This window comes from Clostridium sp. OM05-5BH, assembly GCF_003481505.1.
Lineage (GTDB): Bacteria > Bacillota > Clostridia > Lachnospirales > Lachnospiraceae > Otoolea > Otoolea fessa.
This window is the reverse complement of record NZ_QULJ01000005.1, coordinates 173,014-230,684: the sequence shown is the minus strand read 5'-3', so window position 1 is coordinate 230,684 and position 57,671 is coordinate 173,014. Positions and strand designations below refer to the sequence as shown.

43 protein-coding genes, 8 tRNA genes and 2 riboswitches (2 of these 53 only partly in view) are annotated in these 57,671 nt (G+C 49.7%); of the genes, 9 read left to right on the top strand and 42 right to left on the bottom strand.

Features of this window, described 5'->3' with window-relative positions:
- Positions 1-173 carry the final stretch of an Rrf2 family transcriptional regulator gene (locus tag DXB70_RS08765; protein ID WP_022359441.1) on the top strand. It extends 256 nt beyond the left edge of the window, so only the last 173 of its 429 coding nucleotides appear in the window; the start codon falls outside the window, past its left edge; its stop codon occupies positions 171-173.
- 173 nt (positions 174-346) lie between these two features.
- Here DXB70_RS08765 and DXB70_RS08760 read toward each other — a convergent pair whose 3' ends face one another.
- The gene (locus DXB70_RS08760; RefSeq protein ID WP_207665599.1) at positions 347-865 is read right to left on the bottom strand and encodes a MazG nucleotide pyrophosphohydrolase domain-containing protein; all 519 of its coding nucleotides are present in this window, start codon (positions 863-865) and stop codon (positions 347-349) included.
- A gap of 393 nt (positions 866-1,258) precedes the next feature.
- On the opposite strand from DXB70_RS08760, the gene DXB70_RS08755 reads away from it, so the two are divergent.
- Positions 1,259-2,197, top strand: coding sequence for a DUF4392 domain-containing protein (locus DXB70_RS08755; RefSeq protein ID WP_107000466.1), 939 nt, complete (start codon positions 1,259-1,261; stop codon positions 2,195-2,197).
- A 412-nt stretch (positions 2,198-2,609) separates the two neighbouring features.
- Here DXB70_RS08755 and DXB70_RS08750 read toward each other — a convergent pair whose 3' ends face one another.
- The 11 genes from DXB70_RS08750 to DXB70_RS08700 all read right to left on the bottom strand — a co-directional run bounded on the left by DXB70_RS08750 (position 2,610) and on the right by DXB70_RS08700 (position 31,711).
- Positions 2,610-4,013, bottom strand: a complete 1,404-nt coding sequence (locus DXB70_RS08750) for a sodium:alanine symporter family protein (RefSeq protein ID WP_022359445.1) — start codon at positions 4,011-4,013, stop codon at positions 2,610-2,612.
- Between the two features lie 149 nt (positions 4,014-4,162).
- Positions 4,163-4,267: riboswitch (glycine riboswitch) on the bottom strand.
- A 120-nt stretch (positions 4,268-4,387) separates the two neighbouring features.
- Complete coding sequence (locus tag DXB70_RS08745) at positions 4,388-5,371, bottom strand: hypothetical protein (protein ID WP_118673146.1); 984 nt, start codon at positions 5,369-5,371, stop codon at positions 4,388-4,390.
- Positions 5,372-5,513: 142 nt separating this feature from the next.
- Positions 5,514-18,971 (bottom strand): SpaA isopeptide-forming pilin-related protein, encoded by a 13,458-nt coding sequence (locus DXB70_RS08740; RefSeq protein ID WP_118673145.1) that lies wholly within the window; start codon positions 18,969-18,971, stop codon positions 5,514-5,516.
- Positions 18,972-19,031: 60 nt separating this feature from the next.
- Positions 19,032-19,976 (bottom strand): hypothetical protein, encoded by a 945-nt coding sequence (locus tag DXB70_RS08735; RefSeq protein WP_118673144.1) that lies wholly within the window; start codon positions 19,974-19,976, stop codon positions 19,032-19,034.
- A gap of 81 nt (positions 19,977-20,057) precedes the next feature.
- Positions 20,058-23,960, bottom strand: coding sequence for a peptidase A26 (locus DXB70_RS08730; protein WP_118673143.1), 3,903 nt, complete (start codon positions 23,958-23,960; stop codon positions 20,058-20,060).
- Positions 23,961-24,077: 117 nt separating this feature from the next.
- Entirely contained in the window at positions 24,078-25,691 is a 1,614-nt protein-coding gene (locus tag DXB70_RS08725; protein WP_147354050.1) for a DUF6273 domain-containing protein, read from the bottom strand.
- A gap of 450 nt (positions 25,692-26,141) precedes the next feature.
- A complete protein-coding gene (locus DXB70_RS08720) occupies positions 26,142-27,593 on the bottom strand; it encodes a 4Fe-4S dicluster domain-containing protein (RefSeq protein WP_107000472.1) in 1,452 nt (483 codons plus the stop codon).
- A gap of 15 nt (positions 27,594-27,608) precedes the next feature.
- Positions 27,609-28,793: a SpoIIE family protein phosphatase gene (locus DXB70_RS08715; protein ID WP_107000473.1), complete on the bottom strand. Its 1,185-nt coding sequence runs from the start codon at positions 28,791-28,793 to the stop codon at positions 27,609-27,611.
- Complete coding sequence (locus DXB70_RS08710) at positions 28,794-30,509, bottom strand: [Fe-Fe] hydrogenase large subunit C-terminal domain-containing protein (RefSeq protein WP_118523971.1); 1,716 nt, start codon at positions 30,507-30,509, stop codon at positions 28,794-28,796.
- Positions 30,510-30,546: 37 nt separating this feature from the next.
- A complete protein-coding gene (locus DXB70_RS08705; protein ID WP_107000475.1) occupies positions 30,547-30,792 on the bottom strand; it encodes an NAD(P)H-dependent oxidoreductase subunit E in 246 nt (81 codons plus the stop codon).
- A 304-nt stretch (positions 30,793-31,096) separates the two neighbouring features.
- Positions 31,097-31,711, bottom strand: coding sequence for an HAD family phosphatase (locus tag DXB70_RS08700; RefSeq protein ID WP_118673141.1), 615 nt, complete (start codon positions 31,709-31,711; stop codon positions 31,097-31,099).
- Positions 31,712-31,899: 188 nt separating this feature from the next.
- On the opposite strand from DXB70_RS08700, the gene DXB70_RS08695 reads away from it, so the two are divergent.
- The gene (locus DXB70_RS08695; protein ID WP_022358984.1) at positions 31,900-32,235 is read left to right on the top strand and encodes a cyclic-di-AMP receptor; all 336 of its coding nucleotides are present in this window, start codon (positions 31,900-31,902) and stop codon (positions 32,233-32,235) included.
- 149 nt (positions 32,236-32,384) lie between these two features.
- Here DXB70_RS08695 and DXB70_RS08690 read toward each other — a convergent pair.
- From DXB70_RS08690 to DXB70_RS08650, 9 genes are all read right to left on the bottom strand, one after another.
- Positions 32,385-32,468 (bottom strand) — tRNA-Leu (locus DXB70_RS08690).
- An 11-nt stretch (positions 32,469-32,479) separates the two neighbouring features.
- Positions 32,480-32,559: transfer RNA gene (locus DXB70_RS08685), tRNA-Leu, on the bottom strand.
- Positions 32,560-32,836: 277 nt separating this feature from the next.
- A tRNA-Ala gene (locus DXB70_RS08680) sits at positions 32,837-32,909 on the bottom strand.
- Positions 32,910-33,011: 102 nt separating this feature from the next.
- A tRNA-Thr gene (locus tag DXB70_RS08675) sits at positions 33,012-33,084 on the bottom strand.
- A gap of 234 nt (positions 33,085-33,318) precedes the next feature.
- Entirely contained in the window at positions 33,319-34,083 is a 765-nt protein-coding gene (gene rlmB, locus DXB70_RS08670) for a 23S rRNA (guanosine(2251)-2'-O)-methyltransferase RlmB (protein WP_022358985.1), read from the bottom strand.
- Between the two features lie 19 nt (positions 34,084-34,102).
- Entirely contained in the window at positions 34,103-34,540 is a 438-nt protein-coding gene (locus DXB70_RS08665) for a ribonuclease III domain-containing protein (RefSeq protein WP_107000477.1), read from the bottom strand.
- Positions 34,525-35,934 (bottom strand): cysteine--tRNA ligase, encoded by a 1,410-nt coding sequence (gene cysS / locus DXB70_RS08660; RefSeq protein WP_107000478.1) that lies wholly within the window; start codon positions 35,932-35,934, stop codon positions 34,525-34,527. The genes DXB70_RS08665 and cysS overlap by 16 nt, the downstream gene beginning before the upstream one ends.
- Before the next feature lie 18 nt (positions 35,935-35,952).
- Positions 35,953-36,528: a 2-C-methyl-D-erythritol 2,4-cyclodiphosphate synthase gene (ispF, locus tag DXB70_RS08655; RefSeq protein WP_107000479.1), complete on the bottom strand. Its 576-nt coding sequence runs from the start codon at positions 36,526-36,528 to the stop codon at positions 35,953-35,955.
- A gap of 97 nt (positions 36,529-36,625) precedes the next feature.
- Positions 36,626-37,573, bottom strand: a complete 948-nt coding sequence (locus DXB70_RS08650; protein ID WP_347559609.1) for a YegS/Rv2252/BmrU family lipid kinase — start codon at positions 37,571-37,573, stop codon at positions 36,626-36,628.
- A gap of 241 nt (positions 37,574-37,814) precedes the next feature.
- On the opposite strand from DXB70_RS08650, the gene DXB70_RS08645 reads away from it, so the two are divergent.
- The 5 genes from DXB70_RS08645 to DXB70_RS08625 all read left to right on the top strand — a co-directional run bounded on the left by DXB70_RS08645 (position 37,815) and on the right by DXB70_RS08625 (position 39,149).
- A tRNA-Val gene (locus tag DXB70_RS08645) sits at positions 37,815-37,887 on the top strand.
- An 18-nt stretch (positions 37,888-37,905) separates the two neighbouring features.
- A tRNA-Met gene (locus DXB70_RS08640) sits at positions 37,906-37,979 on the top strand.
- Positions 37,980-37,987: 8 nt separating this feature from the next.
- Positions 37,988-38,060: transfer RNA gene (locus DXB70_RS08635), tRNA-Val, on the top strand.
- Positions 38,061-38,077: 17 nt separating this feature from the next.
- Positions 38,078-38,151 (top strand) — tRNA-Met (locus DXB70_RS08630).
- A 332-nt stretch (positions 38,152-38,483) separates the two neighbouring features.
- Complete coding sequence (locus DXB70_RS08625) at positions 38,484-39,149, top strand: phosphatase PAP2 family protein (protein WP_118673155.1); 666 nt, start codon at positions 38,484-38,486, stop codon at positions 39,147-39,149.
- A 288-nt stretch (positions 39,150-39,437) separates the two neighbouring features.
- Here DXB70_RS08625 and DXB70_RS08620 read toward each other — a convergent pair whose 3' ends face one another.
- The 14 genes from DXB70_RS08620 to DXB70_RS08560 all read right to left on the bottom strand — a co-directional run bounded on the left by DXB70_RS08620 (position 39,438) and on the right by DXB70_RS08560 (position 51,386).
- Entirely contained in the window at positions 39,438-40,457 is a 1,020-nt protein-coding gene (locus DXB70_RS08620) for a glycosyltransferase family 2 protein (protein ID WP_107000480.1), read from the bottom strand.
- A 14-nt stretch (positions 40,458-40,471) separates the two neighbouring features.
- Positions 40,472-41,065, bottom strand: coding sequence for a hydrolase (locus DXB70_RS08615; protein WP_118556162.1), 594 nt, complete (start codon positions 41,063-41,065; stop codon positions 40,472-40,474).
- A 165-nt stretch (positions 41,066-41,230) separates the two neighbouring features.
- Positions 41,231-42,511, bottom strand: coding sequence for a D-alanyl-D-alanine carboxypeptidase family protein (locus tag DXB70_RS08610; protein ID WP_118472154.1), 1,281 nt, complete (start codon positions 42,509-42,511; stop codon positions 41,231-41,233).
- Positions 42,512-42,580: 69 nt separating this feature from the next.
- Positions 42,581-44,653 (bottom strand): aminopeptidase, encoded by a 2,073-nt coding sequence (locus tag DXB70_RS08605; RefSeq protein ID WP_118673140.1) that lies wholly within the window; start codon positions 44,651-44,653, stop codon positions 42,581-42,583.
- Positions 44,654-44,780: 127 nt separating this feature from the next.
- Positions 44,781-45,107, bottom strand: coding sequence for a hypothetical protein (locus tag DXB70_RS08600; protein WP_107000483.1), 327 nt, complete (start codon positions 45,105-45,107; stop codon positions 44,781-44,783).
- Positions 45,088-45,555, bottom strand: coding sequence for a VanZ family protein (locus DXB70_RS08595; RefSeq protein WP_107000974.1), 468 nt, complete (start codon positions 45,553-45,555; stop codon positions 45,088-45,090). The genes DXB70_RS08600 and DXB70_RS08595 overlap by 20 nt, the downstream gene beginning before the upstream one ends.
- 106 nt (positions 45,556-45,661) lie before the next feature.
- Positions 45,662-45,811: a hypothetical protein gene (locus DXB70_RS14155; protein ID WP_022359365.1), complete on the bottom strand. Its 150-nt coding sequence runs from the start codon at positions 45,809-45,811 to the stop codon at positions 45,662-45,664.
- Between the two features lie 74 nt (positions 45,812-45,885).
- On the bottom strand, positions 45,886-46,560 hold the full coding sequence (gene pyrE / locus DXB70_RS08590) for an orotate phosphoribosyltransferase (RefSeq protein ID WP_107000484.1): 675 nt from the start codon (positions 46,558-46,560) through the stop codon (positions 45,886-45,888).
- Between the two features lie 14 nt (positions 46,561-46,574).
- Positions 46,575-47,480 carry a dihydroorotate dehydrogenase gene (locus DXB70_RS08585; RefSeq protein ID WP_022359363.1) on the bottom strand — a complete coding sequence of 302 codons (906 nt, stop codon included), beginning with the start codon at positions 47,478-47,480 and terminating at the stop codon, positions 46,575-46,577.
- Positions 47,477-48,241, bottom strand: a complete 765-nt coding sequence (locus DXB70_RS08580) for a dihydroorotate dehydrogenase electron transfer subunit (protein ID WP_107000486.1) — start codon at positions 48,239-48,241, stop codon at positions 47,477-47,479. Before DXB70_RS08580 ends, DXB70_RS08585 begins: the two co-directional genes overlap by 4 nt.
- Before the next feature lie 10 nt (positions 48,242-48,251).
- Positions 48,252-49,169, bottom strand: a complete 918-nt coding sequence (pyrF, locus tag DXB70_RS08575) for an orotidine-5'-phosphate decarboxylase (protein WP_022359361.1) — start codon at positions 49,167-49,169, stop codon at positions 48,252-48,254.
- A gap of 276 nt (positions 49,170-49,445) precedes the next feature.
- The gene (locus DXB70_RS08570; protein ID WP_333489839.1) at positions 49,446-50,210 is read right to left on the bottom strand and encodes a nitroreductase family protein; all 765 of its coding nucleotides are present in this window, start codon (positions 50,208-50,210) and stop codon (positions 49,446-49,448) included.
- Positions 50,211-50,331: 121 nt separating this feature from the next.
- Positions 50,332-51,024: an LrgB family protein gene (locus tag DXB70_RS08565; RefSeq protein ID WP_107000487.1), complete on the bottom strand. Its 693-nt coding sequence runs from the start codon at positions 51,022-51,024 to the stop codon at positions 50,332-50,334.
- Positions 51,021-51,386, bottom strand: a complete 366-nt coding sequence (locus tag DXB70_RS08560) for a CidA/LrgA family protein (protein WP_107000488.1) — start codon at positions 51,384-51,386, stop codon at positions 51,021-51,023. The genes DXB70_RS08565 and DXB70_RS08560 overlap by 4 nt, the downstream gene beginning before the upstream one ends.
- A 280-nt stretch (positions 51,387-51,666) precedes the next feature.
- On the opposite strand from DXB70_RS08560, the gene DXB70_RS08555 reads away from it, so the two are divergent.
- A complete protein-coding gene (locus tag DXB70_RS08555) occupies positions 51,667-52,548 on the top strand; it encodes a GNAT family N-acetyltransferase (RefSeq protein ID WP_182448438.1) in 882 nt (293 codons plus the stop codon).
- A gap of 65 nt (positions 52,549-52,613) precedes the next feature.
- Here DXB70_RS08555 and DXB70_RS08550 read toward each other — a convergent pair whose 3' ends face one another.
- From DXB70_RS08550 to DXB70_RS08520, 7 genes are all read right to left on the bottom strand, one after another.
- On the bottom strand, positions 52,614-53,327 hold the full coding sequence (locus DXB70_RS08550; RefSeq protein ID WP_107000490.1) for a GTP pyrophosphokinase family protein: 714 nt from the start codon (positions 53,325-53,327) through the stop codon (positions 52,614-52,616).
- A gap of 37 nt (positions 53,328-53,364) precedes the next feature.
- A complete protein-coding gene (locus DXB70_RS08545) occupies positions 53,365-54,192 on the bottom strand; it encodes an Mrp/NBP35 family ATP-binding protein (protein WP_022359355.1) in 828 nt (275 codons plus the stop codon).
- A gap of 312 nt (positions 54,193-54,504) precedes the next feature.
- The gene (locus DXB70_RS08540) at positions 54,505-55,089 is read right to left on the bottom strand and encodes a biotin transporter BioY (protein WP_022359354.1); all 585 of its coding nucleotides are present in this window, start codon (positions 55,087-55,089) and stop codon (positions 54,505-54,507) included.
- A gap of 127 nt (positions 55,090-55,216) precedes the next feature.
- Positions 55,217-55,780, bottom strand: coding sequence for a folate family ECF transporter S component (locus DXB70_RS08535; protein WP_022359353.1), 564 nt, complete (start codon positions 55,778-55,780; stop codon positions 55,217-55,219).
- 63 nt (positions 55,781-55,843) lie between these two features.
- Positions 55,844-55,948, bottom strand: a riboswitch (THF riboswitch).
- 90 nt (positions 55,949-56,038) lie between these two features.
- Positions 56,039-56,473, bottom strand: coding sequence for an acyl-CoA thioesterase (locus DXB70_RS08530; RefSeq protein WP_118673138.1), 435 nt, complete (start codon positions 56,471-56,473; stop codon positions 56,039-56,041).
- Between the two features lie 128 nt (positions 56,474-56,601).
- Positions 56,602-56,877, bottom strand: coding sequence for an HPr family phosphocarrier protein (locus DXB70_RS08525; protein ID WP_022359351.1), 276 nt, complete (start codon positions 56,875-56,877; stop codon positions 56,602-56,604).
- Positions 56,878-56,950: 73 nt separating this feature from the next.
- Positions 56,951-57,671: the 3' end of a homocysteine S-methyltransferase family protein gene (locus DXB70_RS08520; RefSeq protein WP_118673137.1), read on the bottom strand. Its footprint extends 1,757 nt past the window's final position; the window shows 721 of its 2,478 coding nt (coding positions 1,758-2,478); its start codon lies off the right edge, out of view — the gene reads right to left on this strand; the stop codon is at positions 56,951-56,953.

Genomic DNA, 57,671 nt, shown 5'->3' with positions numbered 1-57,671 from the left:
TCTCTTCCGTTGCCTGCCTTGCACCGGATGCGCCGCCGTGCGAACGTCAGACAAGCTGTGTGACCCTGCCGATGTGGAAACGCTTTGATCAGGTTGTACACAATTTCTTCTATAATATTACTTTAGAGGATCTCGTAAAGGAAAGTCAGTCTTTGCCGAAAAGTACGAATTAGCATTTATAAATGAACGGGAAATCTTATCATTCATATTGGCATCGTTTGAAAATCCCATCACTTCGCGCTTTACAAGTTTACAAGGATTCAAAAAAGGCATTCCATTTTGACCGAATGCCTTTTTATTATATATAGATTTTTCTATTTATTTCAGATTGAAGGCACCTCAAACATTATTTTTTGATGCCTTTCCGCTCCTCTGCCCGCTCGAGCAGTTTCTCCGCCTCTTCCAGAGCTCCTGGAAGATACGCTTCCGTCCACTCTTTTCCGGCTTTTTCCTGCTTCTTGATTGCATCCCAATCTGTGATCGGTTCCCCCTGTTCGGACAGCATAGGCTTACCAAACACGTGCGGATGGCGGCGGATCATCTTTTCGCTGGCGCCATCCATGACCTCGCGTATCGTAAACAGTCCTTCTTCCTCCGCGATCTGGGCGTGAAGAAGAATCTGCAGCATTAAATCTCCCAGTTCTTCTTTCAGGTTCTCCGCATCGCCGGTCGCCTCCCAGATATTGATACCGCCGATCACCTCTGCCGCTTCTTCAATGCAGTACGGTTTCAGAGATGTATGCGTCTGCGCCCGATCCCACGGACAACCGTCCTCGGCACGGAGATGGCGGACTACCTCGCAGAAGCGCATGAACGATGCGGCGCGGTCATTTTCTTTTTTTATCTCATTTGATTCTCGTTTCATTCTCTCTATCCATTTTCTTGTCTGCTTTTATTTCTGAGCTTGTTTATATGCCTATCTTTTTATTATATTCCAAATTTTGCTTTCTGTCAGCCGTAAAATAAATTTGGAATTGACAGTCTGATATTTTTCATTTACAATACAATTATAATAAAATAGATTCTTTTATTTATCGGGACTCCTGCCCGGATGCTCCCTTCGTAAATAAGAGCCATGAATCTTACAGGATACGTGGGTCTTTTTTTATTGCACATGATTCCGATACAGCTACCATACCGGACTGCTGCCAATCTTTTTTGATTTGGAAATTATCCAGTAAATAAGCGCTCGGATCATCCAGATAGAAAATCCCCTGTCAATTTCTGCACAATGCAGTATACCTGGAGGATTGATACCATGACTTTTTATGAAACTTTAGATTCAATTATGAAACAGGATTTTGGCGGTCGCGGACTTTTAGCATCTCTGCCTGCTTCCCCACTTGCGGCTGTATCTGCTTCTCTCGCCCATGCGAAAAGAGCCGTTCTTCTGACCGGTTTCCCGGTTCGAATGCCAGACGGTTCTATTACCGGCGAGACGGATGGACCTTCCGGAACTGCCAACCTCGCAGCAGCGCTGACGGCAGCTGGCTGCGGCGTGTCAGTCGTAACCGACTGGTCTTCTTATCCGCATCTGGAAGCGGCTCTCCGCTTCCGCGCTCCGCAGGCAACCTTGATCCGTCTGCCGGAACAGAATACGGATAACTTTATCCGCACCTTTATCCATGATGCAAAACCGACCCATCTGATCAGCCTGGAGCGCCCAGGTAAAGCTGAAAACGGACATTATCACAGCATGCGCGGTGAACAGCTCGACGACATGATCACGGATTCGGCTCTTTTCCTGTCTGCTGCCAGAGAAGCTGGTGCCACGGTCATTTCCATCGGAGATGGCGGCAACGAGATGGGAATGGGGACTTTCCGCCGTGAAATTCTCGCAGGTGTTCCACACGGCGAACTTATCTGCACCGCAGAAGCAGCAGACCTGACGCTGGCAAGCGGCGTTTCCAACTGGTGGGGCTGGGGCATTGCCTCCCTGCTCTCCCTGGAATTAGGACGGAATCTTCTCCCCTCTGACCGCACCGAGACAGAATTACTCCGCCGGGTTGTGGCAGCAGGCGGTGTGGATGGATGCACGAAAAAAGCGGAACTGACCGTTGATGCACTCCCCCTGGAGACGCATCTGAGGATTTTGCAGTCTGTCCGCGAATTGACCGATGAAACGCTTAAAAAGCAGACAGCAAAGAGAGAAACTCCTTATTTTTACAGAGAGCGGAAGGTAATGGCAGCTGTTTAGGGACCTTTGGTTTTTTATTTGTTTTCATTTTCAGAATAAAGAATGTGCCTTGGCACATTCGGGCGTCTCGCGCGGTCGCTTGCGACATATTTTTTCTTCGCGCGAGTGCGCATCCCGCGAAGCGTTCTTTGTCATAGAACGAAGTTTCCTACGTTTAAAAAAGACCCGCCTATGTATTTCACTACATAAGCAGGTCTTTTTTGAATGATTGTTTAACGCTCGCTTTTTACGTTTACAATTCACTTTTATCGTAACTGTTCAGTACCTTCACAGTCACGCGCAAAAATCCATTAAAAATTGCCTACGGCAATGGGATTTTAGCCTGCTGCCCCATGTTTTCGTACGGTCAGCGCAGTAAATGCGCAGACCTACTGAACAGTTACCTTTTATCTTCTCTTTTTTTTATTTGCTCTTACTTTTCTTCTGCAGCCCGATATGCCTGTGTCACATTTTTCGTGATCGCTTCCGCTTTCCGGTCAGCCGCCACAACCACATGACTCAATGCAAGTAATGCCAAAACGTTCGGAATAACCATCAGCGCGTTGAAGAAATCTGCCAGAGCCCATACTAAATTTACCTTTAACATAGAACCAATGACAATACAAATCACAACGATGAAGGAATAAACCTTTGCCGCGCCCTCGCCGAACAGATATTTCGCATTCGTCAGACCAAAGAAATGCCATCCCAGAATCGTCGAAAATGCGAAGAACAGCAGGCAGATCGCAATAAAAATAGAACCAAAGTTTCCAAAACTCTGCATGAATGCCGCCTGTGTCAGCGCTGTACCATCCTTGCCGGAGCTCATCGCATCCGTTGTCAGGACTGCAAATACGGTCAGATTTAAAATAACAAATGTATCAATAAAGACACTGATCATCGCACAAAGCCCCTGATGATGCGGGCTTTCTGCTTTCGCACGTGCGTGAGCATGCGGTGTGGAACCCATACCTGCCTCATTGGAGAAAAGTCCTCTCGCTACACCAAAACGGATTGCTTCGCGGACGGTGATACCAGCACCAGCACCCATTACCGCTTTCGGATCAAACGCGCCCTTGATGATCATCATAAATGCTGTCGGCACGTGATTGATATGAAGACCAATCAGAATCAGGCTTCCTACAATGTAAACGCCTGCCATAACTGGCACAACCTTCTCTACCACAGCTGCCAGACGTTTGGTTCCACCAATGAAAATGAATCCTGCCAGTACTGCCAGCACAAGACCGATCGTGATCGGCGGAATATTGATTCCATATACCTGAAATACCTCTGTAAACGCAGCACCGATCGAGTTGGACTGTACCATATTGCCCATAAACCCAAGTGCTAAAACAATAAAGATAGCAAACAGAGTGGATAATACCTTTCCAAAATTACCTTTAAATGCCGCCTTGATGTAGTAGACAGGTCCGCCTGTCACCTCACCATTTACCTCTGTTTTGTAGGTCTGTGCCAGAACCGCCTCGGAGTAGATGGTCGCCATTCCGAAGAACGCGCTCAGCCACATCCAGAAGATTGCACCCGGACCGCCGCCAAACAGCGCTGTCGCCGCACCTGCCAGGTTACCAGTACCAACCTGTGCTGCGATCGCCGTCATGATCGACTGAAACGGGCTCATTTCCCCTTTTTCATGTTTTTCTCCGTTCAGGCTGAAATGTCCAAACACATGCTTGCAGCCCTCGCCAAATTTTCTTACCTGGATGAATTTGAGACGAATCGTGTAATAGATGCCCGTTCCACACAGCAGAATCAGCAGAAGAAAACTCCACAGAAAATCATTGCCTTTGTTTACCAGTGTCAAAATCGTGTCCATTTTTTATCCTCCTCTATGTTTTCGTTACGATTCCGGCTCTTTTGTAAATCCGGGATCGAGTAATAAAATAAGAGCTGATACAAATCAGCTCTCCAAAGAGTAGAACATATGCATACAATAGAACTCATCCCCTGGTTCCATTGTGATTGGTTGTATGCCCTGTCCTTTTGCCTGAGAGATCAACGAATACCATGGACGTGCATCCGTCTTACACCTTCGGCGCTCCTTCTTGGAGACTCTCCAGAGTGTCCCTGCCTGACTGACCTTCGATCACTCGTCAGGACGGTTCAGTAAACAGGAACGAACTTATGTGAGGTATGCTATCACATTTCTTCTGCTTTTTCAACTGATTTTTATAAATTATACGAAAATCCTCAAAATATTACGGTTCGCGACACGTTTTCCCCCTTTTCATTAAACTGCTCATACTTTTCCCCAATCAAAAGAGAATCCATCTGCGGGTATGCACCATCTTTTAAAATATACGATGGAATTTCCCCTTCTGGCTGCCATCCCGGCTTTTTCCCTCCCCATTCTTCCCGGTTTTGAGCTGCCTCTGCCTCCGTCACTTTCCTCCATGCCGATTCTGCTGCCTGACCACGCTTTCCCTGCTTTGTCAGAGGAATCACTTTAAAATGATATACGCCCGCAGTCTGCATCAACGGTACAAAATCGTACTGTTCAGCACTCGTCCGATGCGGATGTCCGACACGCTTCGCATCCCGGTAAAGCATCACCAAATATGCCGAAGCCCCCGGCGCTTTCTTCCACCTGCCAATTCCTCTTTCCGCCCAGACTGCTGCATCCACCGTCCCTATTATCTCTCCGGCATCCTGTAATTCGATCGTCAAAAGCAACGTAGTGCCATTATCCTTCCGAACTGCCTTGCTGCATACCGCGCCAAGCCCTGAAAACTGGATGTCCTCCTGGCGAAGGACGGAAAAAGAATCATCTGCGTCGGATTCCAGTTCTATTTCGTATAGAATTTCCGGAGCAGGTTCTTCTGCATGGATTTCTTCTATCTTTCGTTCTTCTAAAGAAACTTCTTTGGTACCTATATTTTCAGAGTCGGCTTGTATGCTCCCTTTATATTGTTCATTTTCTTTTTTTCCCACCTCTGCCCCATCCATCGCCGGTCCGCTTGCCGGATCACCGGAGATTCGTTCCACACCAGTGACGCTATATGCCCTGTCCCGGCTTTCCGCCTCCAAAACAGGCATTCCCATTTCATCCAGCTCTTCTGCTGCCAGCCGAATCCTGACCCGATCGATGGATGCCGCGGCAGCGGGAAAACATCCCGCAGCCGCCTGGCTCAGTACGGCTGCTCCGAAGAGCAGCCCTTTCGCCATCTGATTCATAAAATTCCTCCTCTCCCACTTTATGTGCTCTCGAAATCTTTCTGTGCTTGATTTTGTGAAATGTTTTTTGTTAGCCGCAAAAGCAAGTGCAGAAAAGACTCCGAGAGTACATCTTTCTTCTGTTCATTTTTCTCTTATTTTTTTACTCCTCCTTGCCCTTATCATTCCTCTCCATATTCTTTTTTATATTTTCCTCCTTTCTTCGCCGCTCTGCGAGCGCCAGTCCTGTCCCAACGCTCATACATATCAGTCCAATCACCAGTTTCCACTTCCAAATCAGTGAAATCACTTCATTCAGACGTTCTTTTTCGTCCTCAATCTGATAAGCGCCTTCCACTCCCCAGGTGGCTGATTCTCCATATCCCATCCTCGGAAGCGGCTTCATCTGTCTGCTGTCGAGAACAATTTTCCCCTCTCCACAGATCGACTCTGGCACGTGAACTGTTAAATAGCCCTCTTTCAGCTCTTCTATCACTTTCTTTGGATATTCCGGCTGACCATGTCCCGGTCGCCCCGGCTTCTCCGGCTTCAAACGGTCATACATCCGCACAACCGTCACCGTTCCGTCCTCTGAAACCGTAAATGAAACTGGTTCGGCTTTTTCGTAGCCCTCCGGCGCTTCCAGCTCTTCCAGAATATAGCGGCAGCCCTCCTTTAAAATGCCCTGTATACATTTCTCCTTTTCTTCAGAAATCCATTCCAATATTACCTTTCCAGTCTCATCAGAAATCCTCAGGAGGGCACCTTTTACAAATTCGCTATCTCCTTTCTGCTCCCTCCATTTCCGCTTCTCCACCTGCACTTCCGTCGGTCTGTCATACATCTTCACCTGATCGACTCGACCGTCCAGTGATACCGTAAATGTCACTTTTTCTGCTTTCCAGTACCCATCTGGCGCTATTTTTTCTACCAGCACATAGTTTTTTCCAGCGTTTAACTTTCCTTTTATCACATGGGCGCCCCGATCAGATACCCACGAATCAACCAAGGTTCCGCCTTCCTTCTCCTCCCAGAGTTCCATCCGCGCTCCCGGCAGTTCCTTTTCTCCCGTCACACTGTATTTTGTGATTTCCACGTGCGTCGGCTTGTCCTGCATGGAAATCCGCTCGACCGTTCCATCCTCGGAAACAGTAAACGGAATCTCTTCCGCATACGCAAATCCATCCGGCGCTCCCGTCTCGCGCATTATATAACTCTTTCCCGGTGTCAACGTTCCAATTATCTCATGAGGATGATCCGCAGAAATCCATGATTCGATTACATTTCCAGACTGATCCAGAATCTCTATCTGAGCACCCGGAAGCTCCGTTCCGCCCAGATCTGTCTTTGAAAAGACCAGCTTTGTCGGGGAATCTATCATTCCAATTCCGTCTATCTGTGCATCATTCCCCAGAGAAAAAATCATCTGATTCGACTCCGCCTCTTCCGTTTTTCCACCGTCCAGTTCCAGCAGTTCAACCAGGCGGTATCTATTCCCACGTTTGAGCACTTCGCGCACCGACCGATCATTCTGATGAAATTCCCAGAGCACTGTATTTCCCTGCCGGGAGGTCCGTCCCGTGCTTCCTGTACTCTTCCACTCGATCGGCAGTCCATCCGGAGTCTGTGCCGGAACTTGTGCCCGAACCTCATAGTTTGTGCCCCACGGCATTCCTGTCAAAACAACCGATTCGCCACAAGAAAGCGTCAGGCTTCCTCCACTTCGCAGCGTTCCCGATTTAGAACCTGTGTACGAAATCAAGCCTGGAAGCTCTTTTCCCTCCGCATTCTTTAAGTATAACGTATATGTTATATCTACCTGCCTTAACAACGCCGCAGCAGTTCCCGTCACCCGCCCGGCGATAGCAATTGCGCCCGGAGATAGAATTGGATGGAAGGATTCATAGCTTTTGCCCGTTTTTCCCCATATCGTTGCCGTTACCGTCATACCAGAATGATTTTCCTGTCCGTTTTCATTTATATGCTCTCCAACCAGAACAGCCACCCGCAAAATGCCTCCTGATCCGGCTGCCACATTCTCTATATTCCAATACCAGGATTCACCTATTTGTTCCGCTCCGCCCATCGAAGCCGCTGTCATTAGTTCACACCCAGCTGGAATTTCCAGTCCAATCTTCATATTTTCTTTTTTATCTGACTGGTTCCGATATGTAATTTCATATACAATTACACTTCCCGGCAGCACCGCTGCTCCGTCTTTTCCAATCGTGGAAACGGCGCGGATGCCACAAGGGTCGCTGTATTCCGGATTTCGTATTTCATGGATATATCCCAGGCCATCTCTGTTTTCCGGGATCCAGCTTTCCACTTCCCTGCCATCTGTCTCTTTCTGATGATATTCTTCCAGACGATACCTCGTTCCTTTTAATGTTCGAAGCGTCAGCGGATAATGTCCGTTCTCATCCCAATTCAGACGGAATGTATTTTTTCCTATCGTCCGGCGGCTGCCGTCACTGAACTCAATGATCTCCCGCAGTTCGAAACGATGTCCTTCCGCCACCCCCTCTTTTTCACATTTTTCTCGTTCCAGATAAGGCACAGAAGCTTCCATCAGTGAAGAAAGTACAAATTCTTCCCCACTGTCCAAATCCCACAGAGTTCTCACCAGACGAAGCGCTTTTCTTCCCTGCACCTGCAGAGACGTTATGCTGTCAAATAAACCGTCTGCTGTCTCTGTCTCCAGCGCATTTACACCATCTCTGGCTGCGTTAATCCCCCTGCCTGTATCTGACACCGTGAAAATCATCGGTTTCTGCACAGTGTATCCATCCGGCGCTTCCAGTTCTTTCAGAAGATACGTGTGCCCGGCAATCAGCTTTCCTTCTATCACGTGTGTTTTCCCATCGCAGATCCAGGTTTCCAATGCCTCACCCGCTTCAGTGTACACACCATCCAAAAATCCCGCTTCATACACTGCCAGCTTTGCTCCTGACACAAAGAGACCCGTATCGAAATCCAGCTTGGAAATTTTGATTTTCGTTGTTTCATTCGGCACCGTCAGATTATACGTTAGCACCTCGCATTCCTTCTGATCTTCCATCAGCACCTCGTACACGCGCGGAATAAGTTGATATCCATCCGGCGGCATCGTCTCACGGACTTCGTAATGGTACGGAATCCAGCTTCCATTCCCCCCTATCGTTCCGATTGGCAGCAATGGGCTTTCCGCCTGACCGCTCTCGTCTGTCTCCATCTGAACCTTTTCTCCCGTCTCTCTGTTTTTCACTTCAAACACCGCACCTGCCAGTTTTTCCTCTGGCTTTCTCTCATCCACCTTTTCAACCCGAACCCGCCCCTGTTTCAACGTATTAACCGCTTCGATTGTCTCCCCCGAAGCAGCCGCCACCGTAAATTTCTTAGGTTCCATGAGGCGATAACCTGCCGGTGCCGAAAGTTCCACCAGATAATACACTCCATAGGCAATCGGAGAAATCCGATGCGGCTTCCAGTCCCCTGCCTTCCAGCCTGCCGGAATCTCCTGTTTTTCTGCTTCTTCCTCTGTAAATTTTCCATCCGATCCAGAAATCCAGCGTTCCACTAAATATTCTTTTTCCTGCATCAGGCTTCCATCCTGTGCCGCCCGGAAAACAGCAAGTTCTGCGCCTGCCAGATAAATTGCCTCTTCGGATGCCTCTCCTGAGCTTCCCAGCTTGGAAATATAGACAGACTTTGCCCTATTTTCCAGCCCGTAAAGCTGAATTTCAGCAGTTTCTTCGACAATCACCGGCTTCGGTGCTGCTTTCTGATAGCCGCTTGGTGTTTTCGTCTCCACCAGAACGTAATAGCCTTTCTTTCTGTTCGAAGCCAAATCATTTTTCGTCGGATTCAGCGGTAAATAATCAATCCGGTGAATCCCATCGGAGGTATCATAACTGACCAGAGTCCCCTCCGTCTGGTAATTCCAGCGGAAATCATAGCTGCAGCCTGCTTTTCCATCCGGCTGCAGATTTTTCGTTACCTGAACAAGCACCTGCGAACCATTTCCCAGATTCCAGAGCTGACGCACTGATTCGCCCTGTTCTGTCGCCGTTTCTTCCTGTTTTTCAGCGGTATATCCACACCATGCAACCGTGTTAAACCTTGTGTGATATTCTGCATACAGCTCCTGATAGCGGGTTGCAAAGCTGTCGCTTCCTTGGCTGTAGGCTTTCGCATCTTCGGTCTTCCAGCTCGTCACCCGTTTTTCCCGGTCATAGCGCGGTGTTCCATCCGCTTCCATGACAATTCCATTTTCATCTGTCACTGCCTCATACAGGGTCAGCTCCGCCGCATATGCATTCGGCAGACATTCTTTTTTTCCATCCTTCTTCTCATATTTGAAAAAGGCGGTTTTTATATGATCTTCCTGCATCGTGATGAGCTGCAGCTTAGAAGTTTCCTGGATTTCCACCTTCATTTGATTTGTCAGATATCCCGGAGGCGTCTCTATCTCCCCGAGAATATAATCGCCTGCCGGAATCCCCTCCCATGCCATTGGCGTCTTTCCGACGGTCCATTTGGCAGTCACTGTCTTTTTCTGGTTTCTCTCATCTAGTACCGTCCAGTTCGCCGGAAGTTCCCCTTTCTTTTCCAGATAATACCCGGACGGATGTGTTTCCAAATCATCACTCGCAACTCTTTTTGCTGGATAGAGCGCTAACACGGCTCCTTCCACACTTGAAAACGTATAACCTCCTTTTCCTTCCTCCCAGGTCTTAGAATCCGATTCGTTCAAAATGTGATCATAGTCCCGGACTGGCTGCTGATATTGTTCTGGCGCGTCGATCTTTTCGATCTGCACCGTGATCGGGCGGTTAGTAAGGCGCAGCTCCTGTACCTCACAGGTTTCCTCTACCGTAAGCCCTGTCGGCATCCGTTTCGCATAGCCGGATGGGGCGCGTGTCTCCTCTAAAATATACGTTCCCGCCGGGACGCGTTTTAAAACATCCACCTGCCCATCTCTGATCCGTGTATGGAACGGATCGTTTGGCGTTTCATCCCCGGTTATCCAGCTGTTTTCCATCAGATACGCCTCACCCTGACGGTGGTACAGCGGTCGATCATCTTCCCGTTTTTCCGGATCATTTCCAATATCATAGAGTGCTGCCTTCAACTGCAGATCCCATGCATTGGCATTGTAAGCTCTGAGAAGATCGCTGTATCGGTAACGCACATAATCGCCATCCCGATCATAAACGGGATATCCTTTAATATAGGTCTGAGCGGAACGCTGGTAATAAACCGGCAGCCCATTTTCATTCAAAACCGGATTGACATGGGGCTGCAGCAGACCTCCGTCATATGTTCCAATCGTGTACTCCTGTTCCGTATCAGCATACATCGTTGCCACACGACCGGTCTTTATCTTATCCCTGGCAATCACATTTCCATAGTGATCCTTAGATACCTGGATCGCCCACACCAATGTTTTGCCAGTTTTTTCCTCCGTCACATATGCCATTCCCGTGTACGGTTCTACCTCGCTGTCCCGGCTTCCGTCTGATGCCAGATGATAGAATTTTGTCCCAGACGGAACGTATTCAAACCGCCTTTCTTTCCGGCTGTACGCCAGTTCTTCATAGCTGGGGCTTACAATTTCCAGAAATGGAACGCCGTCTTTCATCGCATAGATCGGTTCGCCGTCTTTGGGATGCACCAGTTCACCCTTTTCGTTATAGGCATACCGTACGCCCCGGAGTGTCGTAAATACCTCCAGAACCCCGAGATCGTAATATAAAATGTCTGTATCTTCGCGTTCAACCCGCTTGAGAATCCATCTGCCTTTTCCCTGGTCGTTGAACCAGTCATCCTGCGTATATCGTGTATAATTGTTATTTTCTCCTTTGCTATCTTCCCCCTCTTGATCTTTATCCCTCACATACAGAAGCCGTTTTCCCGCATAGCCTTTCTGCACATACATCCGGGTCACATTTCCAAACGAATCGCGCACCACATTGACACCGGCATACGCCCGGTCCTCACTGTCCCCGTTCTTCTTTACCTCGATCGCATCATACAGGCGCATCGATGCACCTGGAAGATATCGGTTGAGTGCGTGCGCCGTATCTGGAACCCGATGCCAGATCGCCTTTCCAGTAAAAACCTGATCCTCATAAATCAGGTCAATCCACTCCCCGGCTTCCTGTTTTGCCCTCAGACTATCCAGCCAGCCCTTTGACCACCCATACCCAAGGAACGTTCCCGACGCATTGTACGCCAGTTCCAGATTTTCAAGACCATAACGGTTCGAAAGCTCGGTCAAAGTTCCCTCTCGCCGATCGCTCAACTCAAACAGAATCTCCGTTTCCTCCTGTTTTACTTTCGCGATTTCCAGCCGAATCGGCGTATTTCCTACATAAATCCGCGCCACATCCCCCCGGTCCTGCGGCTTATTGCCATTTGGCTTCGTTCCATCCGGGTTCTGGACTGCTTCTCCGTTGCTGCTTATCCGGGTTACCATTTCTCCATACACGGCAGCTGCCACCCGCTGACCGCGCTCTCCGTCCCGATAATACGTCACTTCATCCGAATACACTTCCACCGCTATCGGTTTCGTTCTCACGTATCCTTCCGGTGCAGATAATTCACACAACACATAGGCTCCTGCTCCCAGCGGCTGCGGCGTGATCAGATATCCTGTATTCTGGTTGGACGGCAGAGTTTCCCCCAAACCACCAAAATCCTGCAGCGTCGAATAAACCTGGAATGTGCCCGTCCGCGTCCCAAAGTCATCCTGCATCACCACCTGATCGGTTTCACTGCAAATCGGAGTTCCTGCCGGGATTATGCCTGTATATTTTCCTGTATAAGGTGCTTTCCAGGGGTATTTTGACGGAATTAGCGTTTTCAAATCAACCGGCGCGATTTTCTTTGCCCCCATTGCCTCCAAAAATTCCCGGCTGGCTGTCACCTGTGTATCTTTTTCATAAAACTGCACCTCCCCCTCGCTGTACTTCGACGTGTCCCGGCTGGCGGCATAAATAGCGAACACCGCATCATCATGCAGAATATTCTCTCCCGTCTCCGAATCTAGTTTTTCAATCCGAAGCTTTGCAGCATAAAACGTATTCCGGTATTTTCCATCCGCGTAGCCGGTAAATCCCAACGCATCATAGGCGGACTCCGCCGCCGGTTCTGTCACACTGTAAGGCACCAATCCCTGAAAATACCGCCCGTCAAACCCGGTCAGCGCCCCGGTGATTGTCCTGACATGATCTTTCAGATAAAATCCCGACGGATTGTTATCATCCGTCTTCTCTCCATACGGATATTCCACTGAATCTGCCCACCCTGCCTGCTCTGAGATCGAACCATAACGGTAATAGCTTTCTACCTTCTCGTTGCTCCGGTACCGGCTGTTTGCATTTTCAGACCGATAAATGTCCTTGTACGGCGCCATTTCCCTCTGAGCGGGCGAAAATCCGCTGTAGTCATAGCTTCCGCCTGGATAGGAGATCGTTCCCTGCCGTTTATCCGCATCCAGACCATACTTATAAATCTCATAATTTCCATCCTGTCCATGTGCGCGGAGCACATATTTCCTCAAATCCGCCTGATTCGTATCTCCCCACTCTTCATTCATCCGGATCTGATAATTCGCCGCCAGCGTTTCCGGCGATGCCGAAGCGTCATATCGGTAATCCGCTGACTTTTTTTCCGGAGATATGAGGTTTCCACCTGCCTCATAAACCGACGGGACTTCTATTTCTTTCGGCTGGTCGATCCGGTAATGCTGATTTTTGAAATCTTCCAGTGCTCCCGAATACGGCTGTTGCTCGACTGCCACATAGGTTCCGTAAGGAAGGTATTTCGAAACGCCGTAATAATAACCTTCCTCAGATTTTTTTAAGTTTCCCGCTGACAACGTTGTTTTGTCCCGATCGGAACCTCCATTTTCCGCGCTGTCCCACTCAATCGCGTATAAATCGTCCAAATCATAGGAGAAAAACGGCTTCAAATATTCCTCTGCTTTTAAAATTGCCTGATGTAATGCTTCATCATAGATATAATCCGGATAGCTTTCCTGTCCGCCCGATGCTTGAATGTTCTGCTTCTTTACCTCATTCTTCAAATACCAGTCAATCGCAAACTGACGGACAGCATCCGACCGTTTTGCATTTTCTACGGCTGCTTCTGGCGTACGGCTCTGATTCTGTATCGCCGCATTGTTATGATGCACCGGATCTTTTGTTTCTCCGCCGCTGCTTCCAAAAATACCCGTACGGATCCATGCAAACGGCTTAAAGGATGTATCTGTTGCATCTGCCCGCTGCCATTTATCCCGGTTCGCCACCGCCATCGCATCGAAAAATTTCTCATACTGATAGCCTGGAACTTCCCGTACCGCTCCCGCTCCATCTTCCTTGGTCCGCATGACCGTCTCAAGAAGTCTTGTATATCCCTGATTGACCTCTTTCGAATCCGCGATCTGCCCGTCTTTTCCATATTCGTACAGACGTTCCTTTGCCGTCACTGCGCTGCCCCAGACATTGTTATTGACAGAACCAGCCGTCTGGGAATCTTTTTTATGAATTACCTGCGTGAAAATTTTCTGAACCGGAGCAAAGGATTCTATAAGCAGCGGAAAATTCTTTTTTACCTCCGGCAACGAGACAACTTCCCCATCCCGATTCATCCACACGATTTCGCCATCCGTATTCCGGTACAGACGTTCCAGATTGGATTTCAAATAGAGCTTAAAACGGAAATTTGGCAGTGCCGAAGCGACATTTTCCTTTCCTCCCTCTTTTTCCGTAAACAGATCGGTATGTCCACTTTCCGCATAAGTGTTATGTGCATAGGTGTTCTCCGGTGTCGTCGCTATATCTTTGATGATTTTTATCTTTTGGCGGATCACACGCTCCAGTACACCCAGCGGTTCTTTTCTTGTCCCGGCATCCTGATAGGTGGTCTCCTGCCCAGGGTATGCCAGTGCCACCGGGACCACATAAGAATCATCCCCTATCAAGCCGGAACGTCCAGAATCGATATATGCCTTTGCCCGCGCCTGTTTTACCCACGTGTAATAGCTGGAACTGTTCATCTGGTGGCCGGCAAAGAAACCATTTCCCAGCATTGCGGCTTCTTCCTCGTTCAGTGTAACCTTCTTCTCTTTCAATACCGCCTTAAATCCCAGCTCTTCCAGCACACCTGCATTTGTTTTTTTTACACCAAAACTATCGGTAAAATTCGCGTTGATCTGCAGTATGTATTTTCCGTCTGCATTCCGGTCTGCTGCCTGATGAACCCATTTTGTCTCCGTCACCTCCCGCTGCTGTGTTTCTGTCTTTTCCTGGTAAATAAATACCCGGATCGGCTGCCCATCCGCATCGTACGGAATTTCCCCGGTTTTGTAATAGACATTTACCTCATTTTCCTTCGGAACAATCGTACCATCTCCCTCAATCACAGCATCGGTCTGCAAAAGTGCCGACGCCATCACCTGATTTCCAGCAGTTGTTTCCCTGTAATCGGTATACGTTCCAAATGCGTCCCGCTCGCGATTATTTGAATATGGTATATACACATAACGCGGACACATTTCCATATTATCCGGCAGCCACTCTGCCCGGTGAAAAATCAAGCTGTCTTTCTCCGGATCACTTCCCAGTACCATAAAATTTTCCGGTATTCCTAAAATTCCTGCATATACCGTAAATTCAAACGAATCCGAATACTCATGCACCGCGTCCAGACCGCCATAGCTGATATATGGATGGGTCTGATAAAAATCCAGAATGGAAGTGATCGCGTCTCCCACTGTCATTGAGATTCCATCTTTTGTTTTCGGCACCGCAATCGTCTGAACCGGAGAACCATACACTGTTTTTTCTGCCTTTTCTCCCGGCGTCACACCGCTGACGCCGTACACGTCCCGCTCTCCTTCCCGGACGCCCCGGTCAAATACGCCGGTATAGATACTGGAATATGCATTTTCTCCTGCTCCCGGTGTCCTCGGCGTTGTTTTCGTATGTCTGCGGAGTACCCGCTCAGCTTTCCCTTTCAGATAACAAAAGTCATCCACATCAAATGTCTTTGCCAGCTTGTCCGCATTTTCTTCCTCTGTCATTCCCGTTTCTGCCTGCAAAAGAACTGCTTCCACTGTCTCCGGCACAAGTTCCTGCACCCGGACCTGGCGCATCCACCCCGCCGCATACTCAATCGGAACCTTTTTATTCATCGGCGTGCCATCCGCATTGTACTTTGGATACTGATAGTCGTTCTCTGCCACTGCCAGTTCCCCGGTATAAACTTTTTCATACTCACCTGTCCCAGCTTCCACCGAAACCGTTCCTCTTCCCTCGTCTTTTCGATAAAAGCTCACGCCCTCCGGCAGCCCTGACACCACAATCTCATAAACTCCCTCTTTCGTGTCCTTTGACTCTGCCGAAAAGAAAATTTCATTCGTATCAGCTCCGCCATCGCCTGCCTGCTCTTCCCCATACATCTGCATGGAAATATGGGCATATCCTTCTCCCGGTTCCAGGGCCGCCGCCTCCAGATCCTGTCCTAGGTTTGTAACTGCGTGAAGTTTATTTCCAACCGAAAGTTCAAAGCCCTCGGATCGGCTTAATTCCTTGACATAATATTCCCCCATCAGAAGTGGGCGTCCAATCCAGGCATTCCCATTCTTTGACGTATTGTTATAATAAATCCGCTCCCAGGCTTTATCTGCCGTATAATCATCGATCGCCGCATCTTGTGTATACAGATTTCCCGGCGCTTTCTTTCGCCATCCATCTGCTGCATCCGCAATCGACCCTTTCGAATAATCATAGGTTCGCCCCGGCGCCTCTGTACATGCCAGAAACGAGGCATCCCCATTTTTGTCTGTCGTCGCCACCGCCACCAGATGATTGGCCCGGTAAACTACCCCTGTTTTCCCGTCCGGATGCAGCAGATCTTCTGCTGCAAACAAGCCATACACTGCACCTTCCAGCGTTGCATCCCCCTGTGAGTCCCCAAGCGCATTGTAAGACTCATTTTCGCCCTTTTTCAGATCCAGATCCTTTTTATTGATATGTACCTCGCCCTCTGTCCGGTGATCGTAGATCATCCAGGCATCTTTCTCGCCGTCTGCCCCATTGCAATGGCTGAAATTGCCAGCACTTCCCGGCTCTATCGCTGAACCCACACTCGCGGAAACAAGCGCCGCTTCATAGGCAGGGAAAAATAGTGACTCTGCTGCCGCCCCCGCCAGTGTTTCCATTCTTTGTGACAACTGCGGATTTTGATACAACGAAGAAGGTGAATGCCAGCTTGTATAAAAACCTGCCTCGGTTGTCAATAAATCTGAGCCGGTTGCTATATATCGCCGAATACTTTCACGTTCCGCTTTTTCTGCTTCTTCTAAATCATCATCCGCTTCATCAATAAACACAAAACCTTTCTGGACGCGATTTACCAGATGGTCCGAAATAGATACTTTCAGCTCCGAGGCAGTTGCTTCTCCCAGAAGCGCTGCATCCAATGCTGTAAACAAAACGATCCGCTGCGGCAAAACACGCATTTTTAAAGACTCTGGAAATACCGCATCCTCGCCTGGTAAATTCGTTAGATTCTTCCAAATCGTCCCACCAGGCGCACTTTGAGCGTCTAAGCCAATTCTTCCAAAAAATCCTGTCTTCCCCGCACTTTCTTCATTCCGATTTTCTAAAGCCTCTCCGATGCCCTGACTCTTTCTCACACTCTTCGTTCCCAGCACCACATCACGCGAATATCCGCCTCCAAAGGCTGCATTTGCCCCATGCTCAGATGCATCGGTTGTGATAATCTCAATCGGCAGGTCATCTGCATGTCCATCATGCAGAATATATCCATCCCGCGCTTTAAATTCTTTCCAAGTATAACTGTACTTCATGGAAATGAACTTCTCATACGTCTGCCCACAGTCCTCCTGGCAGCCAGACTTTGCATACGAAGTTTCCCCGTCTGCCCCTGTCGTCGGTCCCGCATCGGGTGTTTCTCCCTCGGAGCCACCGTCTGACGCGATACTTTCTATCTCCCCTGCATCGACGTCCTCCATCATCCAGTGAAAATGGACGCCCTCAAAGTCTCCGCCCGCCTTTCCTTCACATTCCTCTTCACACAAAAGCCAGCTATTTGCCAGGCAGATATTTTCTGCCTGCGCCGCCTCAATCTCATCCTCATTGATGACTTCTCCCTCTTCGTCCTCCTCTTCCTCTGGAACTGGTACAAAGGTCGGTGCCGGATGACCGTCACAGAACGTCTTGTCATAGTGATAACCATGCTCCACCGTCTGGGAGGCGTAGCCATCGCCATCTGTTACCGCCGAACCCACTTGTCTGAAACCATCCCAGAGAACCGGCTCATCCTGATAATGACTGGCATATGGTTCTCCGCCCTCATACAATTCGGCAGCTCCGTCCCGCTCAGTATTTACCCTGTTCTTATCGTCAAAGCGCTCAAAGAAGCCAAACCGCGCCCCTTCCAGCGCTTTCCCTGTCTCATGATCGTATTTATACATCTGTAGATTATAGGTGGAAGTAAAATCCTCTTCATGCCTAAATACCTCAAACTGAATTCCTCCCTGCTCCGGTACCGGGGTTGGATCGCCCGCCAATGCAGCAAAATAATTGACCGGAACCATTCCGAGCTCCATCCATGCCATCCGCTGATGAATCCACGGATCACTTTTGGCAGGCGTTCCGCCTCCGTGTGTCCCTGAACAGGTCACACACTCCCAGATTTGAAGCGACTGGTCAATCGCCTCCTCCGCCGAAGCATATCCCCCGCCGCCCGAAGCGTATGGGGTTCCTTCCACCCGGAAACGAATCAGGGCTTTCGACGGTTTTGGATTTGGATTTTTAAATACAATCTGCGAGTCGGTTTTTGTATACGTCCATCCATCGGTCGGAACCGGGCTGAATGAAACACCGTCATTGTTTGAAAATTCAAGCGGTACAGAACGGATAAAATCCCAATCCGAGCCATCCGGCGCAAACGACAGCGTCAGAGTCGCCGCATCTACCTGTTTTGCCGTTCCCAGCGAGGTGCTGGAAGCTATCACATTTGGAATCTTTCCGCCGCCGACACCGGTATTTTCCTTTCTGCTGCCTCCGCCAGACAGCATTCCTCCCATTTGCATGTACGCCTCACTATTTGACGCAGCTGCCTCCAGCCACGGATATTTTGCCCGCACAGCTGGAACATAGAGGATTGTTTTCAGATCTTCCTCGGACACCATCTTGATAATTTCCGGTTTTCCCTGTGCTTTTGCTGCCACATTGATCGCCCGGATAAATGTATTTGCCTTTTCATCCCCCAGCGCTGCTCTGAGCGAGAGCATCGCCCAAAATACATATTTCTGTTCCTGACTGCTCAGCGGAACGGATGCCTGGGAGGGACGGTGTGCTTCATAGAGATCCCCTTTTTCTGCAATTCCCCAGATCGCATAACCGCCCTTATCGATACAATAAAGCTTGTGTCCCAGCAGCGTATCGCCATGGGCTGTCGTCAGTGTTGTCTGCTGACCGCTCGCAGGTGCCGCTTTCGCCGGAAAAACCGGGAATCCTGGCAAAAAAGCCATTCCTCCCAATATAATTGCCAGTACAAACGCCATCCCCCGTTTCACATTCTCTCTGTACCGATACTCCCCCATAAACTTCCTCCTCGTTTTTACTGCCCCGCGCCCCTTAACACCGGCAGTCCCTCGTTTTCTTTATTTTTCAGTTCCCCAAACTGATTTCAGCAGCGAGATAATCCCCTTTTCATACTCCTGTCTTGATATTTCCTGTCGTCCCCACTGTTCTTCTATCTGCCCCATCGGTGCCTGTATTTTCTCCCAGGCAGACTCGGAAATCGTCCCTTCTCCCCGCATACTCAAGGTCAGCGCCAGCACATTGGCAAGACTGTCTGGATCCGCTTCATACTCCTTTCTTCTCTGCTCCCGCTCCTTATTCTCATAGCGGTAAAACTCCGTCTCAAAGTCAACCGGATATGTTTTCGCATTTGAAAATAGCGGCAGGCTGGAGGTCGGATCCGTCGCATACCACTGCGTGCCGATCCGCACCAGGCACGCATCATGGAGATACTCCGGCGTGTAGGTCACACACTCCAGCCCTACGATCTGGCATAGGAACTGAAATTCTTCCGCGAAATCCCGGCAGACGCCAACGCCTCCTTCCAAAACCGGGAAATCCTTTGCCTCTTCCGGCGAACCGTAATGATTCTGGTTAAAACCTCCCTCTCCGTTTGCAATCCGGTTATGCACATACAGAAGACGCGTTTTTTCATCCAAATGAATCCAGTCAAAACTATTGACAAATTTCTGCAGTTCTTCGACCGAAGCCCAGCTATAATTTGCTTTCGGTTCTCCCTTCGTATTCCACCCTGGATTTGCTTCCCCCGGATAACGGACTGCCTCTTTCAGGTAATATTCCGGATCGCTGATCTCTGGGTGCTGCTCTGAAAAAATACTTCCATTTCCATAAAAACTCATCTCTCCATTCTGCCACTCCCATCTCAGACTCTCTGTGTCCTTCCATTCACCGCCATGCGTTCCCTGATTGCCCGCATAAGCGCTGAAACCTCCGGCTGCGATCATGGCTGCTGCCAGTACGGCTGTACATCCCGATTTATTGGTTGTTTTCTTATCCTGTTTCATTTTTTACCCCCATTTTTTATTCTTTCCGTGTCATTCCACTTCATTTTCCTGTTTATCTCTGTTTTCTTCTCTCCTCCTCTCTCAGCTTCTCGTCTGTACTATTCCGTCCAGCACCCAGGAACCATCCGCATTGACTAAATTCCCATCGGGCGTGTGCGTATTTCGATACAAACGTCCCCTCATTCCATCAGATTTTTCCTGAAAATAGTAACAATGAAACACTCCATCGCTTCCCGGCAGCCAGTTCCAGCCAGTCAGCATACGCCCCTGTGTTCCATCCATTTCCTTCCAGAGATAATATGTGTTTCCATCCACATCCGTATACCAGCCGTTCACCATCCTGCCATCTGCATCAAATCGGAACCAGTCAAACGTACTCTGCCCCTTTGCCGGATCGGCATATGGATTGTGGACAGCCGCCCACTCAGAAGCATAGCTTCTACCGCCCGCTTCAAACTGCCAGGTTCCATCTGCATTCTTCCGCCAGTTTCCAGCTACTACATATTCCGGTATGGCTGCCTCATCTGCATTCTGCCCGGGGCCTGCCTGTCCTTCTGTCAGATTTCCAATACCCGCTCCTGTCAAATCACTGAACCCCGATGCCGGTCCGGTTGCATTCGCTGCACTGCTTCCTGCCGCTGCCCCCTTTCCAGAAGAAGAGCCTCCACCCAAGCCGCCGCCCGAATGAGAACCTCCGCCCGAATGGGAACCTCCGCTGTATGTCTGATCGACCGCCTCATACTGAATTGTGACTGCCGCCCGGTCCGTGAAGCCACCATCCTCGGTTTTCACGGTCACATATGCCGTATGGCTGCCTGATTTTAAGTATTGACGGTCAAGCTCCTGTATCCAGGAAGCCGTCGTATTGACCGTCACGGTTCCATCCGATGATACATACAGCGAATCATCACTTGCCTGATATGTCACTTTCTGGTTAAACGCCTGCGCCGGAAATACCGACGCTGCCAGCTTTTTCGCACCGGTTCCCGTCCATGCCTCCACCGGACGATAACCCGCCCCCGTCCGGGTGCGTTTGATCTCGTATTGCAGCGTTTTCGGTATAAGGCTGATGCCTTCCACACAAATCTTCGATTCGTCCACTGTCCGGAAATCCACCTGTACTCTGCACGATGCCGTCTGCCGGTTTCCAAGCATATCATCGCCGATCACTGTCACCTTCGTCGTGCGGCTGCCGGAAGCTGTCTGTATTTCATATGGTGTATTCACATGTCTGCCCTGATCTGCCGCGATCAGATCCCGGATCCATTTTGCATCCTTTTTCGCCTGCACACCGGCAGACTTGTCCTCGCCGTCCACCGAAATCAGTGCTGCGTCACCGACAGTCCACGATATATCTTTCCGGTCAAAATAATCGGGTGTAAAAGACGCACTCAAGACCTGCGGTGCCGTAACCCGGATCATTTCATCTGGATGTTTCCGATTTCCGTTTAATGTCCGCACCACCTCGAATTTCAACTGATCCTGATTTAGTGCCGCACCTTCATTGGCTACATAGGTCTGATCCTTGATCTGGAACGTAACCTCAATCCGCGCATTTCCCCGGCACGGCTTCCCATCAAAGCTCGCCGCCGGTTTCGTCTCTGCCGTCAGCACCGCCACGCCGCCGTTCTGATGCCCCGCTCCGTATATGTCGCTTCCGATCGCATACTGGTATCCGCGGTCTGCCTGCTCTTTTTCCAGTTTCCGGACTATATCAGTGATAAACGAACTATTTAAATTTACCTGGACTGACGCGCTCTTTTTCGTATAACCACTTTCCTCATCGTCATTTGGAAGTAACGTAATCAAATCTGAATCATCGATACTCCAGCGCACCGATGCATCCGCCACATCATTATTCCGATCCACAATCGCCCGCACCGTCACCGGCTGCACCTGTGTTCCCGCCTGCAGATTTCCATGGATGTACGTCGCAATTAATTTTCCATTTCCATCCATCACGCGTGTGACTTTCGTCGGATGTTTCCGGTTTCCGGTCCGCTCCTGCACCACCTGGAATTTCGTCACGCCCGGCGTCAGACCGACCGAAACTGCCACCTTTTTATAAACCGCCGACACCTGCGTATTTTCCTCCGGCATCGTAAAACAATACTCGCCGCCATTTACATAAGTAGTATCTTTCCGGCTCTTCCCACGCGTGTACGTCGGAACTCCCTCCATCTGAAAGCGTGCTTTTTCCGCCTGCTTTGCCGAGGTGCTGACCGTCACCGTCTTTCCCGGTGCCACCGCACCGCGGTGTTCTTTATCGAGTGTCCGGTAATACGCGCCATTTCCCCGTGCTTCCAGCACTGCCACATCGTAATAATTCGTTCCATTGGAGACGGTATCGACCTGCGGAATCGTAATCAGATAACCACGGACCGGGCGTCCCGCATCATTTGGTGCAAAATGGTCAAGATCATACCCCACCGACTCCGCATCCATCTCCCCGCCCAGCTCTTCATCCACAATCGAGAGAATCCCCTGTTCCAGTTCTTCATAAAAATATCGCTCGTCCACATCCCGCGTGACACCGCCGGATATCAGCGTGAAGAAATTGTCCTTCGCGTGGGAATATCCGATGTGTGCCGCATATGTATACTGATTATCATCCGAAATGCCGCTTCCGCAGACATTGTTTGCGATTTTCGCCTCCGTATCCGCAAACAGGTACGCGATGTCATCCCCATATTTAAAATAATTAGCTGGTGCGCGGTATCCGATGAAGGTTCCTCTGTGTCCGGCAGCCCCGGTTCCCGACTGACCGATCGTTCCCTCAAACCGCCCCACTTTCAAGTCGCCGCTGATTCGTTCTCCGACGAGTCCTCCAACATTCTGGCTGCCAGAACCGCCGATCGTGCCATTTACATAAGTATTGTAAATATCTGCCCTGTTCTGAAGTCCTACAATTCCGCCGACGGTGGCATCCGTTCCCTGAATCCGTGAGGTACTGTTGTCCCCGGTGCGGACCTGACAGTCAATGATACGAGAATCATCCGCCGCTTCCCCGGCGATTCCGCCCGCAAGCGCCTGCGCTCCAGCTGCAGGTCCCGTCGTTCGGACCGTTACCTGTGCCGTTCCATTTTCCACCGTGCTGCCTTCCATGCGCCCGATCATTCCACCGACCGCTCCGGTTCCTTCCACATCGCCTTTTACCTGACAATTAAAAATCTTGGAATCCTTCGCATTTCCTGCCAAAATTCCCACCTGACGCACTCCCTTGACCGGCTTTCCTGGTTCCAGCGTCAGATTTCGGATCTCCGCCCCATCCAGCGCACCAAAAAATCCAACATTCGGCGAACTGCCTCCTACAAACCGAAAATTTGAAATCTTATAACCGTTTCCATCCAGATTTGCCGTAAACGGGTGCGTCACCTCCCCTGAAAATTCCGAATCATCCCGGTAATAACCGATGGGATTCCAGTCCATTCCTCCCAGATCGATGTTCGCCGTCAGCTCAAACCATGCGCCCCGGTAATCCCCTACGATCTCTTCTTCCACCTCGCCGTGATCCGGCTGCATGCCAAATGCCGCCAGAAAGCTAAGTCCCATCAGCTGATGTTTCGTGCGTACCTGATACGGTTTTTGTTTCGTTCCAAGTCCATGTGTTCCATCCAGAAAGCTCAAATCCGCCACATTCCAGTTTTCCCAGAGATTTCCGAGGCTGGCGCTGACACCAACGCGCGGCATGATTAATTGTGAAGGAGTTGCCTCTATGACTTTGGAAGAACGTAATTCAGAGGGAGTTGCCCTCACATCCGCATTCATAAGCTCACTGGGCGATGCAGCCCGTTTCTGCCATTTTTTTCGCCTTTTCATGACATCATCTGTATCATCCAACTTTTTCTCCCTTTCCGAAATAACCCCCAAATCCCAATCCTCAAACACAAACCCGCTCGCCGCAAACGCCGGCAGCGTCGCCGACAAAAGCATCGTCGTCATCACCGCAAATGGAATCACTTTTTTCATCTTCTTTTTCCCCATACACGTTCCCCTCTTTCCCCAAACATTAGATTGATTTTCCCTTATCCAATCTTTTCTCCTAATCAAACTGCCAAACAGCTTCACTCCCGCTTTCCCAAGCTCAACAAGTATTCTTTTTTACATCTGTGACAGTGCAAATGCCGGACGTACTCCATATGTCTCACTGTCCGTCCTCACCGGACGCAGACAGCCATTTACCAGATCAACGCCATAAATCTGCTGATTATAAATGAATTTCCCGTTTTCATCCTGCAAATAAAAAGGCGTCCGCAGATAATATCCCTGTGAATAGGCACTGACCTGACTTTGTGGGTTATCATCCCCGGAATCAAACCGCCATAGATATTCCCGGTACGCAAGTGCCTCTTCCAGTGACAGGCAGAAAAGCTGGTCGTTCATAAGCTGAAAACCAATATCATGACGCGCCAGTTCCCGCCCGGAAGTCTGCGAAAATGCACCAGCCGCCGTGCTTCCCATGTACGCGGTCTGGATTCCCGTATGGATCGGTTCCAGGCAGAAGCTGCTATTCTGACTGTTTTTCTGCAGCCATGCGCGCACCTGCGAAGTCTTATAATTATTGTCTTTGCCAAACGAGAAAATCTTCATCTTTTTTCCCGGCTCCGTGTCCACATCCGCCCGGATCACGCGGTCACAGAGAAACAACGCTGCTTTCCGATGCCCATCCTGCCAGTCATGGTAATCGTCGTCGATACAGGTAAATGACAAAATCTCTCCGCCCACCTTGCGCAGCTGGACATCGCCCTCCTTCCAGATCACTTTTTCGGGCATTTCGCTTTCGCTCCAATCCACACTTCCACAGCGGTCACAGATTTGATCCCCGTTTTCATCCAGGTGCCCCAGCGCCGGAAGGTGCTCTATCTTTTCTTTCTGACATCGTCCGCAGACATACACTGCCCGCCCATTCTTTAAGCAATCATTTTCCTCCCACTCCCATTGGCTCCACTGATGCGTACAAGTACGGTCATCCCAGTTTCTCCGCACCCGGATGCGCGTGATGATATATTCCTTTCCATCCACCGAAAAGGAATCCTCTTCCACCTCAGAATAAACTGCGTCGTATTCCACCCCGATTGTTTTTGCCGATGGTGTAAAATCCTGACCAATCAGATAAAATTCATGCCACGCCGCATCCCCGATCGCAGATACCAGATTCCGGATCCTGGCATCATTTTCCGACTGATTTTGAACGGTCAGACCGGAACCGCTGCCCGATACCGCCGCATCCTCGCGCCCAAATATGGCGCACTCTGCCTCCCATGCACTCTGTTTCCATCGTTCCAGGCGTTTCCGAAGCGCCAGCATGGCGGCATCCTCCTCTGCTCCCATTTCTGGAACCTTGCCGCCTCTTTCATATTTGATATAAATTTTTTCAGTTCCTGTTCCATACAATTCAAATATTTGCGGTGACTGTACCGCTGATTTCCAGATATGCCCGTCGCTCCCTATGATTTGCTCTGGGAAAGATACGTTCAGGGAAGTTCCTTCCAAAACTTTTCCCGTCTGCGTATGAAATATAAGATGATTTGCATTCTCAGCATCTATAAATGAGACGCTGTAGCCGACTACGACAGCTGTTTCTGCCTGTTTCACTGCATTTTCAGCTGCCCACGCCATTCTACCGGATGAAAATATCAATATCAGTGATATTCCCAAAATGGTCCCATTCCGGCAGCGACACCCTTTATGAGCCCCCATGTTTATTTTTAACAACTCAAACCTCCCCCCTCAAACCTTTTTCACATCCTCACTCTGAGTTAAACAACGGTTCTTTCCGTCTATAAAAAGCTTTCATTTTACATTGCATATATCATATAATATATTGCATATATTTTATAACGATACAGTTATTCGATTCTCCCAAATTTTCCTAAATCATCGAATTCTGTGCGAAACGCACCTCACAAATTACCAGAATAAAAAGATAAATTAGAACGAAACCACCTGCGACCGCAGTTCATTTCGATAAGATATATTGAGTCTAACACATCTATTCTCTAAATGCAAGAACTCTTTTGGAATTTTCACAACGAAAAACGCCCGCCCCAGAAAATAAAATTCATATTCCAAATTTCATTTTCCAGAGCAGGCACTTTCCCACTAACTCATATATAAATTCCTATTTATTTTATCTCAGCCACATTCTCCCAAGAGTATCCCACATCAATGCCGATGCATCGAGAACGACGACATATCATACGCCTTCAGGTTCTCATGTACTTCTCTTGCATCTGCCTCGGCGATGAGTTTGTCTCTCGACTTCTTCGCCTCCAGCTCGGCTTTGTGCTTGCTCGGTCCGCCGACACAGCCGCCGACGCACGCCATACCCTCGATGAAGTCCTCCGGCAGACGTCCCACTTTCAGAAGAAGAAGGGCTTTCTTACACTCAGCCGCACCGTTGCAGCGCGCTACCTTGATATCGGTATTCTCACCAGACTCCTTCAGACATTCTAATACCGCCGCTGTTACGCCGCCGCCGTTTCCGAAGCGTTTTCCAAATACACTGGCTTCCTGCATACTGTTCTCTTCCGGCTCCAGATTTACGTCTTTCGCCCGCATCATCGCACGGATCTCTCCGTAAGTCATCGCATAGTCCGCATTGCCCTGGATATTCAGATCCAGCGTCTCGCTCTTCTTCGCGATACACGGTCCGATAAAGACAGTGACAACCTCCGGATCCTGCGCCTTCAGCATACGGGAGACCGCACACATCGGGGAAACCGTCGTGGACATATTGTCAAGCAGCTGCGGGAAATGCTGTTTAATCATGTTGACAAATGCCGGACAGCAGGAGGTCGTCATCTTCTTGCCCTCTTTGTAAGCTTCCGCCCACTCTTCTGCCTCAGCTGCCGCGGTCATATCGCCGCCCAGACCAACCTCGATCATATCTGCAAATCCAATCTTCTTTAAAGCTGTTTTCCAGCTTGCAAACGTGATGTCCGGTCCAAACTGGCCTTCGGTCGCCGGTGCCAGCATCGCTACGACCTTTTTGCCTGCGTTGATCAGGCGGATCACATCGACCATGAAGGTCTTGGAACCGATCGCACCGAACGGGCAGGAATGGATGCAGGCGCCACACTGGATACATTTTTTCTCATCGATCACACATACGCCATACTCATCGTAGGTAATCGCATCCACTGGGCAGACCTTCTTACACGGGCGCTCCAGATGGGCAATCGCATTGTATGGGCATGCCTGGGAACACTTTCCGCACTCGCGGCATTTATCCGGGTCGATGTGCGCCTTGGTATTTCCCATGCTGATCGCTCCAAACGGACAGGAGTTCTGGCAGGCTTTACCCATACATTTACGGCAGTTATCGGTGACTGTATAGGACGCAATCGGGCACTCCTCACAGGCTGCATTGATAACCTGTACGACGTTGTTTGTATTGCGGTCAGACGGACATTTACCTTCTGCCAGACGGATTCTCTGGCGGACAATCTCTCTCTCCTTGTATACACAGCAGCGGTACTGTGCCTGCGGACCAGGGCTGATTTTGTACGGAATATCGTCTCTTCCGTCCTCTAACTGATCATTCCAGGCAAGCTTTGCTACCTCATAAAGTATCTCATGTTTGATGCGCAGAATTGTCGCGTCATTCGTTACCATGGTTTATCCTCCTTATTAATAATACGTTACCGTAACTTTCTTTCCCATACCTTCGACTGCTTCTTTTAGCTGTTTGACCAGGTTCTGGCGGATTCCCAGATCAAACGCCAGCCCTGGATTCTGGTAGGCGCTGTTCGCCGCCGTTCCCACAAACATATGTAATTCCGTGCAGTCTTCTATCAAAATCTTCGCGATCATGGACGCACCATTTTTCTTGTCCAACTCGCTGAAAAACTCAGAACTTAAATCGCATTCGATCAGATAGCGTTTCAGAAGTTCGATCGCTTTCCGCAGCGTCAGGACTCCCTCCGTCACCAGATCGATGCCTTCCATAAAAGCGATCGGCGGAATATCCGGGTCGCTGTAATCCATTGATACCCGCAGCGGTCGTCCCAGCTCCCGCGACAGGATCGTCGCGCTGGTTCCGCCCGATACAATGTGCTTTGCCGACTCATCTTTCATAAAATCCGCCGTGATCGTCTCATCGTCATTGCGGTCGAGCGGCGGTCCCGTCATCAGGTTGACCGGTTTCCGGTCAATGATCCGAGCTACCACAACCGTCGTATCATCGCCCGGTTTTCCCTCGTAAATCTGGCTGCATTCCGCACAGAGTGCCGCCGCCATACGTGCCGACGAAAGAGAGGTCAGGCATTGTTCCGAAACAAACTCTGCCACCGACTCCCACGGCCAGCCAAATTTATATTTGCCGCTCTTTCCGACTCCCGCGTGCGTCACGCCGTCGCTGACAAGTACCAGCGCATCACCCTTCTGAACCTGGAACCGGCACTCGCTGATCTCCTTGTCCTTGACGAGACGCTTGTATTTCTGCAGCTCCACCACATGACCACAGCGCAAAAAAATGCATCGCGGGTTATCATATTCAACTAAATATACCTCGCCGTTGTTGAAAATCTGGAGAATCGAGAACGTCGCATACGCCACCTGTCTCGTCTGACAGATCGGAAGCGTCTGCACAATCGTCTCCACACATTCCTCCAGCGTGGCTCCATTTAAAAACATCGTACCCAGAATCTTTGCCGTAAGCGTCGAAAGAATATTCGCCTTGACGCCGCTTCCCATGCCATCCGCCAGAATGATAACGTCCGAATCTTCCGTTTTCAGGCACTCTACCGTATCGCCGCACAGGATCTCTGAATACTTATTCAGACTTTTAAACGTGACATCTACGGTTACTCCCATTTATCGGACCTCACTTTCGCTCTCATCGTCAATCAGGGAACAAAGCTTCATCAGGGTTGTCTTCGTCTCCGCCGTCGTCTCACCCAGGAGTCCGGCAATATTCTGTGCAACCATCATCTGTTTGTAAATGACATTCTGTGCCAGATCAATGGTCGCCTTTTTCTTGGCATATTCCTGTTTTGCCTGTTTTTCCTCGCGCGTCACATCAATGATCGTGGCAATGACAAAATTGCCGTCATCGATATACGCAATGTTTTGAAGCGTCACAAGATTCCGATCCGGATAGATCACCTTCCGGCTGTGGACGCTTGTGTGCGTCCGGAATACCTCGCGGACATCCTCGGCGTTGATAAAGTCCTCCAGCGGTTTTCCCTTGATCGCCTCCGGTTTGACGCCGAAATACATTTCTGCTGCCACAGAGCACTCCCGGATCCGCATATCATCGTCGATGATCATGATCAGGTTCGGGGACGTATCCATCACCAGATGAGACAGCGACTGCGCCCGGTCATGCAGGTACGGAATACACATATCGACCTCCGCCTTTTTCTGGAAAACGGCGATCGCCTTCTCCCGGCAGGTCGGATAACCGCACGCACCGCAGTTTAATTCCTGCTCTGGTGTCGTCTTGCCCGTCTTTTTCAAGATCTCCCGGATCTCTTCCTCGGTCGGAATCGGCTCCTTCTGGGAACGATCCGCAAACGTCCGGTGAACCTCCACCTGGCGCGCCGCCTCATGCATCAGGGATAGATCTGCCGGTTCCTTCGGAAGCATCGCTTCCAGATCCAGCTTAACTTTAAAACTCGACACTGAGGTCGCCGTGGATGGTCCATTGACACAGCCTCCATGACAGGCATTCATCTCGATGAAACAGCCAGCCACCTCGCCGGTTTTCATCGCCTCACAGACATCCAGGCAGTCCTTCACGCCGCTGACGTAGAACTTGCGATACTTGTCCGGTTTCTTCTGAGTCGCCGTCACCGCCGTGAGCAGTCCGCCGCTGACCGGATAACGCAGGTTCGCGCCCGGTTCACGATCCTCGAACGGTTCTTCCTCACATGCTTCGATCTCGATCTGTTCCTCTGACAGCCACTGTTTTAAATCCTCAAATGTGAGGACTGCATCCGGCTTCACAACCCTGTTTTTCTCTTTTTCCGCGATACACGGTCCGATCACGACTACCTTCGCCGCCTCGCCAAACTCCGCATACAGCATGCGCGTATGGATCCCCGACGGAATCAGCACCGGTGCCAGATATTTGATGAGTTCCGGATAATGAATCTCAATCAGGTTCACGATACTCGGACAGGCAGTTGTGATGATATTTTTCATCTCGCCCTGCTCTAATAAACGGACATACTCTTCCGTCGCCAGCGCGGCGCCCTCCGCCGCATCACAAACATTCGTAAATCCCAGCTTTTTTAATGCTGACTTGACCTGCCCCCGCTTTTTATACGGCAGAACCCCCATATAGGAAGACGACAGCGATGCAATGACCGGTGCGCCGCTCTCAATCAGCTTTTTGACCTTGGAAAGTTCGCTCGGAACACGTTTTGCCGACTGCGGGCAGTTCAAAAGGCACTGCCCACAGAGAATACAGCGATTTGGCATGATATATGCATGACCATCCCGGATCATGATTGATTTCACTTCGCAGCCCCGCACACATTTATAACAATGCTTACACATCGTCGCCTTAAAATCAATAATCGGCATAGACTCTCCCTCTCTTTTTGCCGTTATATGTAAACGATTACGCGTTCAGGCGTCCCAGAATCTCCTTCTGGAAAAATTCTTCGGTTGTCTCCGGTTTTACGGAATACAGTTCTCCGTCTATCGTCACACAGACACCTTTACGGCAGTTGCCGCTGCAGAAATCTCCATTTAAATCTACCTCACTGTCCAGATGATTCTCTGAAACCAGCTTCTGCAGCTTCTGGATTACCTCACGGGATCCTTTCAGATGACAGGCACTTCCGATACAAATCGATACTCTCATATAATGACCTCCTCACTATCCGTTATAAAACAGACGCAGCCTTTCACCGGAGATTCCCGGTCAAAAAACTGCCTGTTCACATGCATCTTCCAGGGGAATTTACTAAAAATGCATCTTTCCCCATTCTTCTTCATTATCTCATATTGTGATATTATTATCAATCAAATTTCTTGCTGATTTTGTATTTTTTTTAGACCATAAGTGCCTGATTCCAAAACCTTTTCACTTTCTTTTCATCAGCTTATGACTCTCCCGGTGTTTTTTAGGAAAATAATCTTTTTATCGGCCACCTTGCACTGCTTTTCTATAATATTTCCATCTCCTCCATGTACGCCCGCAGCCTCTCCACATTCCCGTCCGCAAAACAGTATCCATCCATGCCGCAGCCCTTCGCGCTATCGATGTTATCCTGACGGTCATCGATGAAAAAGCATTCTTCCGCTTTGAGATGAAATTTTTCAAACAATCTCTCATAGATCGCCGGATTCGGCTTCGCCAGCTTCTCCTCCGCTGAGACAAGCGTGCCATCAAAATATTCAATGCCCGGAATCTCATACTCGAACACACGCAGGCGCACGGAACAATTCGAGCAGAGGTAGATGCCGCAGCCCTTTTCTTTCAGTTCCTTCACCAGCTCTCCCATCCCCGGCTTTGCCCAGATGTTGTACTCATGCCAGTGTTCCAGACTTTCCTTCGCCAGCCAGCGCAGATGTTCATTTGGCAGGCGTTTCTGCACCCGCTCCAGCGCCTGTGCATCCGTCAGCGTTCCCTCGTCTAAAAGCGACCACTCCTTCGAATCAAACAATTCGCGGCGCATCCACTCCACATCCTCCGAATTATCTGTGTACTCCCAGCACACCTTGACCGGATCATACTCCAGTAAAACCATTCCCATATCAAATACTATATTTCGAATCATACTTCTGCCTTTCTCTCATCCCGCAAATCTGCCGCCATTCCTGCGGCAGATGGAATTTTCAGTCCAAAAAATTCTCACCTGCAAGCAATCATAATCATTTATATTTTAACATAAATTTCTCATTTTTTTATTTCCATTTTCATAAATTAATGGTACAATAATAGAAAATTTTTCAGGAGGTACCGCTTATGAAAATGATTATCGCAATCATTGGCAGTGAGGACGCCGATGATTTAGTATATGAATTAAACCAGCACTCCTTCTTTGTCACCAAGCTTTCCACGATGGGCGGCTTTCTGAAAAAGAAAAGTACAACCCTGATGCTCGGTGTCGAAGATGAACGCGTCGAGGACGCCATCTCCATCATCAAAAAAATGTCCGGTGCCCGCGAGCAGCTTGTATACACGCCGCCGACCATGGCCGGAAACTGTTGCCCGACCGTTAATATGACCGTTCCGATGAACATGAAAGTCGGCGGAGCAACCGTATTTGTAATAAATGTAGAAGAATTTCAGAAATTCTAATTTTTTGATTTATATTACAAATTCGAATTACAAAAGGGGCTTTCGCTTGCGCGTCTGCCCCTTTTTGATTCCTTGTATAGAAAAAGAAAAACTCCCGGAGAAATCATCTCTGGGAGTTCCACGCTGCACTCAGGTTCTGCAGCTAATCATGCAGAAGAAGGGACTTGAACCCTCATGATGTTGCCATCACACGGACCTGAACCGTGCGCGTCTGCCAATTCCGCCACTTCTGCGTAATTTCTAGTGCGGGCAACAGGACTTGAACCTGCACACTCTCGTACCAGAACCTAAATCTGGCGCGTCTGCCAATTCCGCCATGCCCGCTTGCTTGTCTTTCTGACTCACAAGTGAGTTTATTATAACATAGGGTAGTTCAAAATGGAAGAGTTTTTTTTATTTTTTTGAATTTTTTCGAAAGTTCTTTTTTAAAAAATGTGCGGCAAATTCATCGATACTGAAAGTCCATGTGATCTTTCGTGTGATCCTTGTACCGAAAAGTTTGTACCTATAACGGAATATTTTGTTCCGCTTGAAATCTTAAAAACACAAAAAAGCCTTGAAAACAAAGGAAAAACCAGTGTTTTCAAGGCTTTCTCTATCATGGAGACAACGGGATTCGAACCCGCGACCTTTGCGTTGCGAACGCAACGCTCTCCCAGCTGAGCTATGTCCCCGTCCAAACTGTTATCATTATAGCACAACTGGAATGAATTGCAAGTAGAGAATAAAAAAACGGAAACCCTTGTAAATCAAAGGCTTCCGTTCTTTTCTAGCAGAGCTGCTGACGGGAATCGGACCCGTGACCTCCGCACTACCAATGCGACGCACTACCGACTGTGCTACAGCAGCATCTTTTTGTTTTTGGCTCATCTCTAAGCCTTGATTAGTTTATCATGATACAATCGTTTTGTCAACGGTTTTTTTGAATTTTTTTTATTTTTTTAAATTTCCCGTTTTTTTCATCAGATGCCTCCGTTTTCATTCGCAGACATCCGATTCTCATTTCCTATCTTTTCATATTTCTATATGATTCCAACGGGGAGGGGAGCAGCGGAATCGGTTGACCGATAACCTTCACTTACCCTACATCATTCTCTGACGCACAATCTCATATGCCAGCACACCAGCTGCCACCGATGCGTTCAGGGAGTCGATATCTCCCTTCATCGGGATCGATGCGATGAAATCACATTTTTCCCGCACCAGACGGCTGACACCTTCGCCCTCATTGCCAATCACCAGACCGATCGGTCCTTTTAAGTCGAGGCGGTACATGCTCTCTCCGCCCATATCGGCGCAAACAAACCAGAGTCCTCTCTCTTTCAGCTCCTCGATCGTGGCTGAAATATTGGTTACCTTCGCCACCGGCGTATAATTCAGCGCTCCCGCCGAGGTCTTCGCAACCGTCGATGTCAGTCCCACTGCGCGGCGTTTCGGGATGATCACGCCATGTGCGCCTGCCAGATTGGCAGTACGGATGATCGCACCCAGATTATGCGGATCCTCAATGCCATCCAGAATAAAGAGAAACGGCGGCTCGCCTTTCTCTTCTGCCAGCTTTAGCATATCTTCCACCTCTGCATAGCGGTATGCCGCTGCCTGTGCAATCACGCCCTGATGCTTGCCGGTCTCAGAAAGCTGGTCGAGTCTCTCCTTCGCCACATAGTGGATGATCGTATTCTGCTTTTTTGCCTCTCTCGTGATCGTCTTGACCGGTCCATCCTGGCAGCCATCCAGCACAAACAGCTTATCCACCGTCTTGCCCGAACGGAATGCCTCTAAAACGGCATTTCTGCCTTCGATCATCGTCTCTTCAAATCTATTTTCCTGCTTATTTTCCTGTTCCATCTATCTTCCTCATCATGATTTATAACGATATTAATTCTCCCATCTGTTCCAGCCCTTTTCCCAGAAGTTCTGCCATCCTGTCAAACTGCTCGGTCAGATAGAGATAGCCCATCAGCGCCTCAAATCCGGTCGCCATCCGGTAATCCTTCATCGTCGCGTGCTTCGGCATCGTAAAAGATTTCGCATTGCGTCCGCGTCGGTATGCCGCCTTCTCCGCATCCGTCAGCTCTTCCTCCAGAAGCAGATAAAAATGTGCCTGTGCGTCCGCCTTGACCAGGTTCGCCGTCTTCTTGTGCATCTTGTTGACCTGCATATTGCCGCGGTTCATGACAAGGGTGCGGATCGCCAGCTCATAGACCGCATCGCCGATATACGCCAGCGCCAGCGGGGAATACTCCCCCGCCTCAACATGTTTTAAATGCAGCGCTTCCTTAAACGCATTTAAGCCCGTTTCCATTTGACGCCCTCTCTTGTATCTTCCAGAATAATTCCCATATCGAGAAGCTGTCCACGGATCTCATCCGCCAGTGCGAAATTCTTGTCTTTTCTCGCCTGCTGGCGTTTTGCGATCAAGTCTTCTACTTCGCTGTCCAGAATCTCTTCCTTCTTCTCCGTGATAATACCGAGCACATCGCAGAGTTTGTCCATCGTCTCTTTGACATAGGAAACGTATGCCTTCGTCGATGCTTCCGAAATCGTGGAGTTGCTCAGGCGTACAATCTCAAAAATAGCTGAAATCGCATCTGCGGTGTTGAAATCATCGTCCATCGCCGTCTCGAACTTCTGAACCAACTCCTCGACTGCTGCCTGATTCTGCTTCTCCTCCGCCGTCATCTCGCCCTCTTTCGCTGCTTTCAGGCAGTCTGCCTGATGCTCTGCCGCAGTGCGGATGCGCTCTAAGCTGTTTTTCGAAGCTTCCATCAAATCCGCGCTGAAATTGAGCGGGCTGCGGTACTGGGCGCTCAGCATGAAGAGACGCAGAACCTGCAAATCGTATTTCTCACTGATCTCACGCACGGTAAAGAAGTTTCCAAGAGATTTGGACATCTTGCGGTTATCGATATTTAAGAATGCGTTGTGCATCCAGTAGTTGGCAAAGGTCTTGCCGTTCGCGCACTCGCTCTGCGCGATCTCATTTTCATGGTGCGGGAAGATCAGATCCTCTCCGCCTGCATGGATATCGATGGACTCGCCAAGGTATTTCTTGGACATCTCGGAGCACTCGATATGCCAGCCTGGACGGCCCTGGCACCACGGAGACTCCCAGAACGGCTCTCCTTCTTTTTTCGGTTTCCAGAGGACGAAATCGGTCGGATCTTCCTTGCCTTCCTCGCCGGTTACCTTGATCTCACGGAAGCCGGACTGCAGATCGTCCAGATTTTTATGGGACAGTTTTCCGTACTCTTTAAAGGATTTGGTGCGGAAATAAACCGTGCCGTCAGCTGCCACATACGCATGTCCTTTTTCGATCAGCGTATTGATCATCTCGATCATACCGCCGATCTCCTGAGTCGCCTGCGGATTCTTCGTCGCCGGTTTGACGTTCATCATCTCCATATCTTTTTTGCACTCTGCGATATAGCGCTTGGAGATCGTCTCCGCATCCACGCCCTCCTCGATGGCTTTCCTGATGATCTTGTCATCCACATCAGTAAAGTTAGATACATAGTTTACTTCGTATCCTTTGTACTCAAAATACCGGCGGACCGTATCAAATACGATCATCGGTCTTGCATTTCCAATATGAATAAAATTGTAAACGGTCGGTCCGCACACATACATCTTAACCTTGCCCGGTTCGATCGGCACAAACTCCTCTTTTCTGCGGGACAATGTGTTGAAAATTTTCATAACCTCATTACTCCTCTTCTATTTTAAATCTGCTTCCGGTGCTGCCTGACAGCCGCCACAGCCGCCGCATCCACCGCAAGCCGCTGCCTGCGTCATCATTTCACTATCATAACAGTAATTCTCCACTTCCGTCAACAGGGTAATCGCCTGTGAGGAAATGCCCTCGCCGCTGCCTGTAAAACCAAGCCCTTCCTCGGTCGTCGCCTTGACACTCACGCGGCTGACCGGAAGCCCCAGCGCATCTGCAATATTTTCTGCCATCTGTGGGCGGTATGCAGCCAGCTTCGGGCGCTGCGCAATGATCGTGGCATCGATATTTTCAATCACATAGCCGCGTTCCTGCAGAAGTTTCCCTACCTTTTTCAGAAGCTCGATGCTCGACGCACCCTCATATTCCGGATCCGTGTCCGGAAAATGCTGTCCGATGTCGCCCAGTGCCGCCGCCCCTAAGAGCGCATCCATCACCGCATGCACCAGCACATCCGCATCCGAATGTCCTAACAGCCCCTTCTCATACGGGATCGTCACGCCGCCTAAAATCAGTTCCCGATCCGGAACAAGTTTATGCACATCATATCCCTGTCCTATTCTCATCGTATTCCAGTTCCTTTCTTGGTCATTTTGTAACTGTCCGGACTGCCCGCAGTTACTTTATTTGATAAATTATTTTATACTTTTGAAAAATATACACTTATCCAACAATTTTTAATTTTCGCTCAATACAGCGGACTTCCAGATTGCTCTGGTACTGACAGCTCTCGCCGTCCACGTGAACTGCCATCGGGCGTTCCGTGTAGATCTGGACCTCCCGGCAGCTGAAGCACCGAAGCCCCCGGTTGTGGGAGCGCCGGAACAACGCCCGGAGCAGGGTTCCAAGCACCTGCCGCTTCGAGGCATGGCTGACAATGCAGACCTCCAGGTTGCCGTCGCTGCTGTCCGCCTTCGGCGCAAACCAGAATCCGCCGCCCTCGCAGGGTTGAATCTGTGCACTGATAAAATAAATATAATTAAATTCCACCCGGCGCGTTCCATCGAGCAAAATATACCCCCGGATCGGTTTCGCCTTCAAATACTGTATAAATCCCAGTATCCGGTACGACAATCGCCGCAGATGAATCCGGTTGCAGATATTTTTGATCGCCGAATGCTGCATATGCTGGCATACTTCCGCATCCAGCCCGATCCCCGCGCTGACGATAAAACGCCGATGTCGGAGCACATCATCGCCGTATGCAATCACACCATAATCGATCTGCCGGATCCGCCGCGCCTTAAAAATCCGGCGCAGTCCGCGCATCGGTCTTCTCGAAAGCCGGAGCCCGCGCGCCAGATCACTGCCTGTCCCCACCGGAATATAGCCCAGCGTCACCATGTCGCAGGAAACGATTCCGTCCACGACCTCATTCATCGTCCCGTCACCGCCCACGACCACAATCACCCGTGCCTCCTTGCAGTGGGACGTCAGCTTCCTTGCATACTCTGTCGCCTGCCCCGCATATTCTGTCAAATATGCCTGATACTCAACCCCGTCCCGCACAAGCCGCTGCTCTATTTTCTTCCATATCTTATAGCCGCGGCCACTCTGTGAAGCGGGATTAATAATGAAATAATACATTACTCCATCCTCATATTTTGCCATAACGTCCCCTGCTTTCCGAAAATACAGAAACTCCCCTGCTGGGGCGTTATATTTTATCTTTTACCCTGCCAGAATACCTGTCACAGGATACAGCGCCATTACAATTTTGCATGAGATAAGTATACCATACTTCCTTTTAAATGATAAGAAAATTTCTATAAATTATTTTCTCAAAAGTGTTGACAATCTTGAAAATTTATATTATACTTGCAAAGCAGTCGTGATTTGTGCGAGTGTCAGCGGGATCTTAGCTCAGCTGGGAGAGCATCTGCCTTACAAGCAGAGGGTCACAGGTTCGAGCCCTGTAGGTCCCACTTTTCTAAATTTAATATGGCGAGATAGCTCAGTTGGCTAGAGCACGCGGTTCATACCCGCGGTGTCGAGGGTTCGAATCCCCCTCTCGCTATTTTATCTGGGATCTTAGCTCAGCTGGGAGAGCATCTGCCTTACAAGCAGAGGGTCACAGGTTCGAGCCCTGTAGGTCCCACTTTTAAAATTTAATATGGCGAGATAGCTCAGTTGGCTAGAGCACGCGGTTCATACCCGCGGTGTCGAGGGTTCGAATCCCCCTCTCGCTATTGATAAAGCAGCTTGCAGTTAAGCAAGCTGCTTTTATTTTGCCTAAATTCACTCTAAAACTAACTTCCTATGTGAAAGGCGATAGCGCATATACCCTCACGGTTGACACATATATACAGCCGCATAAAATATATAAATCCAAAGTCCCTGTCCATCCATAAAATTTTTGTTTAACAAATTTCACATTCCATAACCTTTTTCTTAATATTTATAACAATCCCTATTTAGCCTTGAAGTTGGCGGGTGAGTGTGCTATAATCAGACGAACTTGGAGAGATGTTAAAATAATGTTAATTTATTTATGATAAAAAGAAAATCGAGGTTGATTGATATGAAACATTTTCTGAAGGAACTCCTGAAGAAATACGGGCATATATGGATTCTGGGATACGGATTTATCTATCTTCCGTGGTTTATGCATCTGGAAAAAACCGTGACCTCCAATTACCATATCATGCACTCATCGCTGGATGATATGATTCCGTTTAATGAATACTTCGTCATCCCATATTTACTGTGGTTCGCCTATGTGACCGCTGCGATTGTATATCTGTTCTTCAAGAACAAAGAAGAATATTACCGGTTATGTGCATTTTTATTTACCGGCATGACGCTGTCACTCTTAATCTGCACCCTGTTCCCGAATGGAACTGACCTGCGGACCGCCGTAAACCCGGACAAGAACCTCTGTTCCCGTCTGGTCTATATGCTCCACCAGGCTGACACAAACACGAATGTATTTCCAAGCATCCACGTGTACAATTCCATCGGAACCCACATCGCGGTCATGAAGAGTGAGTCTCTGAAAAAGCACAAAGTAATCCGGATTCTTTCCGGTATCCTGATGGTCGCTATCTGCATGGCAACTGTCTCGCTGAAGCAGCACTCGGTTCTGGACGTCGCAGGCGCGATTCTTTTAAGCGCAGCTATCTATCCGTTAGTATATGCGGGAAGCACGCAGGAAGAGACAGAGAACGAACCGGAATATATTCGCTAAAGGATTTCTCAAGACAAGTAAACATAAGCTGGCGCCAAAATATGACAAGTGCCAGCTTTTTATCTGCGATAAATCCCCCCTGCCGCAGCCGTTACGAAAACTAGGTCTCTAACATTCATCACGTGGTAATCCCTTATCGAATCATATCTAATGATTGACATAGAATCAGAAAATCCGACCATCTGGAAACACTCGACTTTCCAGACGATCGGATCTTTTAATTTCACTTTTATGATAGATTTGATTTCGTTTTCTAATCCATATTATTTCAATTTTTATAATGGATTTCTAGTTAAATCCATAAAACTTCTGCGAAATCTTATAGCAGGCGATCGACACCTTCCGTCCGCCTTTTCCCGGCAGGTTTACGCCCTGTCCGAGGAAGCCCCAACGCAGGCGCATATATAACGTGAAGTTCTGCTGTTTCAGATATTGCCACAGTTCTTTTTTCTTCTTCAGATTTTCCTCTGTCTCCGAGCGGATCGCCAGAATTGAAGTAACTGTCATCATGATCTCCAGATAGCGGACCATGTAGTGGCGCAGCTTTGGATTCTTGATCTTGGTCACATCGTAATATCCCAGCATCAGCTTCGTGACGAGTATCTGCTGATCAATACGGCTGATCATGACTTTTTCATTGACCGACTGATCGTCGCGTCCGATGAAATAGCGGTAAAAATTCACATCCAGGTAGTACATGGATTTTACGTGTGGAAGCGGCTGATATACAAAAATATTATCCACGTAGAACGTATGCTTTGGCAGTTCCAAGCCGCAGTTCCGAAGCATTTCCACACGGTAAATGACCGAATGCATCAGGATATACTGTCCCAGGCGGAAGCCTCTTGCACCGTTCCAATCGATGAGCTGGCGTTTTGGGAGCGCCATGTTGTAGTTCATGACCTTTTTGTGTTTTGCGCCCTGTTTTTCATAAACGAAGTTGGTAATCAGCATATCCAGCGTCACATTGTCATGGACAAATTTGCGCAGCGTATCCAGAACCTCCATATATGCCTCTTCGTTGACCCAGTCATCGCTGTCCACGACCTTATAATAGACGCCCGTCGCATTGCGCAGTCCCGCATTGACGGCCTCGCCGTGACCACCGTTTTCCTGATGAATCGCCCGGCAAATTCCCGGATAGTTTCTCTCATACTCATCGGCAATCTCCGCCGTATTATCTTTTGTGGAACCGTCATCCACGATCAGGATCTCCACCTCATCGCCGCCCGGCAGCAGGGATTCGATGCAGTTACGCATATATGCCGCCGAATTGTAACACGGAATCGCTACCGACAACAGTTTCATTGGTTTATTTTCTCTCAAAACTCCAGTTCCTCCATCTCTTTGTTGACCCGATCCTCACAGGAGCGCATGGCGAGAATCGTCTGTTCCATCAGTTTGTCTAATTCCCAGCCAAGCTGATCAGCCCCGCGGCGGATCACATCTCTGGAACATCCAGCCGCAAATTTCTTGTCCTTAAATTTCTTCTTAAGACTTGAAAGCTCCATGTCCTTGGTGCTCTTGGACGGGCGCATCTTCGCCGCCGCCCAGATAAGCCCTGTCAGCTCATCAGCTGCAAACAACACCTTTTCCATCTCATGTTCCGGAGCCACATCCACCCGTATGCCGTAGCCGTGGCTGACAACCGCATGGACTAAATCTTCCTCTGCGCCTCCGTTGCGCAGAAGCTCCGGTGCCCGCTCGCAGTGTTCTTCCGGATAAAGTTCAAAATCAATGTCATGCAGCAGTCCTGCCATGCCCCAGAATGCTTTTTCGTCCCCGTATCCCAGCTGCTCAGCATACCACTCCATGACGCCCTCCACGGTCAGTCCATGTAAAATATGAAATGGTTCTTTATTATACTTGCGAAGGAGCGCAAGCCCCTGTTCCCTGCTCAGTGATGTCTGTTTCATCCTCCGTGCCTCTCTTTCCACGTTTCCGTGTCCGGATCCTTGATTCTCAGTAATTCACACTATCTATAGTTATAACAAAATTAACCAGCAAAATAAAGCAGATTTTTGTAAAAGTATTGTGAACAAGTCGTTGCTGTTCACGCATACGTGCCCAGTAATAACAACTCAAACTCCCCATGTCTGCCACATTGACTGAAATTCTCTTTCAAAATAAGTTACGCATCGTCTTAAACACCACCCATAATCAATCTTCTCCACTGTTTCTGCCGCATAGATCGGATAAGCAGCCACCTGCTCGTCATTAATATAATAGGATGCCTGCCCAACCTCCTGTCCTTCATGAACCGGTGCTTCCAGCTCGGTCGGGTACTCATAACGGATGTCTGGCTTCTCGTCCGCGCGCAGAAGCATCAGAAACATCTGTTTTTCCGATGGCAGATTCAGTGTGAGCGCCGTCGTTCCTTTCACGCCCCGCCTCACCTCCACCTCCGGAAATGTTTTCTCCCGGTCAAATATATCATACCAGTTATATGTATCAAATGCATACTGATCGAGTTTCCGCATATCCGCCCATTTGTACGTCTTGTGCGGCGGCCACCCGCAGCCGAGAAGCGCCACCGTAAATGCTTTTCCCTCTTTTTTTAACGCCGCCACATAACAGTACCCGGCTTTCCCGGTAAATCCTGTCTTGCCCGACAGCACCTCCGCGCACTGGCTTAAAAGCGCGTTGTGGTTTGCCAGGTAAAATGAACGGTTTCCCGACTCATCCTGAATCGTCCGTGATGCCGTACGGGTAATTTCCAGAAATGTTTCGCGGCACGGCGACTGGAACGCGCAGTAGCGCATGATCCGCGCCATATCCGCCGCAGAAGCGCTGTGTTCGTTTCCATCCTCATCCGCAACGTCCAGACCGTTCGGTGTCACGAAACAAACATTCTTACATCCTATCTCCCGCGCTTTCCGGTTCATTTTCTCCGCAAATCCTTCCACACTTCCCCCGATGTGCTCCGCCACCGCCACAGCGCTGTCGTTGTGGGATTCCAGCATCAGGGAATAGAGTAGATCCGATAGGCGGTACCGCTCCCCCGCTCGCATATTGAGCTGGACATCCGGCATGGAGGCCGCTTTCTCTGATACCTCGACCCAGTCATCTGGATTTCCCTGTTCCAGTGCGAGAATGCAGGTCAGAATCTTCGTCGTGCTTGCCATCGGATAAGCGGTATCCGCATCTTTCCCCGCCAGAATACGCCCACTGTCCGCATCCATGAGAACCCAGGCGCGGGCGTGAAGGGTCTGTTGTAGAGAAGTCTCTTTCTCTCCCAGAATCTCTTTATTTTCTATATTTTCACGAACAAAAACCGCCCCGCCGGCCGGAACCAACTGAATCATCGCCAGTATACTTCCTGCCAGCAGAACGGCTATCCATTTTCTGATTCTATCTCCCATCCGGCTGCTCCGGAATCCCTTTTCAGGAGATTATATGAGAATAAACCTGTTTTCTATGACTTTTTCTTTTTATTTTTCCAGTGGCTCATTCAGCTTCTCCGTCCCCGGCAGCGCAAACCGTCCGCCCGCGATGATTTTTACACTCGTTCCATCTGGATGAATCGCCTCGATCGTATCCAGCTCGGAGTACGGGATTGTAATGTCCGTATGGCAGCCAAAATATGCCTCCTGCGGGTTTTCTTTGCGTTTTGCTGAAATCTCATTCTCACGCGCCACCATCTCGCGTCCATCCGGGTTGAAGACCGGGCAGTTCTCCATCCAGCTGTAGCAGGTATCGCCTACCGCAAAGTGCGGTCCCATCTTCTCGGCAATCAGAATCGGGAATTTGTCGAGAATGCCGTAGCGCAGCGCTACCTCATACGCAGTTGTGTTGGTGCCAATCGCAAACTCGCCCATCGGCAGCGTCTCATGGTTTTTGAGGATCATCTGTTTCACTAACGCCTTATTTTCCTCTTCCGTCTCAAAGTTTTTGCAGGTATAGGAGACAGCGATACCATTTTCAAACCGGATTTCCAGATCTTTGAACTGAAATTCCCCGATATAGACGCTGCCGACATGCAGAAGCCCGTTTGTCCCAGCAAGCTGCGGGGAGGTAAAGACTTCTCCAACCGGAATATTTACATCCGCCACACAGTTTTCGAAATTCGACTGTTTCGTCGGCTCAGCAAGCGTGTGAAGCTGTACGGTCAGATCGGTACGGTTGCCGCCGCGTCCGCTGATGTGGACTTGCGATGCCTGATCCAGTTCGTTGATCATGATCTGCTGGATGTCGCGGTACAGCTCATAGTCCAGCGTATTGATGCGGATCGTCTCCTTAAAAATCGCCTCAAACTCCGCTCCGATCTCCGGAAGCGGGAATGCAATGATTGTGAAGCTCGTCTCCGTTCCCGGAATATACGCGTCCACAATCTGCATCGCCTCATTGCTGTAGGATAACAGCAGTTTCTCCTGTTTTTCACTTAAAGAAAAGGCTGCTGCTGCATTGACCGGCTCAAATCCGGCCTCGCCGAAGGTTTCCACCACTGCCGGACCGGCATATACCGACGCCAGATCCTTGTATGTCTCATATGCCACCTTCAAAATAGAGAGTTTCCGCTCACGAAAGGCCTTGTCCAGGTAAACCGCATTGTCGTAGCGGTGATCATACTCGTACTGGCGGTTCGCCGGTGTGCCATAGTAACCGTTCGTGCGCGCCGCCATCCGGTTCACCGTGCCGATGGAGGCGCGGGCAATGATCGGCTCCAGACCGAGTTCGCGGAAATTTTCCACTGCCATCCGGATCATGCGCTCAAATCCGATGTGGTAACGGATCTGCACCGTTTTCTTGCCCTCATAGCTGCGTCCGGTCGCCGCAAATCCCTTGCGGTAGCCTTCTGTGTAGGTATCTGCCATCCGGCGTACCGTCTCCTCCGGCAGCTCATTCATAAAACGTGCCGTCGCAAGCTCTGTCTCCGAGATATATTCGCCAAACCGGTACAGATAACGCAGATCGTTTAAATCACTGTCCATGATGATCGATTTTCCGAAATCCAGCGACGGATCCAGCGTCTCACGCACCCGCCACGGAAGCATCCTGTCACAATAATCACTGACAAAATAGTAGAGCGGCTCGCGAAGCTCCGCCACCTCCGGAGTACCGCCCTCAAACAGGTTGTAAACCTCAATAAACAGTTCCTCCAACACCGTCACATCCACCAGACGGCTCTCATAGGCGTAAACGATCGCGCTGCGGATCTCCGTATAGAGAAATGACAGCCACGGACCATAGTTCTCTCCCAGCTCTTTTGCCGCATAGTCCGGGTTCGCAAAGCTCTTTCCATACGCCCCAGGAAGTATATCCGCATAAAGCGTCCGGTTAAATTCTGTTGCCTCTTTCTGGCTCATCGCCGCCAGCGTCCCATCCATCTGTTTCTGGAAGGTTTCTTCTATCAGCTCGATAAACTGGACGGTGCGCTCAAAAAATGCCCGGTATGGCTCGCCAACCGTCGCTTCTTCTTTCATATGGCCGATGCGCTCCATCGCGAGCTCATGGCGCTCCGCAACCGCCTCATTTTCTTCTTTCAAAAGTTCCCAATATTTCATGTTCAGATATTTCCCTCCTTCTGCCATCGCCAAATTTCACTTTCAAACCACGCCCGCCGCAAAGGCTCTTACCGGCGTTCCATTGGTCCGGCATTCCAGGCAAGCCACGCATAAAAACCATTCATTCTTAGCCCCGGATGCCAATCAAAATCGTCACAATCCACCAGATGACCAGAAGCCCCGACAAAATCGTACCAATTTTCGCGAATATATAATTTTTTTCTTCTTCTTTAAAAGATTTCCATCCGTACATCAGCGACGCCACGGAAAATAATATGCTCGAAAAGCACATCGACAGCGCGCCGACCGGCGTATTGCCCTGGCTGCGGACACTGAATGCCATCCCTGCCACGCACAGCAGCAGACCGACTCCCGCCAGTCCCAGGCAGAGATAGCCGTGTTCTGCCATCGGCTTGCGGATATAAGAAATCCGGTTATCTGTTTGACGTCCCATGCAGACACCTCCCAATTGCACGTGTAATCCACTGGCAGAGGTAGCCAGCAATTCCACCTAACGTATTTAAAAACATATCATCCACATCAAAACTTCCCACCTTGAATACGAGCTGAATCGTCTCGATGCTCAAAGTCAGAAGGAAGCTCAGAATCAACATCAGGTACCATTTTCCAAATCTCGGACTGATGATCGGCAGGAAAAATCCAAACGGCATGAAGCACACCACGTTGCCAGCCGTATTTAACAGGAACGCTTCCGTTCCCACTATATCACGATAAATATAAAACCGTTTGATTTCCTTAAATAAAACGAGATTATAGGCATACTCCACATGCGGCGCGCGCCCGAATCCGTCCGAAAAAAACATAAAATATATAAGAAGCACCAGGTATGCGACAAAGAATATCCAGCACACCTTCTGATGCGTTTTTGTCCGTTTCCACATAATTCCCCACATAAACTGCCAGAAATGAGAAAAACCGTACACCGTCCCCGGTCATACGGTTTTTCTCTTTCGACTGGGCATATCTGCCCTGTTTCAAATCCATTTTTTAGAATGTAATATCTGATTTGCGTTTCAGTAAAAACGCACCGCTGACGATCGCCATCACACCGGCTGCCAGCCCTACCGTGATGATCACACTTCCAATCACGATATTAATCACACCGGTTCCCTGCATCGTTTTGTAGATCTTTTCCATATCGATCCGCTCCTTCTTACACTCCGTCGCATGGCATTTCCCATTTCAAGCATGCCGCTCCGTGAACCAAATCTCTATTTTGCACCGTACTGCTCATAGTATGCGTCGATCGCTGCTTTCAGTGTATCGTCGATCACGACCTTGCCCTGGCACTCCTTGTTGTACAGGCACTCTACGACATCTGACATCGATACGATCGCTGCGGTCGGGAAGCCGTACAGTTCCTTGATCTCATCCAGCGCACACTTTTCTCCCTTGCCGCGCTCCATACGGTTTAAAGATACCATCAGACCTTTGATCTCCACATCTGCCTGGGATTTGAGGATCGGGAAGGTCTCCTCGATGGATTTACCGGAAGTGGTTACATCCTCGATGATAACGACGCGGTCGCCGTCCTTTAACTTGCTTCCCAGAAGGATGCCGGTATCGCCGTGATCCTTGACCTCTTTCCGGTTGGAGCAGTAACGTACTTCTTTGCCGTACAGCTCACTGATCGCCATCGAGGTGGCAACTGCCAGCGGGATTCCCTTGTAAGCCGGTCCAAACAGGACATCGAAATCCAGACCATAGTTGTCATGAATCGCCTTTGCGTAATACTCGCCCAGACGGCGCAGCTGCGTACCGGTTACATATGCACCCGCGTTCATGAAGAACGGAGATTTACGTCCGCTCTTTAAGGTAAATTCGCCAAACTTGAGCACTTCGCTCTCTACCATGAAATTGATAAATTCCTGCTTATACTGTTCCATCATACTCTCCTATCTTACCGAACCGCACCAATCAGTTCATGTATATCTTCAATACCATATTTTTCCATGTAGGCGTCGATGCCCTTCACGATCTCCTCCGTCGCATACGGATTATGGAAATTCGCCGTACCGACTGCCACCGCGCTTGCGCCTGCCAGAATAAATTCGATCGCATCGTCCGCATTCATGATACCGCCCATGCCGATGATCGGAAGCTTGACCGCCTGCGCCACCTGGTAAACCATGCGGACTGCCACTGGTTTCACTGCCGGGCCGGACAGACCGCCTGTACGGTTGGCTACCGCAAAGGTTCTCCGGTTGATATCGATCTTCATGCCAGTCAGTGTGTTGATCAGGGACAGCACATCCGCACCGCCTGCCTCGGCTGCCTTCGCCATCTCCGTGATGTCGGTAACATTCGGGCTGAGCTTCATGATAATCGGCTGTTTCGCATGGCGTTTTACCTCGCGGGTGATCGCCTCCACTGCTTTCGGATCCTGTCCAAATGCGATGCCGCCCTCCTTGACGTTCGGGCAGGAAATGTTGATCTCCAGCATATCGACCGGCTGGCTCGCCAGTTTTTCCACTACATCGACGTAATCTTCCGTCGTTTTTCCACATACATTGACGATAATCTTCGTATCATACTGACGTAAAAACGGGATATCCCTCGATGCAAATAAATCATACCCCGGATTCTGTAAGCCGATCGCGTTGATCATGCCGCCGTACACCTCCGCAATACGCGGGGTCGGATTGCCTGGCCACGGCACATTTGCCACACCCTTGGTCACAACCGCGCCGAGCTTGTTCAAATCGACCATCTCGCCGTACTCTGCCCCTGAACCAAAGGTTCCGGATGCCGTCATGACCGGGTTTTTAAGCTCTACACCCGCAAGATTGACTGCCATCTGTCTCATAATTCTACCTCCTCGGCTAAAAATACGGGACCATCCTTGCAGATCCGCTTGTTGTGTACATTGCTGTGGTGGTCTACATCCTTCGACTGGCAGACACATGCCAGACAGGCGCCGATTCCACATGCCATCTTCTCCTCCAGGGAAATATAGCACTTGATTCCCTTTTCTGCCGCATACTCCTTGATGGCGCGCAGCATCGGGGTCGGTCCGCAGGCGTAGATCACATCCGCCGTCAGGTTCTGCTCCCGGATCGCGTCCAGGACATTGCCCTTCGTGCCGACGCTTCCGTCCTCGGTCGCCACAAAGACTTCTCCATATGCCTCAAATTCATCCCGGAGGAAGAGATTTTCATCCCGGTATCCTAAAATGATCTGTTTTTCGCAGTTTAACTGTTTCGCCATCTCAAGCATCGGCGGAACACCGATACCGCCGCCGATCAGAAATACATTTTCGCCCTCCTGCGGGAAACCATTTCCCAGAGGTCCCATGATGTCGATCGGGTCTCCGGAAACATATTTGGAAAATTCATCCGTTCCTTTACCGGCAATCCGGTATACGATCCGCAGGCGTCCTTCATCCGGATCTGCCTCGCAGATACTGATCGGGCGCGGAAGAAGTCTGGAACCGTCCTGGCTGTAGACCGAGATAAACTGTCCCGGTCTTGCCTCATCCGCTATGTCCGTCACGATCCACATACTGAAAATGCCAGGTGCCAGTTCTTCCTGACTATATACAACTGCTGTCTCTTTCTTCTGTGCCATGAGCTCCTCCTTACAGTACGCGTCCAATGTCCGCAATCATATCGATGACAGCCTGCCTCGATGCGTCCGCAAAATGCTCCGGACCGAATTTGGCGTATGCGTCTTTCTTGTATGCTGCGATGATACCGCGGGAAGAATTGACGATCGCGCCCAGTCCATCCTCGTTGAAGCAGTATTTTAAGTCTTCTGCCGTACCGCCCTGTGCGCCATAACCCGGAACCAGAAAGTAAGTCTTCGGCATCAGCTTACGCAGAATCTTGCTCATCTCCGGGTAAGTTGCGCCCACAACTGCGCCTACATTACTGTAGTCGCCATCCATGGAAGCCTCCCCCCACTCAACGACCTTCTCCGCTACCAGCTCATAAAGCGGGCGGCCGTCCACCAGACGATCCTGGAACTCGCCGCTGGATGGGTTAGAAGTCTTTACCAGTACAAAGATACCGCGGTCGGATGCGTTGCACTCGTCCACAAATGGTTTCACGCCGTCGGTTCCCAGATACGGATTGACCGTCACATACTCGGTATTGAACGCGGAACAGGTCGTATTTCCAACCTTCACGCTGCCGAGATGACCGGTTGCGTAGGCAGCCGATGTGGAACCGATGTCGCCGCGCTTGATGTCTCCGATGACAATTAAGCCCTTCTGCTGGCAGTATTTGACAGTCCGGTCATACGCTTTCAGGCCTTCGATGCCAAACTGCTCATACATCGCAATCTGCGGTTTGACCGCCGGAATCAGATCAGCCGTCGCATCCACGATCGCACAGTTAAACTGCCAGATCGCCTCTGCCGCTCCTTCCAGGGTCTCTCCGAACTCCGCAAATGCTTTTTCCTTCACGTGCTCCGGAATATATCCAAGCATCGGATCCAGTCCTACACAGATCGGTGCCTTTGTCTTCTGAATCTTCTCAATCAATTTACTAACCATCACGTTCTCCTCCAGAGTATCTCTCATAAATAATCAACTTATTTTATCATAAGTGGAGGGCGCTTTCAAGGGCACGGAGCAAGGAAAAAAGGGTTTTTGCTTATGCCCTTTTGATTGCCCCGAAAGAAGCGCGCCAGCTGTCACGGCATCGGACGGCTGGCGCGCTTCTTTCTTGAGTGTATCGTTTCTTTGAATAATTGGTTTTAAAATTGCAAAATTGGTTTTTCTTGCTTAAATATAAACTATTTCAACATTTAATACAATGAATCAATGCATCTAATGCAGCGTCAACGTCGCCACATAATCTCCATTTTTGTAACTTTTAGCCGCAAAATGTTCCTCCGTCTCCGTCTGAAGTTCCATCCAGAGTTCTTCGGCGGCGAGCATAATGTGGGAGAGCATAATGCCGATGCTGAATTCGCGCATCGCATGGAAGCTCTTGCCCGGAAAGCGGGTTTTTAGGGCGAACACATAGATTCGGTCGGAATAGACGATGAAGCGCCACGGCTGGGTGTTCATCGCGGACGGTGCGAGACGCGCCGCACGGAGAATCGTCTTCATCTGCTCTCCGGCTTCTTCCTTGAAAATACAGAGTTCATTGAGCGGGAGGCGCTTTGCCAGCGGGCTTTCACGGTAGAGCTTGCCCTCCGGGTAGCCGAATGCGACCATCATCAGGCAGCGTTTGCCGCCGCGCACCTTCTGCGCCGGCTGCACGCTGCCCAAATAGCAGGTTCCAAGCCCTTTTGCCGTCATATAGAGCACCATCTGCTCCATCAGATAACCGGCATTGCGCTCGCAGCCTTCCTCCTGGTCCGAATAGATCGCCAGATAGTAGGGAGCATCCACCTTCCAGAGTCCGTGGACATCGGCTTTTTTCTTTGTATTGTCGAATATCACTGCCTCAACCCGGATCCGGTCATTTAACCGGGAGGTCTTATCAAAATAGGACAGGATCTGCCCACGCAGCTTCTCCGTGACCTCCCGATCGGTGTATTTTCGAACTGAATGGCGACATCCTATCGCCTCATACAAATTCATCATACCTGCTCCCCTCCTATCTTTTTGCTGCCGTTATCATGCGCATGACCCGCAGTATCTTTTTCTCTGCCTCTCTATGTGCATTCCAATTTCTATACAAATTCCGACCGTTTCAGCACCACCTTTAAATCAGTCCCGACATCAGTGGTACTACCACTACGGTCAAAAGACCGGCGACCGCAATTGACAAGCTGCTCATCGCACCCTCGATCTCGCCTAATTCCAGCGCCTTTGCCGTTCCAATCGCATGGGCTGCTGTTCCAAGTGCCAGACCCTTCGCGATTGGCTCTTCAATTTTAAATATCTGAAACAGCCAGTCGGCTATAATATTTCCCAAAATTCCTGTAATTATAATGCTGATAACCGTCAGCGTCACGATACCTCCCGCTTCCTCGCTGACGCCCATGCCAATCGCCGTCGTAATGGACTTCGGAAGCAATGTCACATAGTGCGTATGCTCCAGTTGAAAGAAACGGCACATCACATAGATACTGCCGACACTTCCCGCTACCCCTGCCACAATTGCAGAAGCAACCGCAATCAGGTGCTGGCGCAAAAGCTCCAGCTGCTTATACAGCGGAATCGCCAGACAGACCGTTGCCGGTGTCAAGAAATAGCCCAGATACACCGCACCGCGGTTATACTCCTTATATTCTATATGAAAAACAGATAAAAATGCAATCACAACTATAATTGCAACCAGCAGCGGATTTAAAATCGCCCAGCCGGTCTTCTTTTTCAGCCAGACGCCCAACATATACGCGCCAACGCTGACCAGCATTCCAAAATAAAGAGAAGAATGAATCAGTCCATTCATGCTTTCGCACCTCCTTTATTCTTTCTGCGGATGATGCTCTGCGCCACGCACCCGGTCGCAACCATAACAAATACCGTCGAAATCACGGTAATCACTGTCAGCGGCACCAGGATGGACTCCGCCTCCTGCACGCTGTCAAGCAGACCTACACCTGCCGGTATAAACATAATCGGCATCGTATCCAGGAAGAAATCTCCCACTTCCGCCACATCTTCTGTATGTAATGCACCTGTGCAAAGCAGAAGCAGAAGAATGAACAATCCGTATACGCCGGACGGAACCGGAAACGGAAGCAGATAGTTCAAAAACTCTCCCAGCATTGTGATGCCAAAAATAATTGTCACTTCTTTCAAGTACTTCATGATGTCTTCACCTTTCGTATTTAATGCCTCTATTCTATCACTCCCAAATTTATAGGACAATATGAAAATTAGCATAAATTCTGTCAATTTCCTTGAATTTTTTGCGTCTTTTTTATACGATACAGGTAAGCTTTTCCGATTCGTAAAATCCAGACATTTTCGATCCAAAAAACGTGAAGTTTTTATCCGCAAATACGTTTATCTTTATGAAAGACTTATCTTCTCAGCTGCTTTTGTAGCTGGTACACTTTGTATTGCAAGAAAGAAAGGATTAGAAGTTATGAATTTAATTCAGACAAACTCTCTCTCTGCCAGACAGGCAGAACAGATCCTGGCACTGTTGAATGAATGCCAGAAGACACAGCCGATCCACATTTCTTTTCCATTTGAAGACGGAAATTGTTTCCTGCTTCTTCTGGATGAATCAGAGACACTTGCAGCCGTCATGGGAATGATCCTTCCACCGGATGGCTCTTCGGACGAGGAACCCGTCGAATGCATCGCCTTCACCCGCCCTTCCCTGCGCCGACGCGGATATTTTGCCGCACTCTTAGAAAAAGCCTGCGACATCTCCGGTGAGCACGATATTCTATTTCCGGTTGACCCGGAATCCACTGATACAGCTGCCACGATGAAAGCCATTCACGCTGACCGCGTTGATCAGGAATATCAGATGAAATGGGCCTTTGACCCGGCAACCGAACGCTTTGACTCTCCCATGGTTGAAAAACGCCCGCTTACCTTTACCTGCACTTCTGCACCGGAAGGCGACGTCAACGAAAGTGTTGATCCCGACAGCTGCTGGGACTGCTTCCACAGCGCCGATGATCCAGATCCGGCCGTTACAATTCTGACCTATGAATTTTTAGAGACTCCGCCAGATCCGATGTGCTCTCCGGCTGCCGTGTGCATGGCGCGTATGCAGCCCGTCCCGGACGTTCCCGGCACATTTCATGCCTGTTTCTACGGTTTCCGGGTCCATGACCTCTGCCGCGGACTGGGAATCGGTGAAGCTGCTTTCTGTCTGGTCTTAAACGATCTGATCACGCGCGGCTGCAGCCGAATTGTTCTTCACGTCAGCAGTGACAATTATCCGGCACTCTCGATCTATAAAAAAGCAGGGTTCCGAATTACCGAAACCCTGTCCTATTTTATGTATTAAAGATATGGCAGGCGCTTCAGCCACCAAAAGCACCCCGATACATGAGCTATTCGTTTACATCACGACTATTCTTCCTGCGTCGGATGTTTTTCCTCAATCTTCTGACGGATGCTTAACATCTTGCAATCTGTCTCCGCGATGACATCCGCGCACTTTTTCAGCTCCGCACCGATCTCTGCGGCTTCCTGGGCATCCAGCTGCTTTTTATACTTGAGCTGGTGATCCAGACTCGCCCAGAAATCCATGGCGATCGTGCGGATCTGGACTTCCACACGGATATTTTTCTTACTGCTTGAAAAGAATACCGGTACTTCCACGATCATGTGGTAGCTGCGGTAGCCGTTTTCCTTCGGCGCCTTGATATAATCCTTGATCGCAATGATGGTCACATCATCCTGGCGTTCCAGCATCCGGCTGATCTCGTAAATATCGTCCACAAACGAACATATCACACGGACACCCGCTATATCATCCAGGTTGGACTCCATCGATTCGATCGAAAGCGGAAGTCCGCGCCGCTGCAGTTTTTCTACAATACTCTTCGGCTTCTTCACTCTCGCCTTGATCATCTCGATCGGGTTTCTTGCATTCCGCATGGAAAGCTCATCGTTGAGCACTTCCAGCTTCGTCTTAAACTCTCGAATCGCGCAGCTGTACTGCATCATCGCTTCCTGAAACTGCCTTGCCGTCTCCCGGAATGTCTCAGGAATCTCAAACACCTGAGGCGTATTGACCGCGAAATGGCTCAGCTCGCTGTTGGGATTCTGAGCAATATTCATTTGTATTCTTCCACCTCTTCTATATATCTATATTCTTTTATGCCTTCTCCACTGCGTCAGCCGCCGCATCCAGCCATGGGGATTCCACATACTCAACCAGCCCCTCGTCCACCTTGGACGCAATCGACGGATCGATCGGAATCTTCGCAAGCACCGGAATCTCATACTCGTCTGCCGTCTCCTCGATATGGCTTTCACCGAACACAGAAATCTTCTTTCCGCAGTCCGGACATTCCAGATAACTCATGTTTTCAACCAGTCCCAGAATCGGAATATCCATCTTCTTCGCCATGTTGACCGCTTTTGCCACGATCATCGAAACCAGCTCCTGCGGGGAAGTCACAATGATAATACCTGCCAGCGGCAGGGACTGAAATACAGTCAGCGGCACATCGCCGGTTCCCGGAGGCATATCGACAAACATATAATCAATGTCCTTCCAGAGTGCCTCGCTCCAGAACTGCTTAATCACGCCGCCCACAACCGGTCCACGCCAAATTACCGGATCCGTCTCATGCTCCAGAATCAGGTTCGAAGAAAGAATCTCTATCCCCGTCGAGGTCGTGCGCGGCAACATCAGCTGATCCGCTGTCACACCTACCATGCCGTGAATGCCAAATGCCTTCGGGATCGACGGTCCTGTAATATCTGCATCAAGAATGCCAACGCGGTTGTTTCTCGCACGCATCTTACATGCCATCAGGGATGTCACCAGGGATTTTCCGACGCCGCCCTTGCCGCTGACTACACCAATTACTTTTTTAACTGAACTCTGCGGATTTAACGGCACCCGGAAACTCTCCATCGTCCGGCTGGCACACGTTTCGCCGCAGCTTGAACAATTATGACTGCAATTCTCACTCATACATACTTCTCCTTTTTATCAGGTTGGATTCTGATCGTTCGCTGGTTTTCGTTTTTGCATCCTCTTCAGACGTTTTCCAAGACCAAAAACCTGTAACGCCCAAATCCTCCCCTGTCGTAATCTCCGTACATTTTACCATATTTTCTGCAAAAATGATAGGGGGCAAACACAACTGGCAGCGTTACAAAAGAATGTGCCGTTACTGTACACGTATGCGTGAACAGTAACGTTTTCTATGAGACAAAAACAGACAGCCCGTTTGCTGCACTGCATTCAGACTGTCTGTCTTTTTTATATACTATTCATTTTTCTCTACAGATACGCCTGTACCATCGGGCGCAGCCGTCTTGCCATGATCGCCGCCAGAATGCAGAGAATATAATCCGCCGGCATCTCCGGCAGGCAGTAAACCAGCACAATCGCTTTCCAGCCGATCGGCTGCAGGGTTACGAGATGGGTAATCAGATAGAAATAAACCATTCCCATTCCATAATATACCACATATCCAGCCGTCGCCGCCGTCATCAGCGCTCCCATTTTCCAGGAATTCAAACATTCACAGACCTTTCCCATGACCCACGCCGCAAGGAGAAATCCCAGCAGAAAACCAAAGGTCGGGCGCAGCAGATACGCCGGACCGCCGCCGCGTGCAAAGATCGGGACGCCCGCAAGTCCAATCAGCAAATAGACACCCACACTGGTAAATGCCCGTCTGGAGCCCAGCAGAAATGCTGCCAGCATCACGAAAAACCACTGCAAGGTGAAGTTCATGGTATCTGCGCCGGTCGGAATGACAACCTTGATAAATGCCCCCACGGCGACCAGCGCCGCAAACAGACCGCAAAGCGCCACATCCTTCGAATGTTCCCGGCTCCGCGAAACTGCTTTTTCTCTCATCTGTTTTCCTCCATCATGCATGATGCATTTTTTCATAAACGGTTCCTTTCATGGCATGCAGCCACCGTGCCTGCAGACTTTCGCTGTCCATGTATGTTTCCTTTTGCTCAAAACGAATCCTCCAGCATCACTCCGCCTGGAATTTACGGATCATCCGCACAAGCCCAAGACTCTCCATCCGTTTTGCAATCAGATAAAAGAGTGCTGCATCCACCGGCCACTTGATGAGATTCTTCAGCACACGCATCGGCAGAAGCACCATCATTGCTTTTCCAGACATCATGCTAAGCCAGAGTGTGTTCAAAAATATGTTGCAGATCAGCGCCACCACCAGATCCGCCCAGAGCGCCCGGCGGAAGGTAAGCGGTTTCCGATACAGAATTGTGCCATATAGCACGCCGCCCAGCATCGCATTCAGCGTAAATCCCGGAAAAAATGCCCCCGTCGGCTTTACGACATATTTGACCAGGTCCAAGACTCCGCCATAGACCGCTCCAGCCACCGGACCGAAGAGGTAGTAGACAAACTGGTTGACCACACCGCCGAATCCGATTTTCAAATACGGACCAGCCTCAATCGTGAAGTATCCCAGAACAACGGAGACAGCCATCAGCATGGCGGCAGTCGTGAGTGTTTTCACGTGTTTCAGTTCCTGAAAGGATGCCTGATAACATACTGCAAATTTTTTCATAAAAAAATACCTCCTTTTCTGCAGATCTCTCGAACCACATCAGGAGATAGATTGTATCAACGATGCAGCGGGATGCGGAATACTGACCGCGAAACCCCGGAGGGTCTCTTCGTCCGGCTGACAACTCCCTGTTCAACCGGCACTTAACGCCTGTATTCCTACTCTGCGTTTCTTTTTTTATCTTTTACATCATACCACAATTTTCCCGCTTTTCAAGCACTTTATAAGCGCATCTGTCATTTTCGAACCAGTCAGCATTTACTCTTCTCTTTGGCTCTGTTCGCTGTATTCCCTAAACGCACGATCCATCTCGATATAGTTGCGTTTCAGGGAAACCGGCTTTCCGTCGCGGGTCAGGAAACAATGGCGGCTCTCGCCCACGCAGCGGATTGCGCCCGTTTCCTTGTCAAAAACCGTGTATTCCAGCGTCATGCGGATGCCGTTGTATTCCTTCATCTGAACCAGCACCTGCACCGTCTCGCCAAACCGCGCCATGCTCTTATAATCGCAGTGAACCGACAGCACCGGGCTTATGATCCCCTGTTTTTCCATGATGTCATATCCCATTCCCATCTGCTCCATCATGTCGATCCGCGCTTCCTCAAACCAGTGTAGGTAATTTGCATGGTGAATGATTCCCATCTGGTCGGTTTCATAATACTGCGCTTTGTGTTCGTAAATTTTCAGTTCCATAAAAACCCCTCTTTTCCATCTAAAAAGGGATACCTGCACAACTGCAATTTCTGCCGTTCTGCAATATCCCCCTCTGGTTCTGATATGTGTGTCACCGTCCGCACACTGTGCAGGCAATGGCTGATACCTTACTGTTCCAGTTCTTCTCCGAGTCCGCTCTCGATCGCCTCGGTAATCGTCTTCAGCGCTTCTTCCTCATCCGGTCCGTCGCAGGCAACCGTGATCTCGGTGCCGCACTTGATACCCGCTGCCATCACGTTCAGCACGCTCTTTGCCACAATATGTTTCTCCCCGCACTCAATCAGAGTCCGGCTCTTAAATTTCATCGCGGTCTGCGAAAGCACGCCAGCCGGCCGCAGGTGAAGTCCCGATGGATTAACCACTTTCACTTTCTTCGATACCATAGCTGTCCCTCCCTCGTCAATTCTTAGTTTTAATTACCCTAATTTTAGTCTAAGTAAGGCAGACTGTCAAGCGTTAGACCAGCACCTGCTGCGCGTAATTAACAGACGCCATCGCATCGCGGCAATACGCATCTGCTCCGATCATATCCGCGTATTCCTGGGTCAGAACCGCGCCGCCGACCATGACTTTCGCCCACGGTGCTTCCTTGCGGAGCTGCTTGATCGTCTCCTCCATGCTCGGCACGGTGGTCGTCATCAGGGCGGACAGACCGACCAGTCTTACATGGTTCTTGATCGTCTCTTCCACGATCGCCTCCGGAGCTACGTCCTTACCTAAATCCAGCACATCATAGCTGTAATTCTCCAATAATACTTTTACGATATTTTTTCCAATGTCATGAATATCGCCCTTGACGGTCGCCAGCACGATCTTGTCTTTCTTCTCTCCTGCTTCCCCGGAGGACTCCATCTGGTTTTTGATGACCTCAAACGCCGATTTTGCCGCCTCCGCACTCATCAGAAGCTGCGGCAGAAAGACGGTGCCTGCCTCAAAACCCTTTCCGACCTTATCGAGTGCCGGGATCATGCAGGAATTGATGACGGTCAGGGAATCCATGGTCTTTAAGAGTTCCCCGGCTGCCGATGCCGCCTGCTCTTTTAAACCTCTCTCCACACTGACCGTAAGCTGATGCTCCGGACCGGATGCCTGGCTGCCAGTGTCCGCACTGCCGGAAGCTCCAGCTGCACCTGCCGCCGGGGCACCCGAACCTGCGCTGCCTGCTGCACCTGCGCCG

Bases quoted from the DNA above. Each gene is read 5' to 3' on its own strand.
- DXB70_RS08760 (WP_207665599.1), bottom strand. From the start codon at position 865: ATGAAACGAGAATCAAATGAGATAAAAAAAGAAAATGACCGCGCCGCA.
- DXB70_RS08755 (WP_107000466.1), top strand. From the start codon at position 1,259: ATGACTTTTTATGAAACTTTAGATTCAATTATGAAACAGGATTTTGGC.
- DXB70_RS08750 (WP_022359445.1), bottom strand. From the start codon at position 4,013: ATGGACACGATTTTGACACTGGTAAACAAAGGCAATGATTTTCTGTGG.
- DXB70_RS08745 (WP_118673146.1), bottom strand. From the start codon at position 5,371: ATGAATCAGATGGCGAAAGGGCTGCTCTTCGGAGCAGCCGTACTGAGC.
- DXB70_RS08740 (WP_118673145.1), bottom strand. From the start codon at position 18,971: ATGGGGGAGTATCGGTACAGAGAGAATGTGAAACGGGGGATGGCGTTT.
- DXB70_RS08735 (WP_118673144.1), bottom strand. From the start codon at position 19,976: ATGAAACAGGATAAGAAAACAACCAATAAATCGGGATGTACAGCCGTA.
- DXB70_RS08730 (WP_118673143.1), bottom strand. From the start codon at position 23,960: ATGGGGAAAAAGAAGATGAAAAAAGTGATTCCATTTGCGGTGATGACG.
- DXB70_RS08720 (WP_107000472.1), bottom strand. From the start codon at position 27,593: ATGGTAACGAATGACGCGACAATTCTGCGCATCAAACATGAGATACTT.
- DXB70_RS08715 (WP_107000473.1), bottom strand. From the start codon at position 28,793: ATGGGAGTAACCGTAGATGTCACGTTTAAAAGTCTGAATAAGTATTCA.
- DXB70_RS08710 (WP_118523971.1), bottom strand. From the start codon at position 30,509: ATGCCGATTATTGATTTTAAGGCGACGATGTGTAAGCATTGTTATAAA.
- DXB70_RS08705 (WP_107000475.1), bottom strand. From the start codon at position 30,792: ATGAGAGTATCGATTTGTATCGGAAGTGCCTGTCATCTGAAAGGATCC.
- DXB70_RS08700 (WP_118673141.1), bottom strand. From the start codon at position 31,711: ATGATTCGAAATATAGTATTTGATATGGGAATGGTTTTACTGGAGTAT.
- DXB70_RS08695 (WP_022358984.1), top strand. From the start codon at position 31,900: ATGAAAATGATTATCGCAATCATTGGCAGTGAGGACGCCGATGATTTA.
- rlmB (WP_022358985.1), bottom strand. From the start codon at position 34,083: ATGGAACAGGAAAATAAGCAGGAAAATAGATTTGAAGAGACGATGATC.
- DXB70_RS08665 (WP_107000477.1), bottom strand. From the start codon at position 34,540: ATGGAAACGGGCTTAAATGCGTTTAAGGAAGCGCTGCATTTAAAACAT.
- cysS (WP_107000478.1), bottom strand. From the start codon at position 35,934: ATGAAAATTTTCAACACATTGTCCCGCAGAAAAGAGGAGTTTGTGCCG.
- ispF (WP_107000479.1), bottom strand. From the start codon at position 36,528: ATGAGAATAGGACAGGGATATGATGTGCATAAACTTGTTCCGGATCGG.
- DXB70_RS08650 (WP_347559609.1), bottom strand. From the start codon at position 37,573: ATGGCAAAATATGAGGATGGAGTAATGTATTATTTCATTATTAATCCC.
- DXB70_RS08625 (WP_118673155.1), top strand. From the start codon at position 38,484: ATGAAACATTTTCTGAAGGAACTCCTGAAGAAATACGGGCATATATGG.
- DXB70_RS08620 (WP_107000480.1), bottom strand. From the start codon at position 40,457: ATGAAACTGTTGTCGGTAGCGATTCCGTGTTACAATTCGGCGGCATAT.
- DXB70_RS08615 (WP_118556162.1), bottom strand. From the start codon at position 41,065: ATGAAACAGACATCACTGAGCAGGGAACAGGGGCTTGCGCTCCTTCGC.
- DXB70_RS08610 (WP_118472154.1), bottom strand. From the start codon at position 42,511: ATGGGAGATAGAATCAGAAAATGGATAGCCGTTCTGCTGGCAGGAAGT.
- DXB70_RS08605 (WP_118673140.1), bottom strand. From the start codon at position 44,653: ATGAAATATTGGGAACTTTTGAAAGAAGAAAATGAGGCGGTTGCGGAG.
- DXB70_RS08600 (WP_107000483.1), bottom strand. From the start codon at position 45,107: ATGGGACGTCAAACAGATAACCGGATTTCTTATATCCGCAAGCCGATG.
- DXB70_RS08595 (WP_107000974.1), bottom strand. From the start codon at position 45,555: ATGTGGAAACGGACAAAAACGCATCAGAAGGTGTGCTGGATATTCTTT.
- DXB70_RS14155 (WP_022359365.1), bottom strand. From the start codon at position 45,811: ATGGAAAAGATCTACAAAACGATGCAGGGAACCGGTGTGATTAATATC.
- pyrE (WP_107000484.1), bottom strand. From the start codon at position 46,560: ATGGAACAGTATAAGCAGGAATTTATCAATTTCATGGTAGAGAGCGAA.
- DXB70_RS08585 (WP_022359363.1), bottom strand. From the start codon at position 47,480: ATGAGACAGATGGCAGTCAATCTTGCGGGTGTAGAGCTTAAAAACCCG.
- DXB70_RS08580 (WP_107000486.1), bottom strand. From the start codon at position 48,241: ATGGCACAGAAGAAAGAGACAGCAGTTGTATATAGTCAGGAAGAACTG.
- pyrF (WP_022359361.1), bottom strand. From the start codon at position 49,169: ATGGTTAGTAAATTGATTGAGAAGATTCAGAAGACAAAGGCACCGATC.
- DXB70_RS08570 (WP_333489839.1), bottom strand. From the start codon at position 50,210: ATGATGAATTTGTATGAGGCGATAGGATGTCGCCATTCAGTTCGAAAA.
- DXB70_RS08565 (WP_107000487.1), bottom strand. From the start codon at position 51,024: ATGAATGGACTGATTCATTCTTCTCTTTATTTTGGAATGCTGGTCAGC.
- DXB70_RS08560 (WP_107000488.1), bottom strand. From the start codon at position 51,386: ATGAAGTACTTGAAAGAAGTGACAATTATTTTTGGCATCACAATGCTG.
- DXB70_RS08555 (WP_182448438.1), top strand. From the start codon at position 51,667: ATGAATTTAATTCAGACAAACTCTCTCTCTGCCAGACAGGCAGAACAG.
- DXB70_RS08550 (WP_107000490.1), bottom strand. From the start codon at position 53,327: ATGAATATTGCTCAGAATCCCAACAGCGAGCTGAGCCATTTCGCGGTC.
- DXB70_RS08545 (WP_022359355.1), bottom strand. From the start codon at position 54,192: ATGAGTGAGAATTGCAGTCATAATTGTTCAAGCTGCGGCGAAACGTGT.
- DXB70_RS08540 (WP_022359354.1), bottom strand. From the start codon at position 55,089: ATGAGAGAAAAAGCAGTTTCGCGGAGCCGGGAACATTCGAAGGATGTG.
- DXB70_RS08535 (WP_022359353.1), bottom strand. From the start codon at position 55,780: ATGAAAAAATTTGCAGTATGTTATCAGGCATCCTTTCAGGAACTGAAA.
- DXB70_RS08530 (WP_118673138.1), bottom strand. From the start codon at position 56,473: ATGGAACTGAAAATTTACGAACACAAAGCGCAGTATTATGAAACCGAC.
- DXB70_RS08525 (WP_022359351.1), bottom strand. From the start codon at position 56,877: ATGGTATCGAAGAAAGTGAAAGTGGTTAATCCATCGGGACTTCACCTG.